This window comes from Streptomyces boninensis (assembly GCF_048572725.1).
Classification (GTDB): domain Bacteria; phylum Actinomycetota; class Actinomycetes; order Streptomycetales; family Streptomycetaceae; genus Streptomyces; species Streptomyces boninensis.
This window is the reverse complement of the sequence record NZ_CP183837.1, coordinates 1750001-1805353: the sequence shown is the minus strand read 5'-3', so window position 1 is coordinate 1805353 and position 55353 is coordinate 1750001. Positions and strand designations below refer to the sequence as shown.

Genomic DNA, 55353 nt, shown 5'->3' with positions numbered 1-55353 from the left:
CCCGGACGCGGTGGCCGCCGTGCTGCCGCCGCCGCTGAAGCCGGGGGAGCGGCCCCTGGTGCGGGTGAACATCAGCAAGGTCGATCTGCCCGGCTATCCGCTGGGCGCGGGGTCGTTCGCGGTGGCGGCGCAGCACGGGGACAGGGCGGGCTGGTATCCGCTGGTCATGCCGATGACCCACGAGCGGGCGCTGATCGGCGGCCGGGAGGTCTTCGGGGAGCCGAAGAAGCTGGGCGAGGTCGTCGTCGAACGGGACGGCGACACGGTCGCGGCCCGCCTGGAGCGGCACGGCATCGCTTTCGTGGAGGTACGGGGCCGCATCACCGGCGCGCTCGAGCCGCCCGCACCCGCCGAGAAAGTCGACTTCTACGTAAAGTTCCTCCCCGCCGTCGACGGCAACGGCTTCGACGCCGATCCGGTGCTGGTGCACTGCACCCGGCAGGAGAAGGTGCGCAAGCTGGAGGCCATCGACGGCGCGGTGGAGCTGCGCGAGTCGCCGTACGACCCCGTAGCGGATCTGCCGGTGCGCCGGCTGCTGGAGATCACCATCGGCGAGAAGACCACCGACCAGCGCGGCAAGGTCGTCGAGCGGCTGAGCGCGCAGGCCTTCCTGCCGTATCTGCACCAGCGCTACGACGATCCGCAGCAGGCGCACGACGGGCCGCCGGAAGGGACCGTCTGATGGAGCTGCGGGAAGGACAGACCGCGGTCGTCAGCGGCGCCGCGAGCGGCGTCGGCCTCGCTATGGCGAAGCGCTTCGCGGCCGAGGGCCTGCGGGTGGTGATGGCGGATGTGGAGGAGCCGGCGCTGCAGAAGGCGGCGGCCGAGGTCGGCGACGGCGCCAAGGTGCTGCCGCGGGTCTGCGACGTCTCCGTACGCGACGACGTCGAGGCCCTCGCCCAGGCCGCGTACGACGCCTTCGGCGCCGTGCACGTGCTCTGCAACAACGCCGGCGTCGGCTCCGGCGCCGAGGGCCGGATGTGGCAGCACGACCCAAAGGACTGGGAGTGGGCCTTCGCGGTCAACATCTGGGGCGTCTTCCACGGCATCCAGGCCTTCGTGCCGCGGATGCTGGCGGGCGGCGAGCCGGGCCACGTGGTCAACACATCGTCCAACGACGGCGGCATCGCGCCGCTGCCGACCGCGTCCGTGTACGCGGTGACGAAGTCGGCGGTGGTGACGATGACGGAGTCGCTGTACGCGCACCTGCGGGCGGAGGGCGCGTCAGTGGGCGCCTCGGTGTTGTTCCCCGGTCCGAACATGCTCCGCACCGGCCTCTGGGAGTCGCACCGCAACCGCCCCGACCGCTACGCCAAGTCCCGCCCGCGCAAGACCCCGTACCACTCCCTCGACAAGTGGGAGGCGGCGATGCGCGAGGCCGGGAACGAGGTCCAGTTCACGCCGGTCGAGGACGTGGCCGCGGAGGTCGCGGACGGCATCCGCGCCAATCGCTTCTGGATGCTCCCGGCGAGCGAGCGCAGCGACGCGCAGATCCGTGGCCGGTCCCAGTCGATGCTCGGCCGGGAGAACCCCGGCTACCTGGAAACCTTCATTCTCGACCAGTAAGAGGAGCGTGCGCGCGATGACGGAAACGGACGACCCGTACCTGATCATCTCCTCCGACTGCCACGCCGGACTGCCCACGGAGGAGTACCGGCCGTATCTGGACGGCCGCTTCCACCGCGACTTCGACGACTTCCTGGCCGGGCGCGACGCCCGGCGCGCGGAGATGACGAAGCTCGGGATCCGCAATGAGGCCTTCGCGGAGAAGTGGTTCAGCGACAACGAGGAAGGGCTGCGGGGCGGCTGGGAGCCGGCCCAGCGCCTGAAGGAGCTCGACGGCGACGGGGTGGCGGCGGAGGTCGTCTTCCCGGACGCGGACGCGGTCGACAGCCAGACGGCGGCGCCCTTCGGCGTCGGCCTCGGCCTGTCGGGGGACCACGACCCGGAGCTCGGCATGGCGGGCGCGCAGGCGCACAACCGCTGGCTGGCGGAGTTCGTGTCCGAGACCCCGGAGCGGCACTGCGGGGTGGCGCTGCTGCCGATCACGGCCGACCCGAAGGCGGTGGTGGCGGAGATCCACCGGGCGAAGTCGAGCGGGCTCGGGGCGCTCATGATCCCGGCGATGTGGGTGGACAAGGAGCCGTATCACGACGGCCGTTACGACCCGGTGTGGGCGGCGGCAGCCGAGTGCCAGATGCCGGTGATCACGCATTCGGGCGCGGCGCCGCGGCATGAGTACGGCGATCACCTTGGCATTTACGTATCCGAGGTGACGTGGTGGCCGGCGCGGCCGCTGTGGTTCCTGCTGTGGTCGGGGGTCTTCGAGCGGCATCCCGGGCTGCGCTTCGGGGTGGCGGAGTCGGGGTGCTGGTGGCTGCCGAATCTGCTGTGGTTCATGGACCGGTTGTATTTGGGCGCACACGGCGGAAAGAAGTTGTCGCCCTTTGCGGAGCTGAAGCGCGCGCCGCATGAGTACCTGGACCGGAATGTGTTTGTGTGCGCGACGAACACCAAGCGGCGGGAGCTGGCTCAGCGGTACGAGATCGGCGTCGACAACATCCTGTGGGGCTCGGACTTCCCGCATCCGGAGGGCACGTGGCCGGACACCCGGAATTGGCTCCGTAAGACCTTCCACGACATTCCGATCGGGGAGACCCGGCGGATGCTGGGCGAGTCGGCGGCGGAGGTCTTCGGCTTCGACGCTGCGGCGCTGGCGCCGGTGGCACGGCGGATCGGGCCGCGGCCGGAGGATCTGGGGCAGCCGGCGAATCAGGGGCCGGTGGAGGAGTCGTGGCGGCGGGCGCGGGAGACGAACCGCCATTGGCTGACGGGCTTTGACTTCCCGTTCATGGGGGTGGGGCAATGACGATCGCGCCGACGGACAGGTGCACGGTAATCTCGGCGGACTGCCATGCGGGCGCGGACTTGCTGGACTACAAGCCGTACTTGGCGGCGAAGCATCACGACGACTTTGATGCGTGGGCGGCGACGTACGTCAATCCGTACGAGGATCTGCTCGCCGACACGGCCGACAAGAACTGGAATTCGGCGCGGCGGCTGGCGGAGCTGGAGGAGGACGGGATCGTCGCGGAGGTCGTCTTCCCGAATACGATCCCGCCGTTCTTCCCGTCGGCGTCGCTGATGGCGCCGGCGCCGACGCGCGAGGAATTCGAGCAGCGCTGGGCCGGGCTGCGGGCGCACAATCGCTGGCTGGCGGACTTCTGCGCGGCGGCGCCGGGGCGGCGGGCGGGGGTCGCGCAGGTGTTGTTGAACGACGTGGAGGAGGCGGTCGCGGAGGTCCGCTGGGCGAAGGAGGCGGGCCTGACGGGCGGCATCCTGCTGCCGGGGACGCCGCCGGGGTCGGGGCTGCCGGAGCTGTACTCGTCGGCGTACGACCCGCTGTGGGCCGTGTGTGCGGAGCTGGGGGTGCCGGTGAATCACCATGCGGGGTCGGCGTCGCCGCCGTTGGATGCGACGGAGCCCGCGGCGCGGGCGGTGTTCATGGTGGAGACGACGTGGTTCTCGCATCGGGCGCTGTGGCACTTGATCTTTGGTGGTGTCTTCCGGCGGCACCCGGAGCTGAAGCTGGTCCTGACGGAACAGGGGTCGGGGTGGATCCCGGGCGTCCTCGACATGCTGGACTACTACCACTCGCGGCTGGTCGCGGCGGCGTCGAAGGCCTCGACGGCGGAATCGAAGTTCGGGGCCGGCCTGGCGAAGGCGATGGGCAATCCGCCGACTCAGGTGTGGCAGGACAACTGCTATGTGGGGGCGAGCTTCATGCGGCCGCATGAGGTGCCGCTGCGGGAGCGGATCGGCGTCGACAAGATCATGTGGGGGAGCGATTACCCGCATGACGAGGGCACGTACCCGTATTCACGGGAGGGGCTGCGGATCGCGTACGCGGACGTCCCGCGGGAGGAGCTGCGGGCGATGGCGGCGGAGAACGCCGCCCGGGTGTATGGCTTCGACCTGGCGTACCTGGACGGCATAGCTGCCAAGTCCGGCCCGACGTACGAGGAGTTGGCGGTCCCGCTGGACAAGGCACCGCCAGACGCGACAAGCCCGGTCTTCGCCCCGGGCGGAAAGGTACGCGTCTGGTGACATCCGCCGAGCGGCTCACCCTGCGCCGGCCAGGGTGAGCCGCTCGATGTCAGTGCCCCCACCTAGGGTTCCCGGCATGACGACACAGCCAGTTCCGGACCCGCGCCCCCTGTTCGCGCAGGCGGTGGATCAGGCCGAGCAGCAGATCGCAGCCGTACGCCCCACCGAACTCGGCCTCAGCACGCCTTGCGACGACTACGACCTACGCGCCTTGCTGGGCCACATGCTCGCGGTCCTACGCAAACTCGCCCGCGCCGGCGCCGGGGAGGACGCGCGCGAGGTCGGTGACGTGATCGAGGGCATCGCAGACACCGACTGGCTGAAAGCCTTCACAGAGACCCGCGCCGAGGTCGAGGCAATCTGGGCCGACGACACCCTGCTCGACCGCATGGTCACCCTGCCGTGGGGCACCATGCCGGGCCGCGCCGTCGTGGATGCCTACACCCACGAATTCACGGTGCACTCCTGGGACGTCGCCCACGCCACAGGCCGCCTCAACGACCTGGACCCGTCCCTGGCCATCCAGGCCCTCAACGCTTTCACCGAGTACGCCCCACCCGAGTCCCGCAGCGAGGAGGGCAAGTTCGGCCCGGTCATCGAAGTGCCCGACGACGCCGACCCGTACACCCGCCTGGCCGCCTACATGGGCCGCCGGCCCTGAGATCCCGGGGGGCGGCGACCGGGGAGGGTGAGTCGCTCCGGCGGGATGCGGTCGGCGCCGGTGAAGGGGGTATTGCGGTCCACCTCGATGGTGAGGTGCTCGAGGTCGGCCAGAGGAGTGAGGTCCACGGTGTCCCTGGCATCGCCGATCCGCACGTAGGTGAGATTCGGGAGCTCGCGCAGTGGGTCCAGTTGCGGCAGCTCCCCGCTGGACAGCAAGAGCTTCTCGAGGCTTTGCAGCGGCACGACTGCTCGCAGGTCCGGAGATCCCTGCCCGAGCAACTGCAGCCAGCGGAGTTCGGGCAGATTGGCGAGATGATGGATCTGACCGAATTGATCCGGTCCGCTCAGCGTCAGGTCATTCAGCCCCGGCCAGCGATCGATGCCGGCGAGGTCCGCGTTGCATGCCTGGCCGTACAGGCCGAGCCCAATGAGCTCGGGCCTCAATGGCAGCCCGTCGAGCGTGTCTCCGGGGACCGGGGTGTCGATGCCGAACTGAGTCAGAGCGGGAAGGTGGGCGAGGGGCGAGAGATCCAGGCCCGAGCTCAGATGGTTCAGGAAGAGCGAACGCAGCCGGAGGTCACGAAGCGGGCCCAGGCCTGAGATGTCCGGGAGCCCGGTGAGGCCGAGCGTGCGCAGCTCTGGAAGCTCCTTGATCGGCGAGAGGTCGCTGATGCCCGGTGTCTGGAAGAACATCACGCCTTGCAAATGCCGCAGCAGCGACACGTCCTGCTTCAGATCGATCTGGCAGGACAGGGTGCACTCCGTGTGGCGTGGCAACTGGGAGAGCTGCACCAGTTGCTCGCGCGTCTCCACGGCCAGCCAGCCGCGCACCGGCGCATGGGGCGCCAGTACGGCTTCGGCATACTCCGCTGCGGGGAAGTGACTCCAGACCCGTGCGACAGTGTCCACCAGGAAGTCCCGCTCGCTGGACGCCACCCTTCGTATCCACGCCAGCGCCGCATCACCCCCGATGAGTGCCGCACAGTCCACCGAGGATGATGCGCACCACTCGTCCAGCTCTGCCGGATCCGGCAGCAGCTCCAGCACCAGTGGGCCGATCTTCGCGAGTTCCTGCGCCTCGTCGTAGTTGTACGGCGGCAGCAACGCCGCCGTCCTCCGCTCAACCTCACCCCGCACCTCCGGTTCCATCTCCGGCGTGTGCTCCAGGCAGGCCGCCGCCAGCAGCACCAGCCGCTGCCGATGCCGCTTCACCTTGTCCGCGCGCCGCAGCAGCCCGCGCAGCACCCGCACCCGCTCGTCCGGTCGCGCGTGCCCGACGGCCATCCGTACGACGTCGTCCCACCGGTCATCGTGTGCATGCTGCACCAGCACACCGAAGTCCCGAGCCTCCACCGCGGCCGCCGCACCCAGGAAGTCCTGGAAGGTGCGGTGCACGAAGTCCACCGACCCCGGAGTGAGTTCGCGCAGCAGCCCGCTGCGTATCAGCAGGTGCCGGAAGACCTGCTCCGCCGTCGCAGACGCCACCAGCTGTGGCATCGACGTGAGCCACTCCGCCACCATCTCGATGGCCTCGGACTGCTCCGCCTCATCCTGACCGTTACGGATCAGCCAGTACGCCAGCCGCCGCAGCAGCAGCAACTGCTCGCCGCGCCCGAGCTCGACGCCCTCGACCCCGGCGACCTCCCGCTCCGTGTCCCGCCGCACCAGCAGCATGTCCAGCGCCGCGTCGTACACCTCCATCCGGGCCCGGGGCAGGTGCATGCGGCGGTCGCGGTTCAGCGCGCACAGCAGCGCGCACATCAGTGGGTTGGTCGCCAGCCGGCCCAAGTCGCGCCGGGCCGCTACCGCGTCCGTTAGCGCCAGCTCATAGCGCGCCAGCAGCGCGAGCTCCGTGTCGTCCCGGCACTCGTGCCGCGCCGCGTCGTGCCAGTGCGCGATGAAGGCGGCCACGTCGTGCCGCTCCATCGGCATCAGCGAGCGCGCCTCAAAGCCCAACCCCGCCAGCCAGTCCTCCGGCACCGCCGACGGCCGCGTCGTGACCACGTAACGCGCCTCAGGAAAGGCGGTGATGAGCGACTTCAGCCAATCCCGCGTCTGCTTGCGCAACCGCTCCGGCACCTCATCGACGCCGTCCACCAGCACCAGCGCCCGCCCCGCCGACAGCAGCTCCTCCGTCCAGCCGCCCGGCGCGGACCCGCACATCGGCACCCGCGCCGCCGCCATGAAGTCCGCGGGCATCGGCAGCTCGCCGCCCCGGGCGTTGATCTCGCGCAGCCGCAGCACAAAGGGGACGCAGCGGTTCCAGTCCGCCAGCTGGCCCTCGAAGCCCCGGCGCGCCGCATTCACCGCCAGCCACTGCATCAGCGTGCTCTTGCCCGACCCCGCGGGACCGCGCAGCAGCACCCGCCGCTCCCCGGCGAGCGCCTCCTCGACCCTGACCGCCGGACGCCCAAAAGCCTGCGGCCCTTCGGGATGCCCCCGTCCCTCGTCGCGGTCGCCCCCGCTCACCGTCAGACTGATGTACGCCGTATCCAGCGCCCAGTCCGCCCGCGTCCGCCCCGTCGTCAGCCCGAAGAGCTCCACCCGCGCGTACGCCTCGGCCACGAACTCCGCATACCGCTGCTCAAAGGCGAGGCCCGCCCCCGCCCCTTCCCCCGGCAGCCGGTTCCAGATCTTCTCCAGCGCCTGCCGCGTTTCGCCACTCCGCCGGATCAGCTCCACATCCGCCCGAGGCCCGAACGACGGTAAGGACGAGGCGACTTCGATGGCGTGTCGGCAGCACAGCGACAGTAGCTCGGCCCGTAGCGCCTCCGCCGAAGGGGAAAGACCGGGCGGTGGGCGGTCGATTCGAGCAGCCAGGATCTCGCCGTCCAGATCCGCTGCCATCAGTTCAGCCAGCCGGCCGTCCGCGCCGAGCCCCCGGAAGGCGTCCTGCACCGACTCGACCGCCGCCTGCCGCTCCGACTCGGGCAGCCGCGCGTACGGACCGGCGGCGCATGCTCGCCGCATCCGTCCCGCCAAGTCCCGGACCAGCCGCTCCCGTTCCTTCTCGCCCAGCTGGGCCGGCTGCCGCCCCGGTAACGCAGCGCGGCCGGGGGCGGTCACCAGACCTGCCCCCGGCCGCTTCGGCTGCACCAGCGATTTCACCGCCGCCTGTACGACAGCGGACGCTACTCGCGGCAGCAGCGACTCCAGCATCCCCGTCATGTACGTACTGTACGAGCCGGGTCTGTCAGCCCGTCACCCCGTGGCCAGGGCCGGGTCGCTCACCCCGCTTGCGCCCGTCTCGACGTGGCCCGCGAAGCGGCGGAGCCATGAGCCGTCCGCCGCGGAGGTGACCGATACGTCGTACCAGCTCTTGCTGCCGCGCAGGTCCACCGTGTGCTTGACCGTGGCGCCCGGCTTTACGGTGAGCGTTTTCTTGGCGCCGCCGTAGGCGTTAGCGACCGTCAGCCTGTGGGTCTTGTCGCCCGAGTTGGTGAAGGTGAGCTTCAGGTTGCCGGATTTGGCGTCGTGGCGGGCCTTGGCCTCCGGGCCCTTCGCTTTCGCTCCGCCCGTGAAGCGGGCCAGGGTGCCGTTGGGGCCGTAGGCCGACAGGTCGTACGCGCCCTGCCCCTTCGCTGCCCAGGCACCCGACAGCGACTTGCCCGCCTCCGTCGTGTACGTACGCGAAGCCTCCTTCGACGCTCCGGCCGACGTCACGTAGAAGCACGCCCCCGCCTTCGCACCGCCCGTGAAGCTCAGCTTCACCTCGCCCTTCGCCGCGTCCACAGACGCGTCGATCACCGGCGCGTACGGCAGCGGACGCGTCGGGCGGCTGCCCGACTCCTGCTTCGGCATCGACGGGTCGGCCGGCGGGGTGAAGGGGAAGTCCGGGTGGCGGTTCTTGTCCGGGGGTTCGTACGCGTCCGTCGGCGGCAGCTCCGCCGGGTCCGTGTCGTGGACCGAGAAGTCGAAGGCCGAGGTCAGGTCGCCCGCTACCGCCCGTCGCCAGGGGGTGATGTTCGGCTCCTCCACCCCGAAGCGGCGCTCCATGAACTGCACGATCGACGTGTGGTCGAAAGTCTCCGAGCAGACATAGCCACCTGTCGACCACGGGGACACGACGAAGGTCGGCACCCGCGGGCCGAAGCCGAAGGGCCCCTTCGCCGTGTAGCCGGCCACCCCGCCCGTGTAGTAGTCCTTCGACGCGTCCGCCGTCGACGCACCCCGCCCGTCGCCCAGCGGCGGGTGCGGGGGCACCACGTGGTCGAAGAAGCCGTCGTTCTCGTCGTACGTGATGAACAGGGCCGTCTTCGACCACACGTCGGGGTTCGAGGTCAGCGCGTCCAGGACCCGCGCTATGTACCAGGCGCCGTAGTTCGGCGGCCAGTTGGCGTGCTCGCTGAAGGCCTCCGGGGAGACGATGTACGAGATCGCGGGCAGCTTGCCCGCCTTCACGTCCGCCGTCAGCACGTCGAAGTAGCCGTCGCCCGCCTTGGCGTTCGTGCCGGTACGGGCCTTGTCGTACAGCGGGTCGCCCGGTGCCGCGCCGCGGTAGCTGTTGAACCACAGCAGCGAGTTGTCGCCGTAATTGCCGCGGAAGGCGTCGTCGATCCAGCCCCACTTGCCGGCCGCGTCCAGGCCGTCGCCGATGTCCTGGTAGACCTTCCACGACACCCCCGCCTTCTCCAGGCGCTCGGGGTACGTCGTCCAGCCGTAACCCGCCTCCTCATTGCCCATCACCGGGCCGCCGCCCGTGCCGTCCTGGCCGTTGCTGCCGGCGAACATGAAGTAGCGGTTCGGGTCCGTGGCCCCGATGAACGAGCAGTGGTACGCGTCGCAGATCGTGAACTTGTCGGCGAGCGCGTAGTGGAAGGGGATGTCGGCGCGGTTCAGATACGACATCGTGGCCGGGGACTTCGCCGCGATCCAGTTGTCGTACGCGCCGTCGTTGAAGGCCGCCTGGCCGCCGGCCCAGTCGTGGTTGAGGCCCTGCAGGTACTTCATCCCCAGGTCGTCCGCCGCGGGGCGGAACGGCAGCACCTCCTTGCCGCCGCCGTCCGCCTGGTGCCACACGCTCTTGCCCGAGGGCAGCGTCACCGGGCGCGGGTCGCCGAAGCCGCGGACGCCGCGGAGCGGGCCCAGATAGTGATCGAAGGACTCGTTCTCCTGCATCAGCACGACGATGTGTTGTATATCCGAGATGTCCCCGGAAACGCGCTTGGCGGGGATGGCCGCCGCGCGGTCGATGCTGGAGGTCAACGCCGCGAGGGCGGCGGTGCCGCCGGCCAGCTGCAGGAAGCGGCGGCGGTCGAGTGAGGATGACATGGAGAGGGTGACCTCCTGGGAGCGGTGGGGTGCGCCGGACCAAGCTGCTCTTAGCACCGGTCACTTGCGTGACGGTGGTACGAAGCAGAAACGTACCGGCGGTAAAGATTGACGTGCCAGTGCGCGATCGTGATCGATTCAGCTACGTAATGAGCAAGTGGGAGCAGTGGGGGCATCTGCGCATAGCGGTTGATGTCGTCGGGTATTGCTGCGGCATATGCGACCGACACGGGCACCCAGCCCCACCTGGATCCAGCTTCGTGAGAGGACTGCATGCGCATCCTGTTGATCGCCAGTGCGTACAACAGCCTCAGTCAGCGCGTGGAGGCCGAACTCGGCGACCGCGGGCACCAGGTCCGCTTCCGGGAAGCCGCCGGCGAGCGAGCGCTGTGCCGGGCGGTCGAGGAGTACGACCCGCATCTCGTCATCGCCCCGATGCTCAAGTCCGTCATCCCCGCGGAGATCTACAAGAGCCGGGTCTGCCTGGTCGTCCACCCGGGCCCGATGGGCGACCGCGGCCCCTCCGCGCTCGACTGGGCCGTCGACGGCGGTGAGCGGCGCTGGGGCGTCACCGTGCTGCAGGCCGCCGAGGAGATGGACGGCGGCGACATCTGGGCCACGGTCGGCTGCGAGCTGCCGCCGCGGGCGAAGAGCGACCTGTACCGGGGCGAGATCGCCGACGCCGCCTTACAGGCCGTGCATCTCGCGGTGGAGCGCTATGCGTCCGGGCAGTACGTGCCCGAGCCGCTGGACTACACCCGGCCCGACGTGCGCGGGCGGGCGCGCCCGTACTTCAAGCAGGACCGGCGGCGCATCGACTGGGCCGCCGATGACACGGCGACCGTGCTGCGCAAGCTGCGCGCCGCCGACTCCTTCCCCGGGGTGCTCGACGAGATCGGCGGGCTGGAGTACTTCCTGTACGGCGGGCACGCCGAGGACGAGCTGCGCGGGCGGCCCGGGCGGCTGCTCGCCCGCCGGGCGGGCGCGGTGTGCCGGGCCACGACCGACGGGGCGGTGTGGCTGACGCAGCTGCGGCCGCGGCGGATGCCCGACGGGCCCGCCACCTTCAAGATGCCGGCCGAGCTCGCCCTCGGACATGCCGCGCGGCTGCTGCCGGAGGTCCCCGCGCCGCTCGAACTGCCCGCCGGGCGCCGCACCTGGACGGACATCCACTACCGCGAGCACGCCGGCGGCCGGGTCGGGGTGCTCGGCTTCTCCTTCCCGGCGGGCGCCATGTCGACAGGGCAGTGCCGCCGGCTCCTGGCCGCGTACCGGCACGCGCTCACCCGCCGCACCAAGGTGCTGGTGCTCGGCGGCGAGCGGGACTTCTTCTCCAACGGCATCCACCTCGGCACCATCGAGGCCGCCTTCGACTCGGCGGCGGAGTCCTGGGACAACATCAACGCCATGAACGATCTGGTCCAGGCGGTCCTGGAGACCACCGACCGGCTCACCGTCGCCGCGCTCGGCGGCAATGCGGCGGCCGGCGGGGTGATGTTCGCGCTCGCCGCCGACGAGGTGTGGTGCCGGCAGGGCGTGACACTGAACCCGCACTATCGGCGGATGGGGTTGTACGGCTCGGAGTACTGGACGTACACGCTGCCGCGCCGGGTCGGCTGGGAGCAGGCGCATCTGCTGACCGAAGACGCGGTGCCGGTGAGCGCCAGCCGGGCGCGGCACCTGGGGCTGGTGGATCACGTACTCCCGGCCGCGCCGGAGGAATTCACGGGTGCGGCCGCGGACCTGGCGGAGGCGGTCGCGGCGTCGCGGCATCTGGCGGAGCGGCTGCGGGAGAAGCGGCGGCAGCGGGAGCGGGATGAGTCGATAAAGCCACTGGCGTGGTACCGGTCCGGGGAACTGGCCCGGATGTGGCACAACTTCTACGGCGAGGACACCTCGTACCACGACCTCCGCAGCGCCTTCATCCGCAAGCAGCGCGCCTCCGATCCGGCGGTCACCCGCAGCTAGCGGAGGCGGAGGCTCCGCTCTAGGGTGCGACCATGCCCGACCTCCCCGATGTGGTGCTGTGGTCCATACCGGCCTTTCTCGTGCTCACCCTCGCGGAGGTGATCAGCTACCGGCTGCACCCCGACGAGGACGCCGCCGGGTATGAGGCCAAGGACGCCGTCACGAGCATGACGATGGGGCTCGGCAGCCTCGTCACCGACCTGCTGTGGAAGATCCCGGTCGTCGCGATCTATGCCGCCTGCTACGAGCTGACGCCGCTGCGGGTGCCGGTGGTCTGGTGGGTTCTGGCGCTGACGCTGCTCGCGCAGGACTTCTGCTACTACTGGTCGCACCGCGGGCACCACGTCATCAGGCTGCTGTGGGCCTGCCACGTGGTGCACCACTCCAGCCGGAAGTTCAACCTCTCCACGGCGCTGCGCCAGCCGTGGACCTCGGCGACGTCGTGGCCGTTCTACCTGCCGATGATCCTGTGCGGGGTGCATCCGGCGGCGCTGGCGTTCTGCTCGTCCGTGAGCCTCGTCTACCAGTTCTGGATCCACACCGAGCGCATCGGCCGGCTGCCGCGGCCGGTGGAGTACGTCTTCAACACGCCGTCGCACCATCGCGTCCACCATGCCTCCCAGGGCAGCTACCTGGACCGCAACTTCGGCGGCATCCTGATCGTCTGGGACCGCCTCTTCGGCTCCTTCGAGCCGGAGGGGGAGCCGTGCGATTACGGGCTGACGAAGAACATCGCCACGTACAACCCGCTGCGGGTCGCCACGCACGAGTACGCGGCCATCGCGCGGGACGTGCGGGCGGCGGCGGACTGGCGGGAGCGGGCGGCGTACGTCTTCCGCGGGCCGGGCTGGGCCGCGGCGGCGGGCGGCCGGGCCGATGGCGGTACGGCTCCCGTCCCGCCCGCGGCCATACCGCCGCATCCCGCCGGCGGTCAGGCGCGGCACCAGACGCCGGCGCAGCCGCGGTGATCAGCGCCCTCCGCGCCCTCGCTCTCCGCGCCTTCGCTCTCCCCGCCTTCGCCGCAGTGGCCGCACTGCATCTGGCAGCGCTGCTGCTCGGCCAGGAGTCGCTGGCGCACGTGACCAAGCCCGCGCTCATGCCCCTGCTGGCCGCGTACGTGGCGCTGCGGGGCGGGCCGCGGCTGCTGGTGGCCGGGCTGCTCTGCGGCGCCGCCGGAGACGTGCTGCTGCAGATCGGCGGCCCGGCGTTCCTCGTCGGAATGGGCGCCTTCGCGGCCGGACACTGCTGCTATCTGGCGCTGTTCAGGGCCCGCGGCCACCGCCCGCACCGCGCCGTCCTGTTCGGGTACGCCGCCGTCTGGGCCGTCACCCTCGCCGCCCTCTGGCCGGGCCTCGACCCGGCCATGCGCGGCCCGGTCGCCGCGTACAGCCTGCTGCTCGCCGCCATGGCGTGCGCGGCGAGCGCGGCCGGAACGCGAGCGGGTGCCGGAGGGGCGCTCTTTCTCCTCTCCGACACCCTCATCGCGACCCGGCTCGCCGACTGGTCACAGCCGCCGGCGGCCGGGTTCTGGGTGATGCTGACCTACCTGGCCGCGCAATACCTGCTCGCGACCGGCATGCCCGAGGCCGTAAGGCCTCAGCGCACCGCGTCCAGCGCGTCCACGATGCCCCTGCCGTAGAAGCCGTTCGACTTCTTCGAGCCCTCGCACTTGGAGTCCTCGACCCCGTTGCCGTCCGGGTCGTAGAAGTCCGGGCAGCCCGGGTTGTCCGCCTGGGCCTTCAGCAGGGCCTGCAGCAGCGGGCCCTTGGCGTACGGGTACTCCGACTTGAGCAGCGCGGCCACGCCGGCCACGTGCGGGCTGGCCATCGACGTGCCGGCCAGGAAGGCGTACTTGTTGCCCGGCATGGTCGACAGGATGCGGCCGTTCTTCGACGGGGTGTCCGGGACCTGGAACTTGTCGCCGCCCGGCGCCGCGACGTCCACCCAGCCCTTGCCGTACGTGGAGTACTCGGACTTCAGGTCCTGCACCCCGGTCGCCGACACCGTCACCACACCGGGCAGCTGCGTCGGCACGTCGAAGCACTCCGACGGGTCGATGGTGCGCTCCACCGGCGTCGTGTCGTCCGGCGAGGAGTCGTCCACGATCGAGTCCGCGTCGAGGTCGTGGTTGGAGTTGCCGGCCGAGGCGATGTTCAGCAGGCCCTTCTTCTGCGCGTACGCCGAAGCCCGGCCGACCGCGTCGACGATCGCGCGCTGGTCCGGGTCGTCCTTGCAGTTGTAGAGCCACGGGTCCACGTAATAGCTGTTGTTGGTGATCTCGATGCCGTGGTCGGCCGCGAAGACGAACGCGCAGACCACCGACTCCGGGAAGAACAGCTGCGTGTCCGGCTCGGACACCTTGATGGACGCCACCTTCACGCCGGGCGCCACACCGGCCACGCCGACGCCGTTACGCGCCGCCGCGACCTCGCCCGCCACGTGCGTGCCGTGGTAGGCGTCCTCGGTGTACGGCCGCCAGGCGCCGTCGCTCGTATCCGCGACGCCGCCGACGCAGTTCGCGGACTGCGACTTGCTGAAGTTGGGCGCCAGGTCCGGGTGGGTGTCGTCGACGCCGGTGTCGATGACGCCGACCGTGACCTTCTTGCTGCCCGGGTTGATTTTGTTCGCCTTGTCGGACTTGATGGCGCGCAGGTCCCACTGCTCGGGCTCCAGCGGCTCCTGGTCCGCCGCGGCCTTGGGGGCGTCCTTGACCGAATACGGCTTCGGTGCGCCCTCCTTGTCCTCGTGCGTCCACGCCGGCTTCAGCGGCGCCGTACGGGCCGCACCCGCCGAGTCCACGCCGCGCACCTTGCGCAGCTGCTCGGCGAAGTCGGCGTTGGCCGAGTGCACGATGAACACGCCTATCCGCTCATAGGCCTTCACCAGCTTCCCGTCCGCCGCCGATATCGCCTTGGTGACCCGGGCTGTCGTCCCGCGGTCGGTGTCGGCGTTCACGAGGTAAGGCAGCGTGTCACCGGCCGCCTTGGCGTCCGCGGCTGCCACCGCCGCGTCGCGGGCCGTGTCGGCGGAGGCCGAGCCCGGCAGGAAGCCGAGCGCGGCCGTCAGAGCGAGCCCGGTGGACGCCGCCGCAATGCGCGTCCACCGAGGTCTGGGATGGGTCATGGGGTCTCCAGATCATCCGTCAGGTCCGACCGCAGGTCTCCCTCCCGCGGTCGGGTACATGGCAACGGAAGTTATCGCTGATCACGGTCCGCCATCAATACGCAACTTGAGGGTCGATTTCCTGTGCAGCCACCTTTTGGATCAGCTGGCGCACCCGTAACATGCGCGGACCAGGGTTGTGATGCAGCTCACGAATGTAAGGGTGCTGTGAACGTCCGCAACCCCGTCCCCTTGATCACCAGGAGAGACCGTGGCATCCGCACCACCCCCAGGAAGCATCCCCAAGCAGCCGGGACCGGGGCGCTATACGGCGGTGCAGCGGAGCGAGGAGTTCGGCGCGCTGCGTCGCGCCCACCGCTCCTTCGCCTTCCCGCTCACCGTGGCGTTCGTCGTCTGGTACCTGGCCTACGTACTGCTGTCCGTCTTCGCGACCGACGCCATGGGCACGAAGGTCGTCGGCAATATCAACGTCGCCTTCGTCCTCGGCGTACTGCAGTTCGTCACCACGTTCCTCATCGCGTGGTGGTACTCCCGGCACGCCGCCGCCAAGATCGACCCGAAGGCCGAGGCCATCAAGGCCAGCGTGGAGAGCGAGAGCGACGCAGTGGAGCGTGACGCATGAGTACGACCTTCACCCTGGCCATTGAGGCCAAGGAGCACCGCCCGCTCATCATCTCGCTCTTCTCGCTGTTCGTGGCCGCGACCCTCGCCATCACGGTCTGGGCCGGCCGCAAGACCAAGGACGCCACCGACTTCTACGCCGGCGGCCGCTCCTTCACCGGCTTCCAGAACGGCCTTGCCATCTCCGGCGATTACATGTCGGCGGCATCCTTCCTCGGCATCGCGGGCGCCATCGCGCTGTCGGGCTATGACGGGTTCCTTTACTCGATCGGCTTCCTGGTCGCCTGGCTGGTGGCGCTGCTGCTGGTCGCCGAACCGCTGCGCAACTCCGGCCGGTTCACCATGGGCGACGTGCTGGCGTACCGGATGCGCCAGCGCCCGGTCCGTACCGCCGCGGGTGTCTCGACGATCGTCGTCTCGATCTTCTATCTGCTGGCGCAGATGGTCGGCGCGGGCGCGCTGGTGGCGCTGCTGCTCGGCATCACCGGGGACGCGGGCAAGAACCTGATCGTCGTCCTCGTCGGTGTCATCATGATTCTTTACGTGACGATCGGCGGCATGAAGGGCACCACCTGGGTGCAGATCGTCAAGGCCGCGCTGCTGATGACCGGCGCGCTGCTGCTCACGATCATGGTGCTGGCGAAGTTCGACTTCAACATCTCCGACCTGCTCGGCACCGCCGCCGAGAAGAGCGGCCATGGTGCGGCCTTCCTGGAGCCCGGCCTGAAGTACGGCGTCTCGACCACGTCGAAGATCGACTTCATCTCGCTGGGCATCGCGCTGATCCTCGGTACGGCGGGCCTGCCGCACATCCTGATCCGCTTCTACACGGTGCCGACGGCCCAGGTGGCCCGTAAGTCCGTGCTCTGGGCGATCGGCCTGATCGGCGCCTTCTACCTGATGACGATCGCCCTCGGCTTCGGCGCGGCGGCGCTGGTCGGGCCGAAGGAGATCACAGAATCCAATCCGGCGGGCAATACGGCGGCACCACTGCTCGCCTACGATCTCGGCGGCGGAGACGGCAGCGCCTGGGGCGCGATCCTGCTGGCGGTGATCTCGGCGGTCGCCTTCGCGACGATCCTCGCGGTGGTCGCGGGCCTGACGCTGGCCTCCTCGTCGTCGTTTGCGCACGACATCTATGCCAACGTCATCAAGCGCGGCAAGGCGAGCGAGAAGCAGGAGGTCGGCGCCGCCCGTATCTCCGCGGTGCTGATCGGCGGCGTGGCGATCGGCCTCGGTGTCTTCGCCGGCAAGCTGAACGTCGCGGGTCTGGTGGCGCTCGCCTTCGCGGTGGCCGCCTCGGCGAACCTGCCGACGATCCTCTACAGCCTCTTCTGGAAGCGCTTCAACACCAACGGCGCACTGTGGTCGATCTACGGCGGCCTGATCACAGCGGTCGGCCTGGTGCTCTTCTCGCCGGTCGTCTCCGGCAAGGAGACGTCGATGTGGCCGGACGTGGACTTCCACTGGTTCCCGCTGGAGAACCCGGGGCTGATCTCCATCCCGATGGGCTTCCTGCTGGGCATCGTCGGCTCGCTCCTGTCCAAGGACGAGGACCCCGACGGCGAGAAGTTCGCCGAGCTCGAGGTCCGCTCCCTGTCCGGGGCGGGCGCGCACTAGGCGGCTCCGCCGCAGGTGCGGGCGGGCGGCACCGCGAGGTGCCGCCCGCCCGGCTCTTTGTACAGTTTTCCGCGATACGGATATGAGGTTTCACCCGTGCCCGATGTCGGTGCCCTCGCGTAGGCTGCGAACTGTACGAACATCCATCTGAAGGGGCCGTGCACATGCTCTTGGACACGTTCGGGCGCGTAGCCACCGATCTGCGCGTGTCCCTGACGGACCGCTGCAATCTGCGCTGTACGTACTGCATGCCCGAGGAGGGCCTGCAGTGGCTCGGCAAGCCCCAGCTGCTCACGGACGACGAGATCGTCCGGCTGATCCGCATCGCGGTCACCGACCTCGGCATCGAGGAGGTCCGCTTCACCGGCGGCGAGCCGCTGCTGCGCCCCGGCCTCGTCGGCATCGTGGAGCGGGTCGCGGCTCTGGAGCCCCGGCCGCAGATGTCCCTGACCACCAATGGCATCGGCCTGGAGCGTACGGCCCCGGCGCTGAAGGCCGCGGGCCTGGACCGGGTCAATGTGTCCCTCGACACCCTCAGGCCCGAGGTCTTCCAGCAGCTCACCCGCCGCAAGCGGCATGCCGACGTGCTCCGCGGCATGGCCGCCGCCCGCGAGGCCGGCCTGGCGCCGGTGAAGGTGAATGCGGTCCTGATGCCGGGCCTGAATGACGACGAGGCCCCCGACCTGCTGGCCTGGGCCATAGAGCATGACTATGAGCTGCGCTTCATCGAGCAGATGCCGCTGGACGCCCAGCATGGCTGGCAGCGTGACGGCATGATCACGGCCGGCGACATCCTGGAGAGCCTCAGGACCCGCTTCGAGCTGACCGAGGAGGGCGCGGCCGAGCGCGGCTCCGCGCCCGCGGAACGGTGGATCGTGGACGGCGGCCCACACCGGGTCGGCGTGATCGCGTCGGTGACGCGGCCGTTCTGCCGCGCCTGCGACCGCACCCGGCTGACCGCCGACGGCCAGGTCCGCAATTGCCTCTTCGCGCGCGAGGAATCCGACCTGCGCGGCGCGCTGCGCGATGGCGCCTCCGACGCCGAGATCGCGGAGCGGTGGAAGGCGGCGATGTGGGGCAAGAAGGCGGGCGCGGGCCTGGACGACCCGACCTTCGTACAGCCGGACCGCCCGATGTCCGCCATCGGCGGGTAGCGCGCTACGCGTCTTCGGCTGCTTGCCAGTCCTTCAGAGCCACGACGTCCTTCAAGAACCCTCGCATGCTGAGGAACTGGGACAGATGCTCGCGATGTTCATCGCACGCGAGCCATGTCTTGCGGCGCTCAGGGGTGTGCAGCTTCGGGTTGTTCCAGGCCAGCACCCACAGCGCGGCCGCGCGACAGCCCTTGGCTGAACAGATCAGGGATTCCACGGCATCAAGCCTAGAGAAGGGGCGACGCCGGGCAGCCACGGGGGGAGCCGCCCGGCGTCGGTCCGTCGCTCCGACGGGGGATGCGGAGCGCCTACGAAGTATGTCACGGGACACCCACTGCTAGGCACCGGATCCGCACTATTGATCTGAGGTTTTCTTGAGCTTCGCGCTCAACTGGCCTCGTGCGTACGGCCGGTGTGACCCGTTTCCTCCGCGCCTGCGCGGTCTGCCGGATCCGGGGCCGGCGGCTCGGGGTCCATGATCCGCCCCTCCAGCATCGGCTGCACGGGCTTCGGAACAAAGGCTTCCGGCAGCCCCGGAGCATTTTCCCGCCCGGCATTCGCGATGACGACGGCCACGTACGGCATGAAGGTGCCGAGGATGAGCGCGAGGATCGCGGTGAACCGCTCCACATTCCACAGCAGCGCGGCGGCGATCACCGCCGCGGCGCGGATCAGCATCGAGATCACATAGCGCCGCTGCCGCCCGCGCACATCATCATCGAGGCTCTTACGGGCCCCGGTGATCCGGAAGACCTCGCCGGAGCCACGACTGCCTCCACGCTTCCGCATCACGCTCTCCACCACCCGCCAGCTGGATATTTCTCTACGGTACGCCCAGGGCCGGGTACCGCATACGGCCCCCTCCCACATGCGGCCGAAGTGCGCGCGACGGACACTGACACGACATGCGCACAATGCCGCATTAGGAGGAGATATGAGCTGGTTGTGGGCGCTTCTGCTCGGACTGGTGCTGGGCGCCGTGGCGCGCGCCATTCTGCCGGGCAGACAGAACATTCCCATCTGGCTGACCCTTGTCTGCGGCCTCATCGGCGCGATCGTCGGCAACGCCGTCGCGTCCTGGATCGGGGTCGACGACACCAAGGGCATCGACTGGATCCGGCACGCCCTGCAGCTCGCCGGTGCCGTGGCGATCGTGGCGATCGGCGCGCCGCTCTACGCGGGCACCCGCGGCAAGAGCAAGGCGCGGGGCCGCTAGGCGGCTTCGCTGCCGACAAAAGAATCCTGGGGGCTCCGCCCCCAGACCCCGATCCGCAGACGTGGGATCAGCACCGCTGATGGCCCGCGGCCAGCCCGAAAGCCGGCCGGCGGGCCCTCAGCCACGCCCGCTCAGTCCGCCGCGACCTCGACCGCCGCCAGGTTGCGCTTCCCGCGCCGCAGCACCAGCCACCGCCCGTGCAGCAGATCGGCGGCATCCGGCACCGCGTCCTCGCCCGCGACCTTGACGTTGTTCACGTACGCGCCGCCCTCCTTGATCGTGCGGCGGGCGGCCGACTTCGACTGGGAGAGTCCGGTCTCCGTCAGCAGGTCCACCACCGGGCCGAGCGACGCCACCTTCGCGTGCGGCAGCTCGGACAGCGAGGCGGCGAGGGTGTCCGCGTCCAGCTCCGCCAGGTCGCCCTGGCCGAAGAGCGCCTTCGACGCGGCGATCACGGCGGCGCACTGATCGGCGCCGTGCACCAGCGCCGTCAGCTCTTCCGCGAGTGCGCGCTGGGCGGCGCGCATCTGCGGCTTCTCCTCCGTGAGCCGCTCCAGTTCCTCGAGTTCCTCGCGGCTCTTGAAGCTGAGCATCCGGCTGTACGTGCTGATGTCCCGGTCGTCCGCGTTCAGCCAGAACTGGTAGAACGCGTACGGCGTGGTCATCTCCGGGTCCAGCCAGATGGCACCGCCCTCGGTCTTGCCGAACTTGGTGCCGTCCGCCTTGGTCATCAGCGGCGTCGCGATGCAGTGCGCCACGGCGCCCGGCTCCAGCTTGTGGATCAGGTCGAGGCCGGCCGTCAGATTGCCCCACTGGTCGCTGCCGCCCTGCTGCAGGGTGCAGCCGTACCGACGGTGCAGCTCCAGGAAGTCCATGCCCTGCAGCAGCTGGTAGCTGAACTCGGTGTAGCTGATGCCCTCCTGGGACTCCAGGCGCCGGGCCACGGACTCCTTGGTGAGCATCTTGTTGACCCGGAAGTGCTTGCCGACGTCCCGCAGGAACTCGATGGCGGAAAGCCCGGCCGTCCAGTCCAGGTTGTTGACCATCGTGGCCGGGTTGTCGCCCTCGAAGTCCAGGAACGGCTCGATCTGGGTCCGCAGCCGGCCCACCCACTCGGCGATCGTCTCCGGGTCGTTCAGCGTCCGCTCCGCGGTCGGCCGCGGGTCGCCGATCTGCCCGGTGGCGCCGCCGACCAGCGCGAGCGGCCGGTGCCCGGCCCGCTGCAGCCGGCGCATGGTCAGGACCTGCACCAGGTGACCGACGTGCAGGCTCGCGGCGGTCGGGTCGAAGCCGCAATAGAACGTGACGGGCCCGGCCGCGAACGCCTTGCGCAGGGCGTCCTCGTCGGTGGAGAGGGCGATGGCCCCGCGCCACTTCAGCTCGTCGACGAAGTCCGTCACGGTTCTCTTGTCTCCTCAAGGATTGATGGATCGCGCCGCTACGAGGTTATACGCCCTGGCTCACCGAGCTCATATTGAAATCCGGCACCCGCAGCGGCGGCATCGCGGCCCGCGTGAACCAGTCGCCCCACTCGCGCGGCAGCGTCGGCTCGGTGCGGCCTGCCTCCGTGGCCCGGCTCAGCAGGTCCACCGGGGACTCGTTGAAGCGGAAGTTGTTCACCGCCCCGGTGACCTCCCCGTTCTCTACGAGATAGACGCCGTCCCTGGTCAGGCCGGTGAGCAGCAGCGTCGCCGGATCCACCTCGCGGATGTACCACAGGCAGGTCAGCAGCAGCCCGCGCTCGGTCTCCGCGACCATCTCCTCCAGCGACTTCGTGCCGCCCGCGTCCAGGATCAGGTTGTCGATCTCGGGGGCTACGGGCAGCCCGGTCTGGGCCGCGGAGAAGCGGGAGGTGAGCAGGTTCACCAGGCTGCCGTCGCGGATCCAGTCGGTGGCGGCGAGCGGCAGCCCGTTGTCGAACGCGGACTGGTCGCCGCCGGAGGCGTGCGCGATGACGAAGGGCGCGGCCTCCAGGCCCGGCGCGTGCGGGTCGCTGCGCAGCGTCAGCGGCAGCTCGGCGAGGGTGGCGCCGACCTTGGTCGCGCCGCCCGGCTTGGAGAAGACGGTACGGCCGTCGGCGGCGTCCCGCCCGGACGTGGACCAGTACAGGTACGTGAGCAGGTCGGCCACGGCGGACGGCGGCAGCAGCGTCTCGTACCGCCCGGCCGGCAGCTCCACGGACCGCTCCGCCCAGCCGAGCTGCCGCGCGAGCTCGGCGTCCAGCGCCGCCGGGTCCACGTCGGTGAAGTCGCGGGTGGCGCGGCCCGCCCAGGCGGACTTCGTCCGGTCCGGGGACTTGGCGTTGATCTCCAGCGTCCCGGTCGGCTGGTCGTGCCGCAGCCGCAGGCCCGTCGACGTACCGAGATAGGTCGAGGTGACCATGTGATTCGCGAAGCCGTACAGCTCCCGCCCGCCCCGCTTGGCCGTAGCGAAGGACTCGCCGAGCGCCGGGGCGAAGGACCCGAAGACCTCCGAGGAGGTCTCCGCGGGCGGCGCGGTGAAGTCGGGGGAGTGCGGCACGCCGGTCACCAGCGGCTGCGCGTCCTCGGCGGGACCGCCGTCGCGGGCGGCGGCCTCCGCGGCCCGTACGATCTCCTCCAGATCCGCCGCGGTCACGGCGGCGCGGGAGACGACGCCGGACGCCGTGCCCTCCTTGCCGTCGACCGTCGCGATCACGGTCAGCTGGCGGCCGCGGGTGACGCCGTTCGTCGTCAGGGCGTTCCCCGCCCAGCGCAGATTCGCCGTCGACTGCTCGTCGGCGATGACGACACAGCCATCGGCCCGCGACAGCTCCAGGGCCTGCTCGACGATCTCGTGCGGCTTTGCGGACGCGCCCATCAGAAGGCCTCCTCGGTGGCGGTACCAATTCCCGGATTCCGGGGGAATCCGAATCCCCCCGGCCCCTCGGCCGCTCCGGCGGCCGGGAGCGCGGATTGCGACGCGTTCATCGGCCCGCCTCCTGCGTGGTGTTCAGAATGTTCACTCCGCGGAACAGCGCCGCAGGGCACCCGTGCGAGACCGCCGCGACCTGGCCCGGCTGGGCCTTGCCGCAGTTGAAGGCGCCGCCGAGGACGTACGTGTCCGGGCCGCCGACCGCGGACATCGAGCCCCAGAAGTCGGTGGTCGTCGCCTGGTAGGCGACATCGCGGAGCTGCCCGGCGAGACGGCCGTTCTCGATCTTGAAGAAGCGCTGGCCGGTGAACTGGAAGTTGTAGCGCTGCATATCGATCGACCACGACCGGTCGCCGACCACGTAGATCCCGCGCTCCACCTCGCCGATCAGCTCGTCGGTCGTCGGCCCCTCGGGCGCGGGCTGCAGCGAGACGTTCGCCATCCGCTGGACGGGCACATGCCCGGGCGAGTCCGCGTAGGCGCAGCCGTTCGACCGCTCGAAGCCCGTCAGCTTCGCGATCCGCCGGTCCAGCTGATAGCCGACCAGCACCCCGTCCTTCACCAGATCCCAGGACTGCCCGGCCACACCCTCATCGTCGTAACCGATGGTGGACAGCCCGTGCTCGGCGGTCCTGTCACCCGTCACATTCATGAGGTCGGACCCGTACTGCAGCTTGCCCAGCTGATCGAAGGTCGCGAAGGACGTCCCGGCGTAGGCGGCCTCGTACCCGAGCGCCCGGTCGAGCTCCGTCGCGTGCCCGATCGACTCGTGGATGGTGAGCCACAGATTCGACGGGTCCACGACCAGGTCGTACGCGCCCGCCTCCACGCTCGGCGCCGCCATCTTCTCGGCCAGCCAGCCGGGGATCCGCTCCAGCTCGGCATCCCAGTCCCAGCCGGTGCCGGTCAGGTACTCCCAGCCGCGCCCCACCGGCGGCGCGATGGTCCGCATCGAGTCGAACTCGCCCGACTCCGCCACCGCCACCGCGTCCAGCGCCGGATGCAGCCGCACCCGCTGCTGCGTGGTCGAGGTGCCCGCCGTATCCGCGTAGAACTTGTTCTCCTGCACCGTCAGCAGCGAGGCGTCCACATGCTTCACGCCCTCCGCCCGCAGCAGCCGCTCGCTCCACTCGGTCAGCAGCCCGGTCTTGTCCGTGTCCGGTACGTCGAAGGGGTTGATCTCGTACGCCGAGACCCACGTCTTCTCCGCGTGCACCGGCTCCGGCGCCAGCTCCACCCGCTCGTCCGAGCCCGCCGCCGCGATCACCTGCGCCGACAGCTTCGCCATCGCCACCGCCTGGGAGGCCACGCGCGCGGCCGCGTCGGGCGTCATGTCGACGCCGGAGGCGAAGCCCCAGGCGCCGCCGTGCACCACCCGTACCGCATAGCCCAGGTCCGTCGTGTCCGACGAGCCGGCCAGCCGGGCGTCGCGCAGCCGCCAGGACGCCGCCCGCACCCGCTCCAGGCGGAAGTCCGCGTGCTCGGCGCCCAGCGAGCGGGCGCGCGCGAGGGCGGCGTCCGCGAGGGAGCTCAGGGGCAGTGAGAGAAACGCTTCATCGATCGAGTGGGCCACGGGCGCCTCCAGATCCGCTAGTCACCTCGGTTCGGTGTCGGGACCGATCATCTCCCGCCGCGGGGTCTGCGCCCAGCCCTTTCTGTGGAAACCCGACAAGCGTCCGGACGGGTGCCCTGTGGGGGGCGGCTTCCCCGTCGCTGCCCGCGGCCCGATAGTTTTCTGGGGTTAAGACCTGACCCGACGAAAGGGTGGACCCTTGAGCCGCTCGGTACTCGTGACCGGAGGCAACCGCGGCATTGGCCTAGCCATCGCCCGTGCCTTCGCCGACGCAGGCGACCAGGTCGCCATTACGTACCGCAGTGGGGAGCCGCCGAAGGGCTTCCTCGCGGTCAAGTGCGATATCACCGACACCGAGCAGGTGGACCAGGCGTACAAGGAGATCGAGGAGGCGCACGGCCCGGTCGAGGTGCTGGTCGCGAATGCGGGCGTCACCAAGGACCAGCTGCTGATGCGGATGTCCGAGGAGGACTTCACCTCGGTTCTTGACACCAACCTCACCGGCACCTTCCGGGTCGTCAAGCGCGCCAACCGCGGCATGCTGCGGGCCAAGAAGGGCCGCGTCGTGCTGATCTCCTCGGTGGTCGGCCTGATGGGCTCGCCCGGGCAGGCGAATTATGCGGCGTCCAAGGCGGGCCTCGTCGGCTTCGCCCGCTCCCTCGCCCGCGAGCTCGGCTCGCGCAATCTGACCTTTAACGTTGTCGCGCCCGGCTTTGTCGACACCGACATGACCCAGGCACTTACAGAGGAGCAGCGCAAGGGCATCGTGTCCCAGGTGCCGCTCGGTCGTTACGCGCAGCCGGAGGAGATCGCCGCCACGGTGCGGTTCCTCGCCTCCGACGACGCCTCGTACATCACCGGAGCCGTCATTCCCGTGGACGGCGGATTGGGCATGGGTCACTGAGCACCATGAGCGGAATCCTCGAGGGCAAAAAGATCCTCATCACCGGCGTGCTGATGGAGTCCTCCATCGCCTTCCACGCCGCGAAGCTGGCGCAGGAGCAGGGCGCCGAGATCATCCTTACGGCGTTCCCGCGGCCGACGCTGACCGAGCGGATCGCGAAGAAGCTGCCCAAGCCGACCACGGTCCTCGAGCTGGACGTCACCAACGAAGAGCACATGGCAGGCCTGGCCGACAAGGTCCAGGCCGAGCTGGGCGGCCTGGACGGGCTGCTGCACTCCATCGGCTTCGCGCCGCAGGACGCGCTGGGCGGCAACTTCCTCGACACGCCCTTCGAGTCGGTGGCGACGGCGATGAACGTCTCCGCGTACTCGCTGAAGTCGCTGACCATGGCCCTCAAGCCGCTGATGACGGACGGCGGCTCGGTGGTCGGCATGACCTTCGACGCGCAGTTCGCCTGGCCGCAGTACGACTGGATGGGCCCGGCGAAGGCGGCCTTGGAGGCCACCAGCCGCTACATGGCCCGCTACCTCGGCCCCGACGACATCCGCGTCAACCTGGTCTCGGCCGGCCCGATCGGCTCCATGGCCGCGAAGTCCATCCCCGGCTTCTCCGACCTGGCCTCGGTGTGGGACGACCGCTCCCCGCTGAGCTGGGACCTGAAGGACCCGGAGCCGGCGGGCAAGGCGATCGTGGCGCTGCTGTCGGACTGGTTCCCGAAGACGACGGGCGAGATCATCCACGTCGACGGCGGCCTGCATGCGATCGGGGCCTAGCCAGTAGCTCGTTCGGCCTATCCGGGGCGCCTTCGGGCGCCCCGGAAGCGCACCCTGGGAGAGCAGCAGTTTCTTTCCTTGTGGTGCAGCAGCGGCGGTAGCCGCAGTACGGCCGAGGAGGTTTCGTCATGCGCAAGCGCAGCGGCCTCCTCGTGGGTGTGCTGGTGACGGCCGCGCTCGCCGGCGCCCCCGCGCGGGCGGCGGACGCGCCCGTCGCCAAGTGCCGTACCGCCGTCACCGGCGACACCGTCACCGCCCGCTGCTTCAACCCCAACGGCACCGCCGACCGCGTGCAGCTGCACGTCGAGTGCGCCAAGTGGTGGGACCCGGACAGCGACAGCCGGGCCGTGACCCTCGGGCCGAGTCAGGGGCGGGAGTTCAGCGGGCGCTGCTGGTTCGGGATAGCCAGGGCGTGGATCAGCCACGCTCCTCGCTGAGCAGCCGCTCCTCGCCGCGCCCCTCCAGCACGCAGTGCAGCGCATGCGCCGCCGCCTCCGCACCCGCCGCATCCGGGTCCTGCGCCCGGATCGCGTCGACCAGCCGGCCGTGATCCATGTACGCCTCGGGGCGCATGTCGGCGCCCACCTCCAGGTGCAGGTGATCGCGCAGCACCGCGTCGAGGTCGGCGTACATCTCGGTCAGCACCTCATTGTGCGAGGCCGTCACCACCGACAGGTGAAAGGTCGCGTCCGCGTCGACGAAGGCGGCCACATCCCCCGCCGCCCACGCCCGCTCCCGCCGGTCCAGCAGCGCGTCGATCCGCTTCAGCTCCTGCTCCGTACGCCGCGCCGCCACCAGCCGCGCCGCCTGCGACTCCAGTGCGCTGCGCAGCTCGGCGAAGTCCTGCATCCGGGAGCCGGCGAAGCGCCGCCGCATCACCCCGGCCAGCTCGCTCGTGGCGACGACATACGTGCCCGAGCCCTGCCGGATGTCGAGCAGCCCGTTGTTGGCCAGCGCCCGGACCGCCTCGCGGACCGTGTTTCTGGCCACACCCAGCTGCTCCACCAGCTCGGGTTCGGTCGGGATGCGGTCGCCCACGGGCCACTCGCCGGAGGTGATCTGGTTCCGCAGCCCGGCGATGACCTGGTCGGTCAGGCTCGCGCGGCGCGGGGAGTGCAGAGGCATGACCTCTCCTGGGTGCGGAGTCGGCTGATGGGACGGGGTGTGGCCCAGGGTGTGGCCCGGGGTGGACAAGCATTCATCCCATGATTCTATGATGGTCGACATGCTACGCGAGAAGACCACCGACACCAGCACCGGCGCAGGCGCCTCCTCGGCCGCCGCGCTCCCCGAGCCGACGGCCTCCCCGTGGCCACGCCGGATCATGGTGACGGCCCTTCTCCTCGCCGCCGTGAACCTCCGCCCGGCCATCTCCTCCCTCGGCGCGATGATGGAGGAGGTGCGCGACGGCGTCGGCATGAACGGCACCGTCGCGGGCCTGCTCACCTCCATGCCGGCCGTCTGCTTCGCGATCTTCGGCAGCCTGGCCCCGCGGCTGGCCCGGCGCTTCGGGCCGGCCAAGGTCGTCTGCGGCGGCATGGTCGCGATCGCCGTGGGTCTGGCCGTACGGCCGCTGCTGGGGAACACCGCGGGCTTCCTGGCCGCCAGCGCCATCGCCCTGGCGGGCATCGCGGTCAGCAATGTGCTGCTGCCCGCCATCGTCAAGCGCTGGTTCCCCGACCGGGTCGGGCCGATGACCGGGCTGTACTCGATGGGCCTCGCCCTCGGCACCTCCGCCGCGGCTGCCGCGACCGTCCCCATCGCCGACACCTTCGGCGGCAGCTGGCGGGTCGGCCTCGGGGCCTGGGCGCTGGTCGCGGCCGTCGCGGTGCTGCCGTGGGCGGGGGTGCTGCGCGGCGACCGCAAGGCGAGCGGGGGCGTACAGCAGACCACCCAGAGCGACGCGCAGCCGATCCGCCTCACCCGTAGCCCCACCGCCTGGGCGCTCGGCGTCTTCTTCGGCTTCCAGGCCACCGCGGCGTACGTCACCCTCGGCTGGCTGCCGCAGATCTACCGCGACGCGGGCCTCTCGGCCGGCACCGCGGGCGTCCTCCTCGCGGTGGTCATGGGCCTCGGCGTCCCGCTCGCCTTCGTGCTGCCGCGGGTCGCCGAACGCCTCAGCCACCAGGGCCCGATCGCGGTCGTCATGGGTCTGTGCGGCCTCGTCGGCTACGGCGGGCTGTGGCTGTGGCCGCACGGCGGTGCCTGGGTGTGGGCGCTGCTGCTCGCCGTCTCCAACTGCTCCTTCCCGCTAGTGCTCACCCTGATCGGCATGCGCTCGCGCACCGGCGCCGGTGTGGTGAAGCTGTCCGCCTTCGCGCAGTCGACGGGGTACGTGATCTCCATCCCCGGCCCGCTCGTCGTCGGCGGCCTCTACAGCGCCACCGGCGGCTGGGGCGCGCCGCTGGCGCTGATGGCCGCCCTGATGGTGATCCAGATCGCCGTCGGCGTGGTGGCGGGACGCGACCGCATGGTCGAGGACGAGGTCTGAGAGACTGTCCGCATGCCAGTCCTCGAGCCCAATCCCCAGGGTGGCCAGCGGAAGTTCCTGGGCATTCTGGGAGTCATCGCCCTGATCACCATCGTCATCTCGGTCATCGCCACGGTGTTGTCGTAGCGGAGGTGGTCGGGGGTAGCTGGCGGAGCGCCTACGTATGTGACGTCCAGAAGTGGGCCAACCTGCCGTCCATCCCGTGCTCCACCGACTTCCAGTCGCCGGTGAAGGACACCACGGCGATCGCCGCAGTCGGGAAGCCGCTGCGGTTCATCCGGGTCGCCGCGTCATCGTCCGCGTCGGCGGACAGCGCGTCGGCGAGGGCGTGGACGCCCGGGTTGTGGCCGATCACGATGAGGTTCCTGACCTCGTCGGAGGTTTCGTTGACCACGGAGATGAGCTGGCCGAGGGTGACCTCGTAAAGCCGGTCCTCGTAGACGGTCTTCGGCCGCGCCTGCAGCTTCGGCACCACGAGCTTCCAGGTCTCGCGGGCGCGGACGGCGGTGGAGCACAGCGCTAGGTCGGGGGCGAAGCCCTGACTGGCGAGCCATTCTCCGGCGAGCGGGGCCTCATTGCGGCCGCGCTCGGCGAGCGGGCGGTCATGATCGGACACCTGCGGCCAGTCTGCTTTCGCATGGCGGAGAAGGATGATGCTGCGGGCCGTTTCTACGCTCATGTGCCCCAGCTTCGCACGAAACGCGCCAGCGGGCGGCCGGTGTTGGGATGCTCGACCGGCATGGGTGACCTTCCGCAGGAGTGTCCCCGGTCACTCCGGGTCACTCTCCGGTCACATCAGCCCGGACACCACATTGGCCTGGAACCAGGCGAGGAACTGCGACAGCGGCAGCTCGGCGCTCGCCGCCTGCGCTCCCCCGGTGCCGAGCGCCAGCAGCAGCGCGAAGGCGAGGGCCGGGAGCGCCAGCACCCACCAGCGCAGCCGCGGCTCGGCGGCGGAGGCAGGGGCGGCCGGCCGAGTGGATCGCGGGGTGGGGACGGTGGCCGCCATGGGATCGCCTCCGGGACCTCTGGTGCGGGCGTTTGCGTTACCCGGAACGCTACGCAGCCGGGGCGGCCCGGCCTATCCGGTGACCCACCCAGTTACCCCTGACCCTGGCCCCCTAGGGGATGGTGGGGCTAGCCCCACCCCGACCCCGAACAGTCCCGGCCCCCCGCCTAAGCCGTGAGATCCCGGCGCAGATACTCCGCGGTCGCGGTCCCCGCCTCCGCCAGCTGCGCCGGGGTCCCCTCGAACACCACCCGGCCCCCGTCCCGCCCACCGTCAGGACCCAGGTCCAGCACCCAGTCCGCGCGCTTGACCACGTCCAGGTTGTGCTCGACCACGAGCACCGTGTTGCCCGCGTCGACCAGCCGGTCGAGCAGCCCCGTCAGCACCTCGATATCGGCCATGTGCAGCCCGGTGGTCGGCTCGTCGAAGACGTAGACCCCGCCGCTGCCGTCCAGCCGGCCCGCCAGCTTCAGCCGCTGCCGCTCGCCGCCCGAGAGCGCGGTGAGCGACTGCCCGAGAGTTACGTACCCGAGCCCGACCTCGGCGAGCGCGAGCAGCGGGCCGCGCAGCGCGGACTCCGCCGCGAAGTGGTCGGCGGCCTGGTCCGCGGTCAGCTCGAAGACGTCGGCGATCGACAGCCCGCCCACCGTGTGCCGCAGCGCCTCGGGGTTGAAGCGCCGCCCCGCACACGTGGCGCACCGCGTGGTGACCGGGTCGAGATAGCCGAGGTCCGTACGGATCACGCCCAGCCCCTTGCAGTCCGGGCACGCCCCGCGGGAGTTGAAGCTGAACAGCCCCGCGTCCGCGCCCGTCGCCCGCGCGAACAGCCGCCGCACGGTGTCCAGCAGCCCGAGATACGAGATCACCGTCGACCGCGAAGACGCATGCGGCGCCGACTGGTCGACCACGATCGGCTCCGCCCGCGCGGCCCCGTACCGCCGCACGAACTCCGCCACCAACGAGCTCTTCCCCGACCCGGCGACGCCGGTCACCGCGGTCAGCACCCCGAGCGGCACGGCCACGCGCACATCGCGCAGATTGTGCAGCGAGGCGCCGTCCACACCGAACCAGCCCGTCGCCTCCCGCACGTCCCCCCGCACCGGCACCCGCCGCCGCAGCCACCGCCCGGTCACGGTGTCCGCCGCGGCGAGCCCCGCCGCCGGTCCCGCGTACACCACCTCGCCGCCACGCGCGCCCGCGCCGGGCCCCAGGTCGATCGCGTGATCGGCGGCCGCCATCACATCGCGGTCGTGCTCGACCACCAGCACCGTGTTGCCCTTGTCGCGCAGCTGCCGCAGCAGGTCGGTGAGGCGGTGCACATCGCGCGGGTGCAGGCCGGTCGTCGGCTCGTCGAAGATGTACGTGAGGCCGCTGAGGCTGGAGCCCAGCTGCCGTACGGTCTTCAGGCGCTGCGCCTCGCCGCCCGACAGCGACCCGGTGGCCCGGTTCAGGCTCAGATACCCGAGCCCGATGTCGACCAGCCGCTCCAGCGAGCCCGCCGCGGCCGCCGCGACCGGGCCGCCCACCGGGTCGTCGATCTGCTTGAGCTCGGCGAGCAGGTCGGCGGCGTCGAGCGCGGTGAAGTCCGCGATGGTGCGGCCGTTGATCCGCGAGGCGCGCGCGGCCGCGTTGAGCCGGGAGCCGCCGCACTCCGGGCACGGGCCCTCGGCAACGACGCGGCGCACGGCGGCGCGGGAGCGCTCGGGTGTCTCGCGGTCGAGGTAGAGCCGGTTGAAGCGGACGACCAGGCCCTCGTACGCGTTGTGGCCGCGCTCGCCGGTGCTCTTGTTGCGCCGCGGCACCCGGAAGCCCTGGCCGTACAGGAGCTTCTCCCAGTCCGCCGCGCTGAAGCTCCCCAGCGGCAGGTCCGGGTCGAAGAGCCCCGATTCGGCGTACGTCTGCCACCACACCGAGCCCACCCCGAACGGCTCGAACCTGATCGCGCCCGCATTCAGCGACTTCGACCGGTCGAGGAAGGCATCCAGGTCGACGCGGCGCACGCGGCCGAGGCCCGAGCAGGTCTCGCACATCCCGCGCGGGTCGTTGAACGAATACGCCGTCGACTCGCCCGCGCTCGGCGTGCCGATGCGCGAGAACAGCAGCCGGATCGCGGTGTAGATGTCCGTCATCGTGCCGACGGTGGAGCGCGCCCCGCCGCCGACCGGCCGCTGGTCGATGACCACGGCGGGGGCGAGGTGGTCGAGCAGGTCGGCCTGCGGGCGCTCCTGGCGGGGGAGGCGGTTGCGTACGAACGAGGAGAAGGTCTCGGCCAGCTGCCGCTGCGACTCGGCGGCGATGGTGCCGAACACGAGGGAGGACTTGCCGGAGCCGGAGACGCCGGTGACGACGGTGATCTTCTCGCGGGGGATGGTGAGGCTGATGTCCTTGAGGTTGTGCTCGCGGGCGCCGACTACGCGCATGTGGCGGCTGTTGCTGTGATCCATACGGCCACCGTACGAATGAAGCAGGTCAGAACCTGACCGCCTTTTCTGCGATGCTGAGCGGCATGAGCGACACCCCGGCACGCCTGCTGAAGCTACTCTCCGTGCTGCAGGGCGGACGCGAGCACACCGGGCCTGAACTGGGCGAACGGCTCGGCGTCAGCCCCCGTACCGTGCGCCGGGACGTCGACCGGCTGCGGGAGCTCGGCTATCCGGTCGAGGCGACGATCGGCGCCATCGGCGGCTACCGGCTCACCGCCGGGAAGGCCATGCCGCCGCTGCTGCTGGACGACGACGAGGCGGTGGCGGTGGCCGTCGGGCTGCGGACCGCGGCGACCGACACCGTCTCGGGCATCGCCGAGGCCTCCGCCCGCGCGCTGGCGAAGCTGGAACAGGTGCTCCCCGACCGGCTCCGGCGGCGGGTGGGGGCGGTGCAGCGGGCGACGGTGCCGCTGACGGTGGGGCCGACCGGCGCGGTTCCGGCGCCGCACGGGGAGGTGGCCGCGGAGACCCTGGCGGTGCTGGCGGCGGCGAGCACCAGGGGGGAGGGGCTGCGGTTCGGGTACGAGGGCAAGCGGGGCGCCCCCGGGGCGCGGCACGTGGAGCCGTATCGGCTCGTCAGCACCGGCGGGCGCTGGTACCTGGTGGCGTACGACCGGGACCGGGAGGACTGGCGCAGCTTCCGGGTCGACCGGATCAGCGAGCCGCGACCGACGGGCGTACGGCATCCGGCGCGCGAACTGCCCGCCGCGGACGCCGCCGCCTTCGTGGCGGAGAGCATCGCGGGCCCGCGCGCCCGCTACCGCGCGGTGGTGACGCTGTACGTACCCCTGGATGAGGCGGCGCGGCGGCTGCCGCGGGGCGCGGGGCGGCTGGAGCCGGACCCGGAGTCGGCGGAGCGCTGCACACTGATCGCCGGCGGGGACGCGCTGGACTGGCTGGCGGTGCGGATCGCGCTGCTGGAGATCGATCTGGAGGTGCGGGAGCCGCCGGAGCTGGTGGAGTTCCTCGACCGGATGGGCGAGCGGCTCACCCGGCGGCGGCGGTGAGGCAGCTCACGGCCCTACGTGCAGATACGCCGCCCAGCGCAGCGGATCCGTCGGATCCTCCGCCCGCTGCGCCGCGACGGCCGCGTGCAGCGCGCGGGCCGACCCGGCGGCGTCCGGCAGCCCCGCGCCGCTCAGCGCGCCATAGACCTGCGCGGCCACATCCGCGGCGGATCCGTCCTGCACCTCCCACATGGTGGCGATGGCATGCCGGTAACCGGCCGCCTGCATCGTCGAGGCGAGATGCATCGCCTCATCGGGAAGGTTCACCGCGCCGAAGGCGGTCTCGCATGCGGACAAATACGCGAACTCGGCCTGTGGCAACTCCATTTCCAGCAGCTCGGCCGCGGTCAGCCGGCCATCGTGCAGCGCGAGGGAGCCGGCCGCCGGATCCACGTCGTCCTGCTCCGCGTGACAGGCGAAGTGCACCCAGGAGTGCTCCCGCAGCACCCGGCGCACGGCCGCCCGGGTCGCGTCAGGGCCGAGCAGCCCCTCGGCCCGCGCGCCGGCCGGGAAACCCGCCAGCAGTTGCGCGCACTCCCGCTCGACTCCCGGCAGCGGCGGCAGGCCGGGAGCCTGCGGCACCCCCACCACCGCCACCCCGCCGAAGCCGTTCCGGAGCCCGCCGTCCTGCCGGGCGCGGCGCAGCGTCGTGAGCGTCGAGGCGTACGAGGAGACCACGCGGTCCGGCACCGAGCGGGTGCCGCCCGCGTCCGTGGCGCCGCGGTGCCGCGGATACCGGCCGGCGGCGTGCAGCGGCAGCAGGGCCAGCCGCCCGGTCGGACACCACCACAGCCGGGGCGGCGGGTCCCCGGCCGGCGGGTCCCGTAGGCCCAGGCGGTCGAGCACCGGCTCGGCGATGCTGTCCCACAGCCATTCCAGCAGGTCGTACGTGGCGTGCCGGTCCTTCTCGCGGTCCAGGAAGGGCCGTTCGGGACGGCGGCGGTCCGCCAGGACGTTCAGGAAGCCGACGGCGCGCCGCGACACCTCCCGTTCCGTCAGCCCCGGCAGCTCGATCACCTCGACAGGCTCCGGGGCGCCGCGCACCACAAGGGCGTAGGAGGCCGCGAGACTGACCGTCACGACGACGACCGGCCCGCCGTCCGCCGCGGCTCGCAGCTCGTCGTACGGGACGGGCGCGAGGAACCGCTCGAAGCCGTCGAGCCCGCGCGCCTGGGCGAGCAGCTCGTCCCACTCGCGGCACAGCTCGGCCCGCTCCCGCGCCAGCTGGTCCGTGGTGCCGAGGCGCGTACGCACCTGGTGCATGCGGCTGGCCAGCGCAGGGGCGCGTTCGGCGAGCCGGGACAGGTCGCCGCGGGTGCGCAGGAGCTGGTTGTGCACGACGGTCCGGCCCTGCTCCAGGACCTCCAGCGCCCGCTCCGGCGCCCCGGCCCGGATGTGGCAGACGGCGGCGAGGGCGGCGATCCCGGACCAGTCGGTCAGATGCCGCTCGCGCGCCGTCCTGGGCAGGCCGTGCCAGGCCACCTCGGGCAGCAGGTGCATGGCGCGGTCGTAGCCGTCGGTGGCCATGGCCAGGTCGCCGAGGTCGAGGCCCGCCCTGCCCCAGGCGGTGCGGCATTCCATGCGCAGGTGCGGCGTGGCGTACGGCATGGCGTCGGCCCGTCGCCAGCACTCGACGGCCTCGTGCAGGTCCCTGCGGTCGTACGTGTGGTGATAGCGGAGGGCGAGCATTTCGCCGAGCCGTGACCAGGCCTGGGGCAGGAAGACGTCGTCCGCGTGCAGCGCCGCCGCGGCCTGCCTGGCGAGGTCCACGGGGCGGTCGAGCGCCTGCGGCCCGCCGCGGTGGCCGTCGGCGAGCGCGATGGCCAGCTGGCCGAGCAGCGAGCTGTACGAATGGTGCGCGGGGGAGGTGAGGGCCACCGCCCGCTCCGAGGTCTCGATCGCTTCCTCGACGTCATCCCGGTCGCCCCGCGCCCGGAAGCGGGTCAGGAGCAGTTCACCGAGGCTGGCCAGGACGGTGCCGTAGCGCTCGTAGCTGCGCGGGGCCGTCCGCGTCGCTTCCCGCTGCCACCGCACGGCCTCGTCCAGGACGTCCGGATCGAAGCGGATGTTGTACCGCTCCATCAACGCCTGGGCGAGGACGACCATGGCGACGGCACGGTCGCTGTCCGGGGAGCCGGCGGTGCGCCCGTCGATCGCCGAGGTCAGCAGGTGGATCGTGCGGTCCAGGTCGGCCGGCTCGTAGGTGTTGCGGTACCTGAGCAGATAGGCCTGGCCGAGGTTCAGCAGTACGAACGTGTCCGACTCCTTGGCGGCGACGGCCTGGGCGCCCATCTCGACGGACTCCTCCAGGTCCGCCGCCGTGGCCAGCCGCTCGTACCGCGTCCGCAGCGCGGTGGAGTGCTCGGCCAGCAGCCGCCATCGGGCAGGAGCGTCCGGCGCCATCGCCGCCAGGGCCTGCCGCTCCAGATCGATGGCGCTGTCCAGGTCCGCGAGATCACCCGTGCTCTCGTGTCTCCAGAACAGCGCCCAGGCCAACTCCGCCTGCGTCTCCGCGCGCAGCGGCCCGGACGCGGCCGCCAGCCGCGAGCGCAGGAGCTCGATCGGAGCGTCGAGGTCCGCCGGGTCGCCCAGGCGGCGGTAGCGGGCGCTCAGCCGGTTGGTGAGGGCGACCGCGAACTTCAGCCGGTCGGGGTCGTCGTCCCAGGCGGCCGCCACCGCCCCCTGGGCGTGCCGCACCGACTCCTGCAGGTCGTCGAGGTCGTAGCCGCGTTCGTACCGGAGGAACAGGGCGTACGAGAGATGGCGCAGGCGTCGCGCGCAGGCGTGGCTTTCGACCGGCGTCCCGGCCACCGCGGAACGCCCCGCGGTCACCGCCCGGTCCAGGTCGGCGGGCTGTCCGGTGCGCTCGTAGCGCATGGTCAGCAGCGTCGACAGCAGCATGTGCCGCCGGAACAGCTCGGGATTGTCCGCGGCCGTGTACGCGATCGACGCCTCGCGCAGCTTGATCGCCTCTTCGAGGTCGGCCATGCGGCCGCCGGCCTCGAAGCGGTGGAACAGCGCGGTGGAGAGCTGCGCCAGCGGCAGACCGGGCACGTCACGCCCGCCCAAGGCCAGTCCGAGCGCCGTCCGGTAGTGGCCCACGGCCGCGTCGAGGGCGGCGACGTCCGGCCGCTCGGTGCCCGCCGTCGGCTCGTACCGCCGCAGCAGCCGGCGGGCCTCGTCGGCCGCCTCCGCAGCCCGCCGCGCCGTCTCGGCGACCTCCTCGCGGAACGAGTCCGGCACTCTTTCCGGCGGCATCAGCTCGGCCAGGATCAGCCGCAGCCGCATCATCTCGCCGTAGTCCGCGAATCCGTTGTCGCCCGGCCGGGCTTGGTGGCGGGCCAGGTGGAAGTCGACCAGGGTGCGCAGCGCGTCAACGGCCACGGCGTCGGCCCGTACCGAAATCGACCTCAGCTGAGCGGCTTCGACAAGCGCCGCGTCCTCGAACAGCGCGGCCGCGTCGCCTCTTTCCCGGTACTGCGTGACGCGATCCCGCAGCGCGGTCACGAGGGAATGGGGCACCCTGTCACTGTAGTGGCGCAAGGGCCGGCACGGCCGGGACTTCGGCAGCGGGGGAGCGGATACGACCATGGCGGCACCGGAGCACCGGACCGGCGAACGCTGGGAAGCCGGCTCGGAGTTCGGCTGGACCCTCAAGGCCTACGACCTGCTGGAGCAGAGCCTGCTGCAGGCCAGGGTGGCCGTAGTCGAAGGCGTGCTGACCACCCGCGTGTGGGGCAGCTGCCCTCGCTGCGGCGGCCACCTCGACGACCGGCAGGTCCCCACGGCCGTGGGGGACTTCGGCAGCCTGCGGGGGAGCGCGGACCCGGACGAGCTGCTGCCGCCCGTCGTGGTCGTGGACGTCACCTGCGGCTGCGATGCGGTGCACGTCGACGCCCCGGACGGGGCGACCGGCTGCGGGGTCAGCTTCCGGGTGGAGCTCGTGCCCGACGGCGCCCCGGTGCCGGGCACGCCATGACCGGGTACCGGCCGCGGCGGCCGACCCGCGCCCCCACCGCCGCCGACCTGGCCGAGCGGGATGCCTTCCGCGCGATGTCGGCCGCGTCCCTGGACGCCGTACGGTCCAGCGCCGAGGCCTGGCGCAACGGGCTGAGCGCCTTCGTCACCCTGGTCACCACCGGTGTGGTGATCAAGGGGCGGGACACCACCAGTGTGCTGTCCACCGGCTGGAAGGCGGCGCTCACCGTCCTCATCGGCGGCGGCCTGCTCGCGGCGCTCCTGGGGCTCTGGCAGGCCCTGGCCGCACAGGCCGGCACCCGCCCCCGGGCCACCACTCTGGGCGCCGTGCTCGACCGGTATGGATCGGTCGCGGCCTACCAGGTCGCCCTGGCCGCCGCCGCGGCACGACGGCTCCGACGCGCCCAGTACCTCGTGGCGCTCGCACTGGCGCTGCTGCTCGCGGGCATCGTGGTCACCTGGTGGGCGCCGGCGAAGTGACGCGGGAGCGTTACTCGGCGAGGCCGTCGGCGGCCTCGACCTCCTCGCGGGTGATGCCCAGGAGGTACAGGACCGTGTCGAGGAAGGGCACGTTCACGGCCGTGTGGGCCGCCTCCCGTACCACCGGCTTCGCATTGAAGGCGACGCCCAGGCCCGCCGCATTGAGCATGTCGAGGTCGTTGGCGCCGTCGCCGATCGCGACGGTCTGGTCCAGGGGCACGCCGGCCTGCTCGGCGAAGGAGCGGAGGAGGCGGGCCTTCTGGGCGCGGTCGACGATCGGGCCCGTGACGCGGCCGGTGAGCTTGCCGTCGACGATCTCCAGGGTGTTCGCGGAGGCGAAGTCGAGGTGCAGCTGGTCCTTGAGATGGTCGGTGACCTGCGTGAATCCGCCGGAGACGACGCCGACCTGATAGCCGAGGCGCTTGAGCGTACGGACGAGGGTGCGGGCTCCAGGGGTGAGCCGAACCTGCTCCCGTACCTTCTCGACCACATCCGCGTCGAGGCCCTCCAGGAGCGCGACGCGGGCGTGCAGCGACTGCTCGAAGTCCAGCTCGCCGCGCATCGCCGCCGCGGTGACCTCGGCGACCTGGTCCTCGCAGCCCGCGTGGCCGGCGAAGAGCTCGATCACCTCGTCCTGGATGAGGGTGGAGTCGACGTCCATGACGACGAGGCGCTGGGCGCGGCGGTGCAGCCCGGCGGCCACGACGGCGATGTCCACGCCGAGGGCGGCGGCCTTGATGGCCAGTGCCGTACGGAGGGTCTCGGGCTCGGTGCCGGAGACCGCGAATTCGACGGCGGTGACCGGGTACTTCGCGAGCCGGAAGATGCGGTCGATGTTGCCGCCGGTGCCGGTGATCACCGCGGCGATCGCGGCCGTGGACTCGGCGGTGAGCGGGTGGCCGAGCACGGTCACGAGGGAACGGCCGGAGCCGCGCGGCCGGTTGTCGCCGTGCCCGGTGATGATCTCGGCCTGGAGCTTGAGCGACTCGGCCCAGCTGTGCACGGTGGCGCGCAGCTCGCCCTCGGGGGCATGGGCGGGCTCGGTCACCAGGGCGCAGAGGGTGATGCGGCCACGCGTGACGATCTGCTCGATGTCGACGACGTCGACGGAGTAGGCGGCGAGGGTGTCGAACAGCCCGGCGGTGATGCCGGGACGGTCCTTGCCGAAGATCTTGACCAGGAGGGTGGGGGCATCAGGCGCACTCATGATGGGCACAGGCTATCGCCTGGGCCTGGACCGTCGTACGGAACCCTGCTCGCGCCCCGCTGTCAGGGCCGCTTGCGTGGCCCTCGCGGCGGGCCAGGCGGCGGCGGGCCGTCCCCGTCCGGCGTCCCCCAGCGCGGCTGCTGGCGGCGGCGGCGCTTGCCCGGCGGCGGGGGCGGGGGCACGGCGGCGCCGATCGTCGGCGCGTTGTAGGCGCCGCCCGCGGGCGGGCGGGAGATCTCCGTCGGCGGCGGCTGCTCCGTGTACGGGTTCCGCTCGCCCTCCGGGCGGTAGCCCTTCGCCGGGTTGTACGGGCCCGGCTGGTAGGCGATGGACGGGTACGTACGCCCGGAGTCCGATGCCTCCGTACCGACGCGCGCGGCGCCCCGCGCCAGCGGTGCGGCGCGCTCGCCGGCCGATCCTGACCACCACGCGGCCAGGGCGCCGACCGCGCCCGCGCCGGCGCCCCAGACCACGCCGAGCAGCAGCGCCCACAGGATGCTCCCGTGCAGCTCCAGTCCCGCGCCCAGCGCATCCACCCCGAAGACCGACATGCTCGCGTCCGCCGATACGCCGGTCAGCCAGGCCAGCAGCGGCAGCGTCAGCCCGGTGATGACCCCGAGCCGCACCGCGCACCGCGCGGCGAACTGCAGCGCGCCCCTCTCGTCGCGGACCGGGGTGCGTACGGCCGTCAGCACGCCCGCCGCCAGCATCATCATCGCGGTGGCCACCGCCAGCAGCCAGACCCGGTTGTCCAGCTCCGCCAGCCGCCCGACCGTGATCGGCTTGTCGTCGCCGGTGAGGAGCTTGTCCATCGGATCCGGAAGGACTTGCTTCAATTGTCCGGTTACGGAGCCGTGCCACGGCACGAACAGGCCGAGGGGGAGCGCCAGCCAGACGCCGTTGGGGGCGCCGAGGATCGCCGCCCCGGCGATCTGCCCGTGGGCCTCCTCCGTCGCCGCCGAGTAGGCCGCCGCCGCCAGGCCCGCGCAGACGGCCAGGACGACGACGAAGCGGAGAGCCGAGGCGGCGGGGCGTACGACCCGGTGCGCCGCCTCCCAGCCGTGGGGGAGGGGGGACTTCCGCGAGGCGGCGAGGGCGATGGTCAGCACCAGGACCACCCAGATGAGGCCGCCGAGCAGCGAGCGGCCCGTGAGGACCTCGAAGCCCACCTGGGCCTTGGCGTTCGCGAGGTCGCCGATCGCGTCCGGGAGGCCGCCGCCGATGTCGCCGATGCCGTCGGGAAGTTTGTCCTTGATCGCGTCCGGGAGGCCGCCGCCCCCGCCCCCGGGGATCTTGTCCATGGGGAGGTGCTTGCCGTCGATGGTGACCGCGCCGCTGCCCGCCCAGGCGAGGCCGCCCACCATGGCCACGAAGAGGACGATGACCGAACCGGCCCGCGCGGCGAGTTCGCCCCGCGAGATGAAGGGGCCGGCACCGCGCAGGGAGCGTACGAAGAACCAGCCCAGGATCAGCGCCCCGGCGAAGCTGATGCCCAGCGGCGCCAGGTCGATGCTCGCATTGGCCATCGACTCCTCCATGCCGAAGGCCTTCATGTCGCCGTCCGGCCGCACCGCGCCGCCGGTCGCGAGCACCATCGCCGCCGCGGTCATCGGGCCCAGCTCGCCCAGCGCGTCCGCGCCCAATAAGTGCAGACCCAGGGCGGTCAGCCCCGCCATGACCAGAAACGCCCAGCTCACCGAGGCCAGCGCGGATGCGAATACGGAGCCCCACGGGATCCTGGTCCGGGTGTCATCACTGCCCTGGCTCATCAGCCGCCCCCTGATCCGCCGTCCGCCCCCACGGATGCCTACCACTCTCCGGAGTCGGGCAAGCACCGTCAACGGCCGTCGCAGGGCTGTTACCGGGGGTGCCTTTCGCCCGTGATCGAGTTACTGAAATAGTTCCTCCCGATGTTCGCCATCCCTAGAATCCCTACGGGCCTGCTCATGGCAGGTTCTGGCAGGGGGCAACTCGGGGGACAACTTTGTGGGGCATGGAGTGCCGGAACTCGTACTGGAACTGAACGGACAGACCTGGACATTGGACCCTTCGCGGTCCTACACCCTTGGCCGTGACCCGCAAGGGGACGTGGTCATCGACGACGCCCGGGTCTCCTGGCGGCATGCCGTCATGCGCTGGGCCGGGCGCAGCTGGGTGCTGGAGGACCAGGGCAGCACCAACGGCACGTTTGTGCAGGGGCAGCGGGTCCATCAGACCGAGATCGGCCCAGGTTCGAGCGTGCATCTCGGCAATGCCACCGACGGGCCGCGGATGCAGCTGTCCGCCGCGGCGGCAGCGGCCGGCGCCGATATGTACAGCGCGCAGACCGCGTATGCCGAGCCGCCGCGGGCGGCCGCCGCGCCGCCGCAGGCTCCGCCCCAGCAGCACCCGGCCGCGGCCGGGTGGGGGGCGCCGCCGCAGCAGCCGGTCCAGCAGCCGCCCGTTCAGCAGCCGCCGATGCAGCAGCAGCCGCCCAGGCAGCAGCCGCCGGCCCAGCAGCCGTACGTCCCGCAGCAGCCGGCCGCGCACCAGCAGCCGCCCATGGGAGGGGGCGTGCCGGTCTACGGGGACCGCAGCCCGACCACCTTCCACCAGCTGAACCTCGGACACGTGACCCGTATCGGCCGTGCGCTGGAATGCGAGCTGCGCGTCGACGACCTGCAGGTCTCCCGGCACCACGCGGAATTCCACTCCAGCCCGGACGGCCGCTTCGAGATCGTCGACCTCGGCAGCCACAACGGCACGTACATCAACGGTGAGCAGCTGCCCCGCTCGGGCCGCCGCCTCATCGGGCCCGACGACATCATCGGCATCGGCCACTCCACCTTCCGGCTCGCGGGCAACCGCCTCGAGGAGTTCGTCGACACCGGCGAGATCTCCTTCTCCGCCCGTCACCTGACCGTCAAGGTCGGGGACAACAAGGAGAAGACGATCCTCAACAACGTCTCCTTCGGCGTCCCGGAGAAGAGCCTCGTCGCCGTCATCGGCCCGTCCGGATCCGGCAAGTCCACGCTGCTGAAGGCGCTGACCGGCTACCGCCCGGCGGACGAGGGCGACGTCCTCTACGACAACCGGAACCTGTACAAGCAGTACGCCGAGCTCCGCCAGCGCATCGGCCTGGTGCCGCAGGACGACATCCTGCACACCCAGCTGAAGGTCTCCACCGCGCTCGGTTACGCCGCAAAGCTCCGCTTCCCCGGCGACACCGCGGACGCCGAGCGCAAGGCGCGCGTCGACGAGGTGCTGCGCGAGCTGAAGCTCGACATCCACAAGGACAAGCAGATCTCGTCGCTCTCCGGCGGCCAGCGCAAGCGCGTCTCGGTGGCCCTGGAGCTGCTCACCAAGCCATCGCTGATCTTCCTGGACGAACCCACCTCGGGCCTCGACCCTGGCATGGACCGCGACGTCATGCAGCTGCTCCGCGGCCTTGCCGACGACGGCCGTACGGTCCTCGTGGTCACCCACTCCGTGGCCGAGCTGGCGCTCTGCGACCGGCTGCTGGTGATGGCTCCGGGCGGCTCGGTGGCCTACTTCGGCCCGCCCGAGGAGGCACTGAACTTCTTCGGCTACGAATCCTGGGCGGACATCTTCCAGGCCTTCGAGGGCTACCGCGACTACGACTGGTCCGGCCGCTGGCAGGGCTCGCAGCACTACCAGATGTACGCCGCCGACATCGACGCCGTCGCCCCGCAGTCCGCGCCGGTCCAGCCCATGCAGCAGATGCGCAAGCCCGCGAAACCACAGGGCTGGTGGCCACAGCTGGGCACCCTCATCAAGCGCTACTGCTCGGTGATCCTCTCCGACCGCACCTTCGTGGTGCTGATGCTGGCGCTGCCGATCGTCCTCGGCGTCGTATCCATGGTGATCCCGGCGGATTCCGGGCTCGGATACGGGCCGGAGAAGGGCCGACCGCCCCTGCACAACACCGACGCCGGCACGATCATGCTCATCCTGGCGGTGGGTGCCTGCTTCTCCGGCGCCGCGAACTCCGTCCGTGAGCTGATCAAGGAACGGGTCATCTACGAGCGGGAGCGCGCGACCGGCCTGTCCCGCTCGGCGTATCTGATGTCCAAGGTCGTCGTCCTCGGCATCATCACGATCCTCCAGGGCGTCGTCATCAGCGCCATCGGCGTCCTGACCCGCGACAAGCTGCCGGCCGAGGGCCTGATCTTCACCAGCAACCCGGAGATCGAGCTGGCCATCGGCGTCACCGCACTGGGCCTCACCTCGATGATGTTCGGCCTGATCATTTCCTCGCTGGTGAAGACCTCCGAGATGACCATGCCGCTGCTGGTGATGTTCGCGATCGTCCAGGTCGTCTTCACCGGCGTGCTCTTCCAGATCGCCGGCACCGTCGGCGCCGAGCAGCTGGCCTGGCTGATGCCATCCCGCTGGGCGGTGGCCGCCATGGGCGCCACGGCGGACCTGAACGTGCTGATGCCCTTCGACGGCGGCAAGGCCGACCCCCTGTGGGCGCACGAGGCGTCGAAGTTCATCCTCGACATCGGCGTGCTGCTCGTCATGGCCGTGATCTGCGGCTTCATCGTGGCCCGGCTGCTGCGCCGGCACGAGCCGGAGGTCATGCGCTGACCTGAAGCGCGGCAGAGGGCGGCACCCCGGCCGGGGTGCCGCCCTCTCACGTTTGCTGCCTGGCTCAGTACCAGTGGTTCTTCTGCCAGAAGTCCCAGGCGCCACACGGGCTGCCGTAGCGCTCCTTCATGTAGTCCAGGCCCCACTTGAGCTGGGTCTTCGGGTTGGTGCGCCAGTCGTTCCCCTTGTCCGCCATCTTGTTGGCGGGGAGCGCCTGCACCAGGCCGTACGCGCCCGTGGAGGGGTTCGAGGCGGTGTGGTCCCAGTGGGACTCGTGCTCCACGATCTTCGAGAGGCAGGCGAACTGCTTTTCGTCCTTGACCATCGTCTTGGCGACCTTCTTCGCCTTGGCGGCCGGAGCGGCGGCCGGGGAGGCGGCCTGCGCGGCGGGGGCGACGACGGCGGTGGCGCCGAGGACGGCGACGGCGCTGAGCGCCAGAACCGGGGCCTTGCGGCCCATACGTATTCGGGGCTTCTTGGAGTCCTGCATGAGCGGGGGTACCTCGTTCGTGTCGGGGACAACCCCATTGGTAGCGAGACGCCCGATATGCCGTCAACGCACCCACATACGGCCCCGCCTAGTAGACCTGCCGCGGGTCGGGACCAGGCCTTAGCGGCCCGATTCCCGCCCGCGCGCACCCCTCGCGACAACTACCCCGCTTCGTAGCCGGACCAAAGTCCTGTGCCCGGCCTCACACCGAGGGACCTCCCAGGGCCGCTCCTACGCCGGAAGGATGAGGTGCGTATCCCCGAACTCATGCCACAGGTAGCGCAGGGCCAGCGCCTCGTCGTAACTGCGGCAGAGCAGCTCCCGCCCTGACACCGCCTCCAGCATCAGCAGGTGCGACGCCTCCGGCTCGTGCAGCCCGGTGAGCAGCCCGTCCACGGCCCGTACGCCGCGCTCCGGGGTGATCACGAGGTCCGTCCACCCGGATACGGGCCGCACCACACCCCGCTCGTCCGCCGCCGACTCCAGCGCCCGCACGGCCGTGGTGCCGACGGCGACGACCGCGCCGCCGCCCGCCCTGGCGGCGTTCACCAGCCGCGCGGTCGGCGCCGGCACGGCGAAGCGCTCCGGATACGGCGGCTCGTGCGCCTCGGCCGACGACACCCCGGTATGCAGCACGATCGGCGCGAACTGCACCCCGCGGCTCACCAGCCGCGCCACGATGTCCGGCGTGAAGGGCCGGGCGGCGCTCGGCATCTCCGCGGACCCTGGCCCGTACGGATCGGGGCCCGCGAAGACCGTCTGGTACGCGGCGAGCGGCTGATCGCGGTCCGTATAGGAATAGCGGACCGGCCGCCCGTGCGCCTGCAGATGCCCGGCGACATCCGCCGCCCCCGCCCGCGCCCACCACAGCCGCCCGCTCCCAGGCTCCAGCGGCCCGTCGAGCCACAGCGACACCCCACCCCGCAGCCGCACCTCGGCCCCCGCCGGCCCGCCGGGCCGGGGCACGCTGGTGCCGCGCCCGTCGGGCCGCCGCACCTCGACCGCCCACCGGCCGTCGTCCCCGAGGGTGGAAAAGTGCACGACCACCCGCTCATCCCCGATCCGCCCGTCGATGGCGGCGGGAAGGGTGGGCGACGTATTGACTACGAGCACATCCCCGGCCTTGAGCAGCGAGGGCAGCTCCCGGAAGCCGTGGTGCGTGACGTCCCCGGACGCCTCCCGGCTCACCATGAGCCGCACATCATCCCGCCCCGCGCCCCGCTCCTCGGCAGGGACGCGGGCCAGGAGCTCATCGGGGACCTCGAGGCTCCCTTCAAGCGAGGTAATCACGCCACACCTCCAAGATGAGAGCGGGCTGCGCCCGCAAAGGCAAGGCTGGGGGCAGGCGTCCCGCTCACGACCCCGCCCCCCGCTCGCCCAGCGCCGACGCCGTATACCGCCCGCTCGGCACGTCCGCGTCCACCACGGTGGCGATCGCGGCCGCGACCTCCGCCGGATCCAGCCGCTCCTCGAAGTCCGGATCACCCGGCACCGCCGCAGCGTAAAGCTGTGTCCGCATGTCCCCGGGATCGACGGCCCACACCCGAAGGGATGGCTCCTCCGCCGCCAGCACCGCCGACAGATGATCGAGCGCCGCCTTCGCGGCCCCGTACCCGCCCCACGTCTCATACGCCTCCACCGCCGCGTCGGAGCTGATGTTCAGCACCGCCCCACCCCGCGGAGCGGCCCGCAGCTGCGGCAGCAGCGCCCGTACCAGCGCATGCGGCGCCACCACATTCGTCTCCAGCGCCGCCCGCAGCCCGGCCACCGGCAGCTCACCCAGTGGCACCAGCGGCTCCGCGCCCAGCGCGCTGGCGTTGTTGACCAGCAGGTCACCGCCGCCGAGCCGCTCAGCCGCGGCCACGAGCTCGCCCTGGTGCAGCGCATCCGTTACGTCCCCGGGCACCGCCTCGACCCGCCCGGCCCCCGCCGCCCGCAGCTCGTCCGCGACGAGCTTCAGCGGCTCCGGAGAGCGGGCGTCGAGGACAAGGTCCCAGCCCCGCGCGGCCAGCTCCGCGGCGAGCGCGCGGCCGAGTCCCTTCGAGGCACCGGTGATGATGGCAACTGGCATCTGTCCCACTCCCCTTCACGGACTTCCACGATCTGCCGCCACCGTAGGAACGCCGCCCCGCCCGGGACCTCGGCCGCGGGACCGGACGGACAGGGGGACTTCGGCCTAGGACCCCCGCCCTAGGCGGCACCCGACCAGCGTTCGATCCACCCCCACAGCACCGCGGGTACCGTGGCTGACATGGTCATCCGACGAGCCGGCCTCGACGCCGTCAGCGGCGCGCTGCTGGCGATGAGCCGCCACCTGCAGGTGCGCGACGTGCTGCAGACGATCACCGCCTCAGCGCGCGAGCTGCTGGACGCCAAGTACGCCGCCCTCGGCGTGCCCGACGACCACGGCGGCTTCGCGCAGTTCGTGGTGGACGGCGTCAGCGACGAGGACTGGAAGAAGATCGGCCCGCTGCCGCGCCAGCACGGCATCCTCGCCGCGATGCTCCGCGACGCCACCCCGCAGCGGCTCGGCGACGTCCGCGCCGACCCCCGCTTCGGCGGCTGGCCCAAGGCGCACCCGACCCTCAAGGACTTCCTCGGCGTCCCCATCGTCGACGGCGACGAGATCCTCGGCGCCCTCTTCCTGGCCAACAAGAACTGCCCGGAGGGCGAGCGTCGCCAAGGCAAATGCGCCTTCACCGCCGAGGACGAGGCGCTGCTGCAGACCCTCGCCGCCCACGCGGCCATCGCGCTGACCAACGCCCGCCTCTACGAGCGCAGCCGCGAGCTGACCATCGCCGAGGAGCGCACCCGGCTCGCGCACGAGCTCCACGACGCCGTATCCCAGAAGCTCTTCTCCCTGCGCCTCACCGCCCAGGCCGCCGCCGCCCTCGTCGACCGCGACCCGGCCCGCGCCAAGGACGAGCTGAGCCAGGTCGCCGCGCTGGCCGCCGAGGCCGCCGACGAGCTGCGCGCGGCCGTCGTCGAGCTGCGCCCCGCGGCCCTGGACGAGGACGGCCTCGTCGCCACCCTCGCCACCCACGCGCAGGTCCTCGACCGCGCCCACGAGGCGCGGGTGACCTTCGAGAGCTCCCCCTCGGTACGCGCCCTGCCCGCCTCCCAGGAGGAGGCCGTGCTGCGGGTCGCCCAGGAGGCGCTGCACAACGCCCTGCGGCACGCCGACGCCGGCACGGTCGAGGTCACCCTCGCCCGCCGCGGCCAGGGCGTGGCCCTGACCGTCCGCGACGACGGGGTCGGCTTCGACCCGTCCGCGGTGCGCTCGGCCGGCCGGCACCTCGGGCTGGTGTCCATGCGCGACAGGGCCGCCGGCGTCGGCGGCTCCCTCACCGTTGAGTCGGAGCCCGGCAAGGGCACCGTGATCGAGTTGGAGGTGCCCGGTGGCTGAGGCAACCGGAGAGCGGATCCGCGTCCTGCTGGTGGACGACCACCAGGTGGTACGGCGCGGACTCCGCACGTTCCTGGAGATCCAGGAAGACATCGAGGTGGTCGGCGAGGCCGCCGACGGCGACGAAGGCGTCGCCCGCACCGAGGAGCTGCGCCCCGACGTGGTGCTGATGGACGTGAAGATGCCCGGCATGGACGGCGTGGAGGCGCTGCGCAAGCTGCGCGACGCCGGCAATACGGCGAAGGTGCTGATCGTCACCAGCTTCACCGAACAGCGCACCGTCGTCCCCGCGCTGCGGGCGGGCGCCGCCGGTTACGTCTACAAGGACGTCGACCCCGAGGCGCTGGCCGGCGCCATCCGCTCCGTGCACGCCGGGCACGTACTGCTGCAGCCCGAGGTGGCCGGGGCGCTGCTGGCACCCGACGACAACCACTCGGGTCCTGGCCGCGGTTCGACGCTCACCGAACGGGAGCGCGAGGTGCTGGGCCTGATCGCGGACGGCCGTTCGAACCGGGAGATCGCCCGGGCACTTGTGCTGTCCGAGAAGACCGTCAAGACGCACGTGTCGAACATCCTCATGAAGCTCGATCTGGCCGATCGGACGCAGGCCGCCCTGTGGGCCGTACGACATGGGCTGACCAGCTGATACGACCGGCGCAGCATGGGCCAACGGTCATAACGGAACGTCGACTTCCGGTGCGAGATTCATACCGTCGTGTAGATGTACAACCTCCGGCGGAACCGGAGCGGCCGAGCCGCGTTCTCCATGGCGGCTGCGGCGGTAAGTCCGCAGCAACCCGCTAGGAGGAATAGTGAAGAACCTCAAGAAGGCCGCGGCTGTCACCTTCGCCGTCGGCAGCCTGGCGATGGCCGGTGCCGGTGTGGCCTCGGCTACCAGTGGCGCGCACGCCGGTGGCCACGCGACCGGCTCCCCGGGCGTCGGCTCCGGCAACAACGTCCAGGTCCCGGTGGACGTGGACGGCAACGTCTGCGGCAACACCGCCAGCGTCATCGGTGCGCTGAACCCCGCCGAGGGCAACCTCTGCATCAACAAGTGAGCTAAGCCAAGACGGTCCTCACTCATCACTCTCGCCCCCCAGGTGGCTGGCCCGGGGGGCTTGAGTGTGTCCGGAGCCAGGAGGCGGCCGAGGGCGAAACTCATGCGATCTTCCGTCGATTGCGCTGAAAGGGTGCCGCCAAGTGAGTGCCCGTGTCGCCCGGACGGCCCACGCGTTTCCCAGCGTGCGACCCCGCGGCTGGGGTCGCTGGAAACACGACTACGGAGGATCAACTCCCCATGAACACTGCCAAGAAGGCCGCCCTCGCCATCGTCACCGCCGGCCTCGCCGTGGGCTTCGCTGCCGCGGGTGCGACCGCCGACGCCAAGGCGGACGGCACCGCCACCAACTCGCCCGGCGTCGGCTCCGGCAATGTCGTCCAGGCCCCCGTCAACGGGCAGCTGAACGTGACCGGCAACACCGCCAACGTCGGCGGCGTGGACAACGACGCCACCGGCAACACCTCGACGAACAGCTGAGGTCAGGCGCAAGCCGACACTTCAGGAAGGCCCCAGCGGACCGGTCCGCTGGGGCCTTCCCCTGTCTTACGGCGGCATCGGGAGCTAGCCCCGCTCCCGCTCCTGCTCCTCCACAAAGGCGTTGTACGCCGCCACCTGCGCCCGCCGCGCCGTCCGCTCCACCGGCTGCAGCAGCGCCCGCCGCGCCCCCATCTCCGCCGCGCTCACCGCCCCACCGTGCTCAGGGCCACCGCCGGTACCGCTGCCCTCAGGCCCGTACGCGATCGCCATCAGCGCCCCGACCCGCTGCGCCAGCTCCAACACCCGCGCCGCCCGCGGCGGATACCCCGGCGCCAGCACCTGCTGCCCGCGCTCCATCCGCGCCTGATACGCCTCCAGCGCGGCCCGCGCCCCAGGCCCCGCGCCCGCCACATCAAGCCGGGTCAGCGCCGCCGTCGCCTCCCGCATCGCCTCGGCCAGCTCCCGCTCGGCCTCCCCGAGCGTCGGCACATCCGCCGGCGGCCCTTCCCGTACCGGAAGGCATTCCCACACCACCTCGACGTGCTCATCACCCGCCGGACCGACCGCCGACACGTCCGGCACGAGCCCGAGCCCGAGCCCGGGCCCGCCGCAGACGATCACCGCCTCCTCGGCGGCCAGCGCCCGCGCATTGAACTCCGGCGGGCCGCTCAGCCCCAGCGGATGCCCCGACACCGGCAGCGCCACCCGCAGCCCCGTGGCCCCGAGCGAACGCAGCCGGCCGAGCGCCAGCGTCAACCCCACCCGGCCGTCCTCGCCGGGCAGCCCGACGACACGATGCAGGGCGTCATCACCCACAATGTGGTGCATTGCACCATCCGGCGAGATACGCCCGGAGAGCAGGGCATTGCCCCACGCTGCCAGGCGTCCGGACCGCGGTTCCTCAAGCATGTGCCCAGCCTACGGACCGGGTCCGACAACGCGTGGCGTAGGTTTGCCCTGGGGAGTGCCGAGAGCACTGAGAGACGCGACGAGACTGCAATAGGAGACAGCACGCTCATGAGCGATGTACTGGAGCTGGTGGACGTATCGGTGGTCCGCGGCGAACGGGCTCTGGTGGACCGGGTCTCCTGGTCGGTCGCGGAGGGCGAGCGCTGGGTCATCCTCGGCCCCAACGGCGCCGGCAAGACCACCCTGCTGAACATCGCCTCCAGCTACCTGTTCCCGACCACCGGCACCGTCCAGATCCTCGGCGAGAAGCTCGGCAGCGTCGACGTCTTCGACCTCCGCCCCCGCATCGGCATGTCCAGCAGCGTCCTGGCCGAAAAGCTGCCCAAGAGCCAGACCGTGCTGCAGACCGTCCTCACCGCCGCGTACGGCATGACCGCCGGCTGGCAGGAGGACTACGACGCCGTCGACGAGGACCGCGCCAAGGCCTTCCTCGACCGCCTCGGCATGACCGACTACCTCGACCGCAAGTTCGGCACCCTCTCCGAGGGCGAGCGCAAGCGCACCCAGATCGCCCGCGCCATGATGACCGACCCCGAGCTGCTCCTCCTCGACGAGCCCGCCGCCGGCCTCGACCTCGGCGGCCGCGAAGACCTGGTCCGCCGCCTGGGGAGACTCGCGCGCGACCCCCTGGCCCCCTCCATGATCATGGTGACCCACCACGTCGAGGAGATCGCCCCCGGCTTCACCCACGTCCTGATGATCCGCCAGGGCGAGGTGCTGGCCGCCGGACCCATCGAGAACGAGCTCAACTCCCGCAACCTCTCCCGCTGCTTCGGCCTCCCGCTCGTCATCGAACGCGCCGGCGACCGCTGGACTGCACAGGGCCTGCCGCTGACCTGACTGTGACCTGACGCGGCGCCACCCGTGGCCATAGCATGTCTCCCGTGGATGCATGGGTGTGGTGGCTGGTCGCAGCAGTCGGGTTGGGCATTCCCCTCGTACTCACCGCGATGCCGGAATTCGGCATGTTCGCGGTCGGCGCCGTGGCCGGAGCGGTCACCGCCGGCCTCGGCGGGGGAGTGACCGCACAGGTCCTGGTCTTCGTGATCGTCTCGGTGGCGCTGATCGCCGTCGTACGCCCGATCGCCAACCGCAACAGCGCGGGCAGACCCGAGCTCAAATCGGGGATAGACGCCCTCAAAGGCAAGCAGGCCGTAGTCCTGGAGCGCATCGACGGCGGCGGCGAAGGCGGCCGCATCAAGCTCGCCGGCGAGGTGTGGTCCGCCAGGGCCCTCGAGCCGGACAAGGTTTACGAGCCCGGCGCACAGGTCGATGTTGTGGATATCGAGGGCGCAACGGCCATCGTGCTGTAGACAGTTACGCAACGCAGCAACGCAGCAACGCGGCAACGCGGCAACGCAGTTTTACCGGGGAGAAGGAAGCATGGAGCCGATCATCATCGTCCTGATCATCCTGGTGGTGCTCGTCTTCATCGCACTCATCAAGACGATCCAGGTCATCCCGCAGGCCTCGGCAGCCATCGTCGAACGCTTCGGCCGCTACACACGCACGCTCAACGCCGGCCTGAACATCGTCGTCCCCTTCATCGACACGGTCCGCAACCGCGTCGACCTCCGCGAGCAGGTCGTCCCCTTCCCGCCCCAGCCGGTCATCACCCAGGACAACCTCGTCGTCAACATCGACACCGTCATCTACTACCAGGTGACGGACGCGCGAGCGGCCACGTACGAGGTGTCCTCGTACATCCAGGCAATCGAGCAGCTGACGGTGACCACCCTCCGGAACATCATCGGCGGCATGGACCTGGAGCGCACCCTGACCTCCCGCGAGGAGATCAACGCGGCCCTGCGCGGCGTCCTCGACGAGGCCACCGGCCGCTGGGGCATCCGCGTCAACCGCGTCGAACTGAAGGCGATCGAGCCGCCCACCTCCATCCAGGACTCGATGGAGAAGCAGATGCGCGCCGACCGCGACAAGCGCGCGGCGATCCTCACGGCAGAGGGCGTACGGCAGTCCGCGATCCTCACCGCAGAGGGCGAAAAGCAGTCAGCGATCCTGAAGGCGGAGGGCGAGGCCCGCGCAGCCGCCCTGCGCGCCGAGGGCGAAGCCCAGGCCATCCGCACGGTCTTCGAGTCCATCCACGCGGGCGACCCGGACCAGAAGCTGCTCTCGTACCAGTACCTGCAGATGCTCCCCAAGATCGCCGAGGGCGACGCCAACAAGCTCTGGATCGTACCGAGCGAGATCGGCGACGCCCTGAAGGGCCTGGGCGGCGCCCTGAACCAGTTCACCCCGAACGGCGGCAGTGACGCCCCCAGCCCGCCGGCCCAGCGCAAGGCGGCGCCGTACCGGGAGAACCCGCACTTGGAGGGCTGAGGCCGGCTTTGTGCTCTCAAGCGCCGGACGGACTATGTACAGCCCGTCCGGCGCTTGAGGACGAGGCGCGAAGCGCCAATTCAAGCCCGTCCGGCGTTTGAGGACGAGGGCCGCCAGGCCCGACTAAGCCGGCACCGAGACCAAAGCCGGCTCATCAGCGAAGCCAAGCGCAAGCAGCAGCGAATCAGCCGGCGTCGGCTCAAACGGCCGCCGAAGCAGAGCCATCCCAGCCTCGGACGGAGTCCGATCCGCCTTCCGCCGATTGTCCACCGCACAAGCGGCGACCGTATTCAGCCACGTATCCCCACCACCTCGCGACCGAGGCATAACGTGGTCAATCGTCGTGGCCCGCCGCCCGCAGTAAGCACACCGGTGCTGATCCCTGACCAGCACCCCCCGCCGCGACCACGGCGCCCGTCTTCGAAACGGCACCCGCACATACCGGCACAGCCGAATCACCTGCGGCACCGCAAGATCAAGATTCTCGGCCCGGAAGCGCAGCCCAGGGTGCTCCCGCTCGACAACGGCCTTGTCCTGCAGGACAAGAACGATCGCCCGCCGCAGCGACACCGCAGCCAGCGGCTCGAAGCTCGCGTTGAGCACCAACGTCTCGCGCATCCCCGGTCACCTCCCGGCTCAAGAATCCTCGCTCCGCCAGGCGGCGAAGTGGCTCAAGAGTCCCCCGGGAGGCGACCGGCCGACAACGCAATTTCCGATCAGTTACGGAGATCAGCCCTCCGCAGGCACCTCGTATTCAGCAATCAGCTGCGCCCGCCCGAGCGTGTGGAACCGCAGATTGAACCCAATGACCGCCGGCGAAGCATCCCCATCAGGCCCAAGCTTCTCCTGATCCACCGCGTACACGGTGAACACATACCGATGCGGCCCGTCCCCGGGCGGCGGCGCCGCACCACCGAAGTCCCGCGTCCCGTAGTCATTGCGTACGTGGACGGCCCCCTCCGGCAGCCCCTTCATGTCACCGCTCCCGGCCCCCGTGGGCAGCTCGGTGACGCTCGCCGGAATATCGAAGACCGACCAGTGCCAGAACCCGCTCCCCGTAGGCGCATCCGGGTCGTAACACGACACCGCGAACGACTTGGTCTCGGCAGGGAAGCCCTCCCAGCGCAGCTGCGGCGAGGTGTTCCCGGCCGCGTACACCTGCGCGTCCGGCAGGACGCCGCCCGCGGGAACGTCATCGCTGGCGACGGTGAACGACGCCACCGGCGGATGGAAGTCGTGGGGCAACGGCCGTCGCTTCTGCTCGGTCACGGAAGACACCTCCGGGTATCGGTACGAAACGCCTGGACGGCCAGCCTAACGATCGGTTGCCGCCCGGGATGCCACCATGCGATCCGTGCGCCACCGCCAGCTCCAGCCCCTGCTCGCCGCCCTTCTCGCTATCCTCACCTGCTGGATCACGCTGACCTCCTGCGGTACGGACACCCCGGCCCCCGCCACCTCCGCGACACCGACCCCCGCCTGGGCCCGCGGCATGGACACGATCACCCCGCCCCAACTGCCCAGGCAGGCCAGACGCACCCTGGAACTGATCGACAAGGGCGGCCCGTTCCCGTACGAAAAGGACGGCTCCACCTTCGGCAACTACGAGCGCAGGCTGCCGCAGCAAGCCCGCGGCTACTATCGCGAGTACACCGTCCGCACCGCCCACCTGCGCCACCGCGGCCCGCGCCGCATCATCACCGGGAAGGGCGGCGAGCGCTACTACACCGGCGACCACTACAAGACGTTCAAGGCGGTGCTCCAGCCATGACGGCAATGACGCCACAACCCGGGCCAGGCTCCTTCCCCGAGCCCCCGGAACTGCCCGAGGACGCGCTCCCCGCCCTTCTCGCCGGCACGGCGCCCACCGGCCTCTACCGCTGGCACCCCACCCACCCCGCAGAGCAGGCACTCCCGCTGGCCACGGCGCACGGCTGGCACACGGCGTCCCTCGACCTGACCGGCGCCGCGGGCAAGGGCGACCTGCTCACCCGCACCGCGGAGGCGCTGCACTTCCCGGCGTACTTCGGGCACAACTGGGACGCCCTCGCCGACTGCCTGGGCGACCTGTCGTGGCTCGGCCCGGCGCGCGGGACGCTGCTGCTCGTACGGGAGTGGGCCGCATTCGCGGACAGGGCGCCGCTGGCCGCGGCGACGGCCGCGGAGATCTTCGCGGAGGCGGCAGCGCCAAACTTCGCGGAGGCGGCAGCACACAACACGGCGGCGGACGACCGCCAAGGCCGCCCGCCGCTCGTGGTGCTACTGGCCGCTGAGGACCGAGGTCAGTACCCGGGTCACCAGTTCCGCCGGCCACCGACCTCCGAGATCCACTGATTGAGGTACGCGCCCCAGTCCGTGCTCTGGTAGTCGGTGAGGCCCACCTTGAAGGCGCGGTAGGAGTCGCTGCCCGAGGTGAACAGCCCCGGCTTCTTGTCCATCTCCAGGATCACGTCCATCTCGCGCCCGTCGGCGACGAAGGTCAGCTCCACCTGGTTGAGCCCGCGGTACTGCTGCGGCGCCGTGAACTCGATCTCCTGGTAGAACGGCAGCCGCTGCCGCGTCCCGCGGATGTGCCCCTTCTCCAGGTCAGCACTCCGGAACCGGAAGCCCAGCTGCCCGAACGCATCGAGGATCGCCTGCTGCGCCGGCACCGGGTGGACGGCGACGGGGTCGAGGTCCCCGGCGTCGACGGACTTCTCGATCTGCAGCTCGGTCTTCACGCCGACCTGCATACCCCGCAGGTGCTGCCCCAGGAAGTGCGTGATCGGCGTCTCCCACGGCACCTCGAGCCCGAACCCGGCGGCGTGCACCGCACCCGGCTGCACGGTGAACGCCCCGCCCACCTGCTGCCGGTGGAACTCGATGTCCTCCTTGAACTCCTCGTCCCCGCGCTCCACCTCGACCCGAGCCTGCAGCCCGACGGTCAGCCCCTGGATCTCCTGCTCGACCGAACCACCCTGGATCCGGACCTCACCCTGGATCACTCCGCCGGGCACCGCATTCGGCTCCGTCAGCACCGTCTCCACGGACGCCCCGCCGGCCCCCATAGCGGCGAACAGCTTCTTGAACCCCATACCGATTCCTCCCCGGTCGCGTACTACGCTCACCCGGCATGCCCCGTACCCCGCTGTCCCGCGAGTTCTTCCAGCGTCCTGTGCTGGAGGTGGCCCCGGACCTACTTGGCCGAACCCTACTGCGCAGGACCGACGACGGAGAGATGGCGGTACGCCTCACGGAGGTCGAGGCGTACGACGGTGCGAACGACCCCGGCTCCCACGCGTACCGCGGCAAAACCCGCCGCAACGAGGTGATGTTCGGCCCGGCAGGCCACATCTACGTCTACTTCACGTACGGCATGTGGCACTGCATGAACGTGGTCTGTGGAGAGGAGGGCAAGGCAAGCGCGGTGCTGCTGCGCGCGGGGGAGTTCGTACGGGGCTCGGACCTGGCCCGCAAGCGCCGCCCGGCCGCCCGGCACGACCGC

The 55353-nt window shown here is 71.1% G+C and carries 53 protein-coding genes (2 of these 53 only partly in view); 31 read left to right on the top strand and 22 right to left on the bottom strand.

The window, feature by feature from the left end; translation table 11 throughout:
* The 5 genes from ACNNMR_RS08050 to ACNNMR_RS08030 all read left to right on the top strand — a co-directional run.
* A protein-coding gene (locus ACNNMR_RS08050; RefSeq protein ID WP_419993840.1) for an acetoacetate decarboxylase family protein crosses the window boundary here: on the top strand, window positions 1–682 show its 3' portion. The gene continues 116 nt to the left of window position 1, outside the view; the window shows 682 of its 798 coding nt (coding positions 117–798); its start codon lies beyond the left edge, outside the window; it ends in the stop codon at window positions 680–682.
* Window positions 682–1566, top strand: a complete 885-nt coding sequence (locus tag ACNNMR_RS08045) for an SDR family NAD(P)-dependent oxidoreductase (RefSeq protein ID WP_419993839.1) — start codon at window positions 682–684, stop codon at window positions 1564–1566. The genes ACNNMR_RS08050 and ACNNMR_RS08045 overlap by 1 nt, the downstream gene beginning before the upstream one ends.
* 16 nt (window positions 1567–1582) lie before the next feature.
* Complete coding sequence (locus ACNNMR_RS08040) at window positions 1583–2869, top strand: amidohydrolase family protein (RefSeq protein ID WP_419993838.1); 1287 nt, start codon at window positions 1583–1585, stop codon at window positions 2867–2869.
* Window positions 2866–4107 (top strand): amidohydrolase family protein, encoded by a 1242-nt coding sequence (locus ACNNMR_RS08035; RefSeq protein WP_419993837.1) that lies wholly within the window; start codon window positions 2866–2868, stop codon window positions 4105–4107. Before ACNNMR_RS08040 ends, ACNNMR_RS08035 begins: the two co-directional genes overlap by 4 nt.
* 76 nt (window positions 4108–4183) lie before the next feature.
* Window positions 4184–4768 carry a TIGR03086 family metal-binding protein gene (locus tag ACNNMR_RS08030; RefSeq protein WP_419993836.1) on the top strand — a complete coding sequence of 195 codons (585 nt, stop codon included), beginning with the start codon at window positions 4184–4186 and terminating at the stop codon, window positions 4766–4768.
* On the opposite strand, the gene ACNNMR_RS08025 is transcribed toward ACNNMR_RS08030, so the two are convergent.
* Together ACNNMR_RS08025 and ACNNMR_RS08020 are read right to left on the bottom strand one after the other, a co-directional pair.
* Entirely contained in the window at window positions 4747–7938 is a 3192-nt protein-coding gene (locus tag ACNNMR_RS08025) for an NACHT domain-containing protein (RefSeq protein ID WP_419993835.1), read from the bottom strand. The two genes, ACNNMR_RS08030 and ACNNMR_RS08025, sit on opposite strands and share 22 nt — an antisense overlap.
* Window positions 7939–7971: 33 nt before the next feature.
* Window positions 7972–10041 carry a phosphocholine-specific phospholipase C gene (locus ACNNMR_RS08020; RefSeq protein WP_419993834.1) on the bottom strand — a complete coding sequence of 690 codons (2070 nt, stop codon included), beginning with the start codon at window positions 10039–10041 and terminating at the stop codon, window positions 7972–7974.
* 273 nt (window positions 10042–10314) lie between these two features.
* Between ACNNMR_RS08020 and ACNNMR_RS08015 the strand changes: the two genes are divergently transcribed.
* Genes ACNNMR_RS08015 through ACNNMR_RS08005 form a run of 3 tightly spaced genes read left to right on the top strand, consistent with a single transcriptional unit; the run spans window position 10315 to window position 13648 of the window.
* Complete coding sequence (locus tag ACNNMR_RS08015; RefSeq protein ID WP_419993833.1) at window positions 10315–12009, top strand: hydrogenase maturation protein; 1695 nt, start codon at window positions 10315–10317, stop codon at window positions 12007–12009.
* A gap of 32 nt (window positions 12010–12041) precedes the next feature.
* Complete coding sequence (locus ACNNMR_RS08010) at window positions 12042–12977, top strand: sterol desaturase family protein (protein WP_419993832.1); 936 nt, start codon at window positions 12042–12044, stop codon at window positions 12975–12977.
* Window positions 12977–13648: a lysoplasmalogenase gene (locus ACNNMR_RS08005; RefSeq protein WP_420000287.1), complete on the top strand. Its 672-nt coding sequence runs from the start codon at window positions 12977–12979 to the stop codon at window positions 13646–13648. Before ACNNMR_RS08010 ends, ACNNMR_RS08005 begins: the two co-directional genes overlap by 1 nt.
* On the opposite strand, the gene ACNNMR_RS08000 is transcribed toward ACNNMR_RS08005, so the two are convergent.
* Window positions 13606–15132: a S8 family peptidase gene (locus ACNNMR_RS08000; protein WP_419993831.1), complete on the bottom strand. Its 1527-nt coding sequence runs from the start codon at window positions 15130–15132 to the stop codon at window positions 13606–13608. The two genes, ACNNMR_RS08005 and ACNNMR_RS08000, sit on opposite strands and share 43 nt — an antisense overlap.
* Window positions 15133–15382: 250 nt before the next feature.
* On the opposite strand from ACNNMR_RS08000, the gene ACNNMR_RS07995 reads away from it, so the two are divergent.
* The 3 genes from ACNNMR_RS07995 (at window position 15383) to moaA (ending at window position 18527) form a co-directional block, all read left to right on the top strand.
* The gene (locus ACNNMR_RS07995; protein ID WP_419993830.1) at window positions 15383–15754 is read left to right on the top strand and encodes a DUF485 domain-containing protein; all 372 of its coding nucleotides are present in this window, start codon (window positions 15383–15385) and stop codon (window positions 15752–15754) included.
* On the top strand, window positions 15751–17373 hold the full coding sequence (locus ACNNMR_RS07990; protein ID WP_419993829.1) for a cation acetate symporter: 1623 nt from the start codon (window positions 15751–15753) through the stop codon (window positions 17371–17373). Before ACNNMR_RS07995 ends, ACNNMR_RS07990 begins: the two co-directional genes overlap by 4 nt.
* A gap of 164 nt (window positions 17374–17537) precedes the next feature.
* Entirely contained in the window at window positions 17538–18527 is a 990-nt protein-coding gene (gene moaA / locus ACNNMR_RS07985) for a GTP 3',8-cyclase MoaA (protein ID WP_419993828.1), read from the top strand.
* A 4-nt stretch (window positions 18528–18531) separates the two neighbouring features.
* On the opposite strand, the gene ACNNMR_RS07980 is transcribed toward moaA, so the two are convergent.
* Both ACNNMR_RS07980 and ACNNMR_RS07975 read right to left on the bottom strand, forming a co-directional pair.
* Window positions 18532–18744, bottom strand: a complete 213-nt coding sequence (locus tag ACNNMR_RS07980) for a hypothetical protein (RefSeq protein ID WP_419993827.1) — start codon at window positions 18742–18744, stop codon at window positions 18532–18534.
* 170 nt (window positions 18745–18914) lie between these two features.
* On the bottom strand, window positions 18915–19316 hold the full coding sequence (locus ACNNMR_RS07975) for a DUF3099 domain-containing protein (RefSeq protein ID WP_419993826.1): 402 nt from the start codon (window positions 19314–19316) through the stop codon (window positions 18915–18917).
* Window positions 19317–19461: 145 nt separating this feature from the next.
* Between ACNNMR_RS07975 and ACNNMR_RS07970 the strand changes: the two genes are divergently transcribed.
* Window positions 19462–19743, top strand: coding sequence for a GlsB/YeaQ/YmgE family stress response membrane protein (locus ACNNMR_RS07970; protein ID WP_419993825.1), 282 nt, complete (start codon window positions 19462–19464; stop codon window positions 19741–19743).
* Window positions 19744–19874: 131 nt separating this feature from the next.
* Here the strand turns inward: ACNNMR_RS07970 and tyrS are convergent, their stop codons facing one another.
* The 3 genes from tyrS to ACNNMR_RS07955 all read right to left on the bottom strand — a co-directional run bounded on the left by tyrS (window position 19875) and on the right by ACNNMR_RS07955 (window position 24208).
* Window positions 19875–21143 carry a tyrosine--tRNA ligase gene (gene tyrS, locus ACNNMR_RS07965; protein ID WP_419993824.1) on the bottom strand — a complete coding sequence of 423 codons (1269 nt, stop codon included), beginning with the start codon at window positions 21141–21143 and terminating at the stop codon, window positions 19875–19877.
* A 46-nt stretch (window positions 21144–21189) separates the two neighbouring features.
* Entirely contained in the window at window positions 21190–22581 is a 1392-nt protein-coding gene (locus ACNNMR_RS07960) for a metallopeptidase TldD-related protein (protein ID WP_419993823.1), read from the bottom strand.
* A 106-nt stretch (window positions 22582–22687) separates the two neighbouring features.
* Window positions 22688–24208, bottom strand: a complete 1521-nt coding sequence (locus ACNNMR_RS07955; protein ID WP_419993822.1) for a TldD/PmbA family protein — start codon at window positions 24206–24208, stop codon at window positions 22688–22690.
* Between the two features lie 199 nt (window positions 24209–24407).
* Here ACNNMR_RS07955 and fabG point away from each other — a divergent pair, with 199 nt between their 5' ends.
* The 3 genes from fabG (at window position 24408) to ACNNMR_RS07940 (ending at window position 26322) form a co-directional block, all read left to right on the top strand.
* Window positions 24408–25112 (top strand): 3-oxoacyl-[acyl-carrier-protein] reductase, encoded by a 705-nt coding sequence (gene fabG / locus ACNNMR_RS07950; RefSeq protein WP_419993821.1) that lies wholly within the window; start codon window positions 24408–24410, stop codon window positions 25110–25112.
* 5 nt (window positions 25113–25117) lie between these two features.
* Window positions 25118–25885: an enoyl-ACP reductase FabI gene (fabI, locus tag ACNNMR_RS07945; RefSeq protein WP_419993820.1), complete on the top strand. Its 768-nt coding sequence runs from the start codon at window positions 25118–25120 to the stop codon at window positions 25883–25885.
* A gap of 128 nt (window positions 25886–26013) precedes the next feature.
* Window positions 26014–26322: a hypothetical protein gene (locus ACNNMR_RS07940; RefSeq protein ID WP_419993819.1), complete on the top strand. Its 309-nt coding sequence runs from the start codon at window positions 26014–26016 to the stop codon at window positions 26320–26322.
* Here the strand turns inward: ACNNMR_RS07940 and ACNNMR_RS07935 are convergent.
* On the bottom strand, window positions 26303–27010 hold the full coding sequence (locus ACNNMR_RS07935) for a FadR/GntR family transcriptional regulator (RefSeq protein ID WP_419993818.1): 708 nt from the start codon (window positions 27008–27010) through the stop codon (window positions 26303–26305). The genes ACNNMR_RS07940 and ACNNMR_RS07935 overlap by 20 nt on opposite strands.
* Before the next feature lie 88 nt (window positions 27011–27098).
* Here ACNNMR_RS07935 and ACNNMR_RS07930 point away from each other — a divergent pair, with 88 nt between their 5' ends.
* Both ACNNMR_RS07930 and ACNNMR_RS07925 read left to right on the top strand, forming a co-directional pair.
* Window positions 27099–28376, top strand: a complete 1278-nt coding sequence (locus tag ACNNMR_RS07930) for a CynX/NimT family MFS transporter (protein ID WP_419993817.1) — start codon at window positions 27099–27101, stop codon at window positions 28374–28376.
* A 12-nt stretch (window positions 28377–28388) separates the two neighbouring features.
* The gene (locus ACNNMR_RS07925) at window positions 28389–28502 is read left to right on the top strand and encodes an SGM_5486 family transporter-associated protein (protein ID WP_419993816.1); all 114 of its coding nucleotides are present in this window, start codon (window positions 28389–28391) and stop codon (window positions 28500–28502) included.
* Window positions 28503–28533: 31 nt separating this feature from the next.
* On the opposite strand, the gene ACNNMR_RS07920 is transcribed toward ACNNMR_RS07925, so the two are convergent.
* The 3 genes from ACNNMR_RS07920 to ACNNMR_RS07910 form a co-directional block, all read right to left on the bottom strand.
* Window positions 28534–29055, bottom strand: coding sequence for a SixA phosphatase family protein (locus ACNNMR_RS07920; protein ID WP_419993815.1), 522 nt, complete (start codon window positions 29053–29055; stop codon window positions 28534–28536).
* Between the two features lie 111 nt (window positions 29056–29166).
* Window positions 29167–29385, bottom strand: coding sequence for a hypothetical protein (locus ACNNMR_RS07915; protein ID WP_419993814.1), 219 nt, complete (start codon window positions 29383–29385; stop codon window positions 29167–29169).
* Window positions 29386–29552: 167 nt separating this feature from the next.
* Entirely contained in the window at window positions 29553–31829 is a 2277-nt protein-coding gene (locus ACNNMR_RS07910) for an ATP-binding cassette domain-containing protein (protein WP_419993813.1), read from the bottom strand.
* Between the two features lie 62 nt (window positions 31830–31891).
* Here ACNNMR_RS07910 and ACNNMR_RS07905 point away from each other — a divergent pair, with 62 nt between their 5' ends.
* Window positions 31892–32875, top strand: a complete 984-nt coding sequence (locus tag ACNNMR_RS07905; RefSeq protein ID WP_419993812.1) for a helix-turn-helix transcriptional regulator — start codon at window positions 31892–31894, stop codon at window positions 32873–32875.
* Between the two features lie 6 nt (window positions 32876–32881).
* Here ACNNMR_RS07905 and ACNNMR_RS07900 read toward each other — a convergent pair whose 3' ends face one another.
* A complete protein-coding gene (locus tag ACNNMR_RS07900; protein ID WP_419993811.1) occupies window positions 32882–36397 on the bottom strand; it encodes a CHAT domain-containing protein in 3516 nt (1171 codons plus the stop codon).
* 67 nt (window positions 36398–36464) lie between these two features.
* Here ACNNMR_RS07900 and ACNNMR_RS07895 point away from each other — a divergent pair, with 67 nt between their 5' ends.
* Window positions 36465–36854: a hypothetical protein gene (locus tag ACNNMR_RS07895; RefSeq protein WP_419993810.1), complete on the top strand. Its 390-nt coding sequence runs from the start codon at window positions 36465–36467 to the stop codon at window positions 36852–36854.
* Entirely contained in the window at window positions 36851–37333 is a 483-nt protein-coding gene (locus tag ACNNMR_RS07890; protein WP_419993809.1) for a hypothetical protein, read from the top strand. Before ACNNMR_RS07895 ends, ACNNMR_RS07890 begins: the two co-directional genes overlap by 4 nt.
* 10 nt (window positions 37334–37343) lie before the next feature.
* Here ACNNMR_RS07890 and serB read toward each other — a convergent pair whose 3' ends face one another.
* Both serB and ACNNMR_RS07880 read right to left on the bottom strand, forming a co-directional pair.
* Window positions 37344–38540, bottom strand: coding sequence for a phosphoserine phosphatase SerB (gene serB, locus ACNNMR_RS07885; protein WP_419993808.1), 1197 nt, complete (start codon window positions 38538–38540; stop codon window positions 37344–37346).
* 62 nt (window positions 38541–38602) lie between these two features.
* A complete protein-coding gene (locus ACNNMR_RS07880; RefSeq protein ID WP_419993807.1) occupies window positions 38603–40309 on the bottom strand; it encodes a streptophobe family protein in 1707 nt (568 codons plus the stop codon).
* A 229-nt stretch (window positions 40310–40538) separates the two neighbouring features.
* On the opposite strand from ACNNMR_RS07880, the gene ACNNMR_RS07875 reads away from it, so the two are divergent.
* Entirely contained in the window at window positions 40539–43130 is a 2592-nt protein-coding gene (locus tag ACNNMR_RS07875) for an FHA domain-containing protein (RefSeq protein WP_419993806.1), read from the top strand.
* 64 nt (window positions 43131–43194) lie between these two features.
* Here the strand turns inward: ACNNMR_RS07875 and ACNNMR_RS07870 are convergent, their stop codons facing one another.
* The 3 genes from ACNNMR_RS07870 to ACNNMR_RS07860 form a co-directional block, all read right to left on the bottom strand.
* A complete protein-coding gene (locus ACNNMR_RS07870; protein WP_419993805.1) occupies window positions 43195–43620 on the bottom strand; it encodes a transglycosylase SLT domain-containing protein in 426 nt (141 codons plus the stop codon).
* 231 nt (window positions 43621–43851) lie between these two features.
* Complete coding sequence (locus tag ACNNMR_RS07865; protein WP_419993804.1) at window positions 43852–44910, bottom strand: S-adenosylmethionine:tRNA ribosyltransferase-isomerase; 1059 nt, start codon at window positions 44908–44910, stop codon at window positions 43852–43854.
* A 64-nt stretch (window positions 44911–44974) separates the two neighbouring features.
* Entirely contained in the window at window positions 44975–45691 is a 717-nt protein-coding gene (locus ACNNMR_RS07860; RefSeq protein ID WP_419993803.1) for an SDR family NAD(P)-dependent oxidoreductase, read from the bottom strand.
* Window positions 45692–45871: 180 nt separating this feature from the next.
* Between ACNNMR_RS07860 and ACNNMR_RS07855 the strand changes: the two genes are divergently transcribed.
* From ACNNMR_RS07855 to ACNNMR_RS07840, 4 genes are all read left to right on the top strand, one after another.
* Window positions 45872–47026 carry a GAF domain-containing protein gene (locus tag ACNNMR_RS07855; RefSeq protein ID WP_419993802.1) on the top strand — a complete coding sequence of 385 codons (1155 nt, stop codon included), beginning with the start codon at window positions 45872–45874 and terminating at the stop codon, window positions 47024–47026.
* Window positions 47019–47672: a response regulator gene (locus ACNNMR_RS07850; protein WP_419993801.1), complete on the top strand. Its 654-nt coding sequence runs from the start codon at window positions 47019–47021 to the stop codon at window positions 47670–47672. The genes ACNNMR_RS07855 and ACNNMR_RS07850 overlap by 8 nt, the downstream gene beginning before the upstream one ends.
* A 166-nt stretch (window positions 47673–47838) precedes the next feature.
* On the top strand, window positions 47839–48084 hold the full coding sequence (locus tag ACNNMR_RS07845; protein WP_419993800.1) for a chaplin: 246 nt from the start codon (window positions 47839–47841) through the stop codon (window positions 48082–48084).
* Between the two features lie 239 nt (window positions 48085–48323).
* Window positions 48324–48563, top strand: a complete 240-nt coding sequence (locus tag ACNNMR_RS07840; protein ID WP_419993799.1) for a chaplin — start codon at window positions 48324–48326, stop codon at window positions 48561–48563.
* 84 nt (window positions 48564–48647) lie between these two features.
* Here the strand turns inward: ACNNMR_RS07840 and ACNNMR_RS07835 are convergent, their stop codons facing one another.
* On the bottom strand, window positions 48648–49472 hold the full coding sequence (locus ACNNMR_RS07835) for a hypothetical protein (RefSeq protein WP_419993798.1): 825 nt from the start codon (window positions 49470–49472) through the stop codon (window positions 48648–48650).
* A gap of 108 nt (window positions 49473–49580) precedes the next feature.
* Here ACNNMR_RS07835 and ACNNMR_RS07830 point away from each other — a divergent pair, with 108 nt between their 5' ends.
* The 3 genes from ACNNMR_RS07830 to ACNNMR_RS07820 all read left to right on the top strand — a co-directional run bounded on the left by ACNNMR_RS07830 (window position 49581) and on the right by ACNNMR_RS07820 (window position 51869).
* Window positions 49581–50372: an ABC transporter ATP-binding protein gene (locus ACNNMR_RS07830; protein WP_419993797.1), complete on the top strand. Its 792-nt coding sequence runs from the start codon at window positions 49581–49583 to the stop codon at window positions 50370–50372.
* A gap of 35 nt (window positions 50373–50407) precedes the next feature.
* Window positions 50408–50845 (top strand): NfeD family protein, encoded by a 438-nt coding sequence (locus ACNNMR_RS07825; RefSeq protein WP_419993796.1) that lies wholly within the window; start codon window positions 50408–50410, stop codon window positions 50843–50845.
* Window positions 50846–50915: 70 nt separating this feature from the next.
* A complete protein-coding gene (locus tag ACNNMR_RS07820; RefSeq protein ID WP_419993795.1) occupies window positions 50916–51869 on the top strand; it encodes an SPFH domain-containing protein in 954 nt (317 codons plus the stop codon).
* Between the two features lie 123 nt (window positions 51870–51992).
* Here the strand turns inward: ACNNMR_RS07820 and ACNNMR_RS07815 are convergent, their stop codons facing one another.
* Window positions 51993–52487: an HNH endonuclease gene (locus ACNNMR_RS07815; RefSeq protein ID WP_419993794.1), complete on the bottom strand. Its 495-nt coding sequence runs from the start codon at window positions 52485–52487 to the stop codon at window positions 51993–51995.
* A 111-nt stretch (window positions 52488–52598) separates the two neighbouring features.
* Window positions 52599–53138 (bottom strand): YbhB/YbcL family Raf kinase inhibitor-like protein, encoded by a 540-nt coding sequence (locus ACNNMR_RS07810; RefSeq protein WP_419993793.1) that lies wholly within the window; start codon window positions 53136–53138, stop codon window positions 52599–52601.
* Between the two features lie 76 nt (window positions 53139–53214).
* Here ACNNMR_RS07810 and ACNNMR_RS07805 point away from each other — a divergent pair, with 76 nt between their 5' ends.
* Together ACNNMR_RS07805 and ACNNMR_RS07800 are read left to right on the top strand one after the other, a co-directional pair.
* On the top strand, window positions 53215–53640 hold the full coding sequence (locus ACNNMR_RS07805; protein ID WP_419993792.1) for a ribonuclease domain-containing protein: 426 nt from the start codon (window positions 53215–53217) through the stop codon (window positions 53638–53640).
* A gap of 5 nt (window positions 53641–53645) precedes the next feature.
* Window positions 53646–54203, top strand: a complete 558-nt coding sequence (locus ACNNMR_RS07800; protein WP_419993791.1) for a barstar family protein — start codon at window positions 53646–53648, stop codon at window positions 54201–54203.
* Here the strand turns inward: ACNNMR_RS07800 and ACNNMR_RS07795 are convergent.
* On the bottom strand, window positions 54164–54943 hold the full coding sequence (locus ACNNMR_RS07795; protein ID WP_419993790.1) for a sporulation protein: 780 nt from the start codon (window positions 54941–54943) through the stop codon (window positions 54164–54166). The two genes, ACNNMR_RS07800 and ACNNMR_RS07795, sit on opposite strands and share 40 nt — an antisense overlap.
* 38 nt (window positions 54944–54981) lie before the next feature.
* Here ACNNMR_RS07795 and ACNNMR_RS07790 point away from each other — a divergent pair, with 38 nt between their 5' ends.
* Window positions 54982–55353, top strand: the 5' portion of a protein-coding gene (locus ACNNMR_RS07790) for a DNA-3-methyladenine glycosylase (RefSeq protein ID WP_419993789.1). Its footprint extends 240 nt past the window's final position; the window shows 372 of its 612 coding nt (coding positions 1–372); its start codon is at window positions 54982–54984; its stop codon lies off the right edge, out of view.

Excerpts from the sequence above, each read along its gene's own strand:
- ACNNMR_RS08045 (WP_419993839.1), top strand. The coding sequence starts at position 682 with ATGGAGCTGCGGGAAGGACAGACCGCGGTCGTCAGCGGCGCCGCGAGC.
- ACNNMR_RS08040 (WP_419993838.1), top strand. The coding sequence starts at position 1,583 with ATGACGGAAACGGACGACCCGTACCTGATCATCTCCTCCGACTGCCAC.
- ACNNMR_RS08035 (WP_419993837.1), top strand. The coding sequence starts at position 2,866 with ATGACGATCGCGCCGACGGACAGGTGCACGGTAATCTCGGCGGACTGC.
- ACNNMR_RS08030 (WP_419993836.1), top strand. The coding sequence starts at position 4,184 with ATGACGACACAGCCAGTTCCGGACCCGCGCCCCCTGTTCGCGCAGGCG.
- ACNNMR_RS08025 (WP_419993835.1), bottom strand. The coding sequence starts at position 7,938 with ATGACGGGGATGCTGGAGTCGCTGCTGCCGCGAGTAGCGTCCGCTGTC.
- ACNNMR_RS08020 (WP_419993834.1), bottom strand. The coding sequence starts at position 10,041 with ATGTCATCCTCACTCGACCGCCGCCGCTTCCTGCAGCTGGCCGGCGGC.
- ACNNMR_RS08015 (WP_419993833.1), top strand. The coding sequence starts at position 10,315 with ATGCGCATCCTGTTGATCGCCAGTGCGTACAACAGCCTCAGTCAGCGC.
- ACNNMR_RS08010 (WP_419993832.1), top strand. The coding sequence starts at position 12,042 with ATGCCCGACCTCCCCGATGTGGTGCTGTGGTCCATACCGGCCTTTCTC.
- ACNNMR_RS08000 (WP_419993831.1), bottom strand. The coding sequence starts at position 15,132 with ATGACCCATCCCAGACCTCGGTGGACGCGCATTGCGGCGGCGTCCACC.
- ACNNMR_RS07990 (WP_419993829.1), top strand. The coding sequence starts at position 15,751 with ATGAGTACGACCTTCACCCTGGCCATTGAGGCCAAGGAGCACCGCCCG.
- moaA (WP_419993828.1), top strand. The coding sequence starts at position 17,538 with ATGCTCTTGGACACGTTCGGGCGCGTAGCCACCGATCTGCGCGTGTCC.
- ACNNMR_RS07975 (WP_419993826.1), bottom strand. The coding sequence starts at position 19,316 with ATGCGGAAGCGTGGAGGCAGTCGTGGCTCCGGCGAGGTCTTCCGGATC.
- ACNNMR_RS07970 (WP_419993825.1), top strand. The coding sequence starts at position 19,462 with ATGAGCTGGTTGTGGGCGCTTCTGCTCGGACTGGTGCTGGGCGCCGTG.
- ACNNMR_RS07960 (WP_419993823.1), bottom strand. The coding sequence starts at position 22,581 with ATGGGCGCGTCCGCAAAGCCGCACGAGATCGTCGAGCAGGCCCTGGAG.
- fabI (WP_419993820.1), top strand. The coding sequence starts at position 25,118 with ATGAGCGGAATCCTCGAGGGCAAAAAGATCCTCATCACCGGCGTGCTG.
- ACNNMR_RS07940 (WP_419993819.1), top strand. The coding sequence starts at position 26,014 with ATGCGCAAGCGCAGCGGCCTCCTCGTGGGTGTGCTGGTGACGGCCGCG.
- ACNNMR_RS07935 (WP_419993818.1), bottom strand. The coding sequence starts at position 27,010 with ATGCCTCTGCACTCCCCGCGCCGCGCGAGCCTGACCGACCAGGTCATC.
- ACNNMR_RS07930 (WP_419993817.1), top strand. The coding sequence starts at position 27,099 with ATGATGGTCGACATGCTACGCGAGAAGACCACCGACACCAGCACCGGC.
- ACNNMR_RS07925 (WP_419993816.1), top strand. The coding sequence starts at position 28,389 with ATGCCAGTCCTCGAGCCCAATCCCCAGGGTGGCCAGCGGAAGTTCCTG.
- ACNNMR_RS07920 (WP_419993815.1), bottom strand. The coding sequence starts at position 29,055 with ATGAGCGTAGAAACGGCCCGCAGCATCATCCTTCTCCGCCATGCGAAA.
- ACNNMR_RS07915 (WP_419993814.1), bottom strand. The coding sequence starts at position 29,385 with ATGGCGGCCACCGTCCCCACCCCGCGATCCACTCGGCCGGCCGCCCCT.
- ACNNMR_RS07910 (WP_419993813.1), bottom strand. The coding sequence starts at position 31,829 with ATGGATCACAGCAACAGCCGCCACATGCGCGTAGTCGGCGCCCGCGAG.
- ACNNMR_RS07905 (WP_419993812.1), top strand. The coding sequence starts at position 31,892 with ATGAGCGACACCCCGGCACGCCTGCTGAAGCTACTCTCCGTGCTGCAG.
- ACNNMR_RS07895 (WP_419993810.1), top strand. The coding sequence starts at position 36,465 with ATGGCGGCACCGGAGCACCGGACCGGCGAACGCTGGGAAGCCGGCTCG.
- ACNNMR_RS07890 (WP_419993809.1), top strand. The coding sequence starts at position 36,851 with ATGACCGGGTACCGGCCGCGGCGGCCGACCCGCGCCCCCACCGCCGCC.
- serB (WP_419993808.1), bottom strand. The coding sequence starts at position 38,540 with ATGAGTGCGCCTGATGCCCCCACCCTCCTGGTCAAGATCTTCGGCAAG.
- ACNNMR_RS07880 (WP_419993807.1), bottom strand. The coding sequence starts at position 40,309 with ATGAGCCAGGGCAGTGATGACACCCGGACCAGGATCCCGTGGGGCTCC.
- ACNNMR_RS07870 (WP_419993805.1), bottom strand. The coding sequence starts at position 43,620 with ATGCAGGACTCCAAGAAGCCCCGAATACGTATGGGCCGCAAGGCCCCG.
- ACNNMR_RS07860 (WP_419993803.1), bottom strand. The coding sequence starts at position 45,691 with ATGCCAGTTGCCATCATCACCGGTGCCTCGAAGGGACTCGGCCGCGCG.
- ACNNMR_RS07855 (WP_419993802.1), top strand. The coding sequence starts at position 45,872 with ATGGTCATCCGACGAGCCGGCCTCGACGCCGTCAGCGGCGCGCTGCTG.
- ACNNMR_RS07840 (WP_419993799.1), top strand. The coding sequence starts at position 48,324 with ATGAACACTGCCAAGAAGGCCGCCCTCGCCATCGTCACCGCCGGCCTC.
- ACNNMR_RS07835 (WP_419993798.1), bottom strand. The coding sequence starts at position 49,472 with ATGCTTGAGGAACCGCGGTCCGGACGCCTGGCAGCGTGGGGCAATGCC.
- ACNNMR_RS07830 (WP_419993797.1), top strand. The coding sequence starts at position 49,581 with ATGAGCGATGTACTGGAGCTGGTGGACGTATCGGTGGTCCGCGGCGAA.
- ACNNMR_RS07825 (WP_419993796.1), top strand. The coding sequence starts at position 50,408 with ATGTCTCCCGTGGATGCATGGGTGTGGTGGCTGGTCGCAGCAGTCGGG.
- ACNNMR_RS07820 (WP_419993795.1), top strand. The coding sequence starts at position 50,916 with ATGGAGCCGATCATCATCGTCCTGATCATCCTGGTGGTGCTCGTCTTC.
- ACNNMR_RS07815 (WP_419993794.1), bottom strand. The coding sequence starts at position 52,487 with ATGCGCGAGACGTTGGTGCTCAACGCGAGCTTCGAGCCGCTGGCTGCG.
- ACNNMR_RS07805 (WP_419993792.1), top strand. The coding sequence starts at position 53,215 with ATGCGATCCGTGCGCCACCGCCAGCTCCAGCCCCTGCTCGCCGCCCTT.
- ACNNMR_RS07800 (WP_419993791.1), top strand. The coding sequence starts at position 53,646 with ATGACGCCACAACCCGGGCCAGGCTCCTTCCCCGAGCCCCCGGAACTG.
- ACNNMR_RS07795 (WP_419993790.1), bottom strand. The coding sequence starts at position 54,943 with ATGGGGTTCAAGAAGCTGTTCGCCGCTATGGGGGCCGGCGGGGCGTCC.